Annotated in this window: 50 protein-coding genes and 3 pseudogenes (2 of these 53 cut by a window edge); 27 read left to right on the forward strand and 26 right to left on the reverse strand. The window is 57.3% G+C overall.

The window, feature by feature from the left end:
• The 3 genes from IYV58_RS13000 to IYV58_RS13010 form a co-directional block, all read left to right on the forward strand.
• Window positions 1-300: the 3' portion of a type II toxin-antitoxin system RelE/ParE family toxin gene (locus IYV58_RS13000; protein ID WP_195729663.1), read on the forward strand. It extends 18 nt beyond the left edge of the window; only the last 300 of its 318 coding nucleotides appear in the window; its start codon lies off the left edge, out of view; the stop codon is at window positions 298-300.
• Between the two features lie 75 nt (window positions 301-375).
• Window positions 376-672, forward strand: coding sequence for a NadS family protein (gene nadS / locus IYV58_RS13005; protein ID WP_004120704.1), 297 nt, complete (start codon window positions 376-378; stop codon window positions 670-672).
• A 79-nt stretch (window positions 673-751) separates the two neighbouring features.
• On the forward strand, window positions 752-1,198 hold the full coding sequence (locus IYV58_RS13010; RefSeq protein WP_004120702.1) for a hypothetical protein: 447 nt from the start codon (window positions 752-754) through the stop codon (window positions 1,196-1,198).
• 40 nt (window positions 1,199-1,238) lie between these two features.
• Here the strand turns inward: IYV58_RS13010 and IYV58_RS13015 are convergent, their stop codons facing one another.
• Genes IYV58_RS13015 through IYV58_RS13025 form a run of 3 tightly spaced genes read right to left on the reverse strand, consistent with a single transcriptional unit; the run spans window position 1,239 to window position 5,867 of the window.
• The gene (locus tag IYV58_RS13015; protein WP_195729664.1) at window positions 1,239-2,843 is read right to left on the reverse strand and encodes a carbohydrate porin; all 1,605 of its coding nucleotides are present in this window, start codon (window positions 2,841-2,843) and stop codon (window positions 1,239-1,241) included.
• Window positions 2,844-2,886: 43 nt separating this feature from the next.
• Window positions 2,887-4,269, reverse strand: coding sequence for a glycoside-pentoside-hexuronide (GPH):cation symporter (locus tag IYV58_RS13020; protein WP_004120690.1), 1,383 nt, complete (start codon window positions 4,267-4,269; stop codon window positions 2,887-2,889).
• 26 nt (window positions 4,270-4,295) lie between these two features.
• Window positions 4,296-5,867, reverse strand: coding sequence for an alpha-L-rhamnosidase-related protein (locus IYV58_RS13025; RefSeq protein ID WP_195729665.1), 1,572 nt, complete (start codon window positions 5,865-5,867; stop codon window positions 4,296-4,298).
• 203 nt (window positions 5,868-6,070) lie between these two features.
• On the opposite strand from IYV58_RS13025, the gene IYV58_RS13030 reads away from it, so the two are divergent.
• The gene (locus tag IYV58_RS13030; RefSeq protein WP_142445713.1) at window positions 6,071-6,892 is read left to right on the forward strand and encodes a helix-turn-helix domain-containing protein; all 822 of its coding nucleotides are present in this window, start codon (window positions 6,071-6,073) and stop codon (window positions 6,890-6,892) included.
• Window positions 6,893-7,011: 119 nt separating this feature from the next.
• Here the strand turns inward: IYV58_RS13030 and IYV58_RS13035 are convergent, their stop codons facing one another.
• The 3 genes from IYV58_RS13035 to IYV58_RS13045 all read right to left on the reverse strand — a co-directional run bounded on the left by IYV58_RS13035 (window position 7,012) and on the right by IYV58_RS13045 (window position 8,735).
• Complete coding sequence (locus tag IYV58_RS13035) at window positions 7,012-7,344, reverse strand: DUF6616 family protein (protein ID WP_195729666.1); 333 nt, start codon at window positions 7,342-7,344, stop codon at window positions 7,012-7,014.
• Between the two features lie 115 nt (window positions 7,345-7,459).
• Window positions 7,460-7,972, reverse strand: coding sequence for a MarR family winged helix-turn-helix transcriptional regulator (locus IYV58_RS13040; RefSeq protein ID WP_087829394.1), 513 nt, complete (start codon window positions 7,970-7,972; stop codon window positions 7,460-7,462).
• Between the two features lie 181 nt (window positions 7,973-8,153).
• Window positions 8,154-8,735 (reverse strand): flavin reductase family protein, encoded by a 582-nt coding sequence (locus IYV58_RS13045; protein ID WP_004120679.1) that lies wholly within the window; start codon window positions 8,733-8,735, stop codon window positions 8,154-8,156.
• Window positions 8,736-8,945: 210 nt separating this feature from the next.
• Between IYV58_RS13045 and IYV58_RS13050 the strand changes: the two genes are divergently transcribed.
• The 4 genes from IYV58_RS13050 to nhoA all read left to right on the forward strand — a co-directional run bounded on the left by IYV58_RS13050 (window position 8,946) and on the right by nhoA (window position 13,348).
• Window positions 8,946-9,650, forward strand: a complete 705-nt coding sequence (locus IYV58_RS13050; protein ID WP_162626014.1) for an ABC transporter ATP-binding protein — start codon at window positions 8,946-8,948, stop codon at window positions 9,648-9,650.
• Entirely contained in the window at window positions 9,647-10,615 is a 969-nt protein-coding gene (locus IYV58_RS13055; protein ID WP_142468241.1) for an ABC transporter substrate-binding protein, read from the forward strand. Before IYV58_RS13050 ends, IYV58_RS13055 begins: the two co-directional genes overlap by 4 nt.
• 155 nt (window positions 10,616-10,770) lie before the next feature.
• Window positions 10,771-12,426, forward strand: a complete 1,656-nt coding sequence (locus IYV58_RS13060) for an ABC transporter permease (RefSeq protein WP_195729667.1) — start codon at window positions 10,771-10,773, stop codon at window positions 12,424-12,426.
• A 76-nt stretch (window positions 12,427-12,502) separates the two neighbouring features.
• Complete coding sequence (gene nhoA / locus IYV58_RS13065) at window positions 12,503-13,348, forward strand: N-hydroxyarylamine O-acetyltransferase (protein WP_087829387.1); 846 nt, start codon at window positions 12,503-12,505, stop codon at window positions 13,346-13,348.
• Window positions 13,349-13,493: 145 nt separating this feature from the next.
• Here the strand turns inward: nhoA and narI are convergent, their stop codons facing one another.
• The 6 genes from narI to IYV58_RS13095 all read right to left on the reverse strand — a co-directional run bounded on the left by narI (window position 13,494) and on the right by IYV58_RS13095 (window position 22,411).
• Window positions 13,494-14,174, reverse strand: a complete 681-nt coding sequence (gene narI, locus IYV58_RS13070) for a respiratory nitrate reductase subunit gamma (RefSeq protein ID WP_004120670.1) — start codon at window positions 14,172-14,174, stop codon at window positions 13,494-13,496.
• Complete coding sequence (gene narW, locus IYV58_RS13075) at window positions 14,171-14,866, reverse strand: nitrate reductase molybdenum cofactor assembly chaperone (protein ID WP_004120668.1); 696 nt, start codon at window positions 14,864-14,866, stop codon at window positions 14,171-14,173. Before narW ends, narI begins: the two co-directional genes overlap by 4 nt.
• A complete protein-coding gene (gene narH / locus IYV58_RS13080) occupies window positions 14,866-16,410 on the reverse strand; it encodes a nitrate reductase subunit beta (RefSeq protein WP_087829382.1) in 1,545 nt (514 codons plus the stop codon). Before narH ends, narW begins: the two co-directional genes overlap by 1 nt.
• Entirely contained in the window at window positions 16,407-20,147 is a 3,741-nt protein-coding gene (locus IYV58_RS13085) for a nitrate reductase subunit alpha (protein WP_195729668.1), read from the reverse strand. Before IYV58_RS13085 ends, narH begins: the two co-directional genes overlap by 4 nt.
• A 104-nt stretch (window positions 20,148-20,251) precedes the next feature.
• A complete protein-coding gene (locus tag IYV58_RS13090; RefSeq protein ID WP_004120662.1) occupies window positions 20,252-21,646 on the reverse strand; it encodes a NarK family nitrate/nitrite MFS transporter in 1,395 nt (464 codons plus the stop codon).
• A 189-nt stretch (window positions 21,647-21,835) separates the two neighbouring features.
• Window positions 21,836-22,411, reverse strand: a complete 576-nt coding sequence (locus IYV58_RS13095; protein WP_004120660.1) for a TetR family transcriptional regulator — start codon at window positions 22,409-22,411, stop codon at window positions 21,836-21,838.
• 119 nt (window positions 22,412-22,530) lie between these two features.
• Here IYV58_RS13095 and IYV58_RS13100 point away from each other — a divergent pair, with 119 nt between their 5' ends.
• On the forward strand, window positions 22,531-24,021 hold the full coding sequence (locus tag IYV58_RS13100; protein ID WP_004120658.1) for an MFS transporter: 1,491 nt from the start codon (window positions 22,531-22,533) through the stop codon (window positions 24,019-24,021).
• A 120-nt stretch (window positions 24,022-24,141) separates the two neighbouring features.
• Here the strand turns inward: IYV58_RS13100 and yddG are convergent, their stop codons facing one another.
• Complete coding sequence (yddG, locus tag IYV58_RS13105) at window positions 24,142-25,020, reverse strand: aromatic amino acid DMT transporter YddG (protein ID WP_004120652.1); 879 nt, start codon at window positions 25,018-25,020, stop codon at window positions 24,142-24,144.
• A gap of 226 nt (window positions 25,021-25,246) precedes the next feature.
• Between yddG and fdnG the strand changes: the two genes are divergently transcribed.
• From fdnG to fdnI, 3 genes are read left to right on the forward strand one after another with little or no spacing between them, the layout of a single operon-like run.
• Entirely contained in the window at window positions 25,247-28,294 is a 3,048-nt protein-coding gene (gene fdnG, locus IYV58_RS13110; protein ID WP_195729669.1) for a formate dehydrogenase-N subunit alpha, read from the forward strand.
• A gap of 11 nt (window positions 28,295-28,305) precedes the next feature.
• A complete protein-coding gene (gene fdxH / locus IYV58_RS13115) occupies window positions 28,306-29,190 on the forward strand; it encodes a formate dehydrogenase subunit beta (RefSeq protein WP_142468245.1) in 885 nt (294 codons plus the stop codon).
• A complete protein-coding gene (fdnI, locus tag IYV58_RS13120; protein WP_004120645.1) occupies window positions 29,183-29,839 on the forward strand; it encodes a formate dehydrogenase-N subunit gamma in 657 nt (218 codons plus the stop codon). Before fdxH ends, fdnI begins: the two co-directional genes overlap by 8 nt.
• A gap of 41 nt (window positions 29,840-29,880) precedes the next feature.
• Here the strand turns inward: fdnI and IYV58_RS13125 are convergent, their stop codons facing one another.
• Complete coding sequence (locus tag IYV58_RS13125; protein WP_071988218.1) at window positions 29,881-30,204, reverse strand: CcdB family protein; 324 nt, start codon at window positions 30,202-30,204, stop codon at window positions 29,881-29,883.
• Window positions 30,204-30,380 carry a hypothetical protein gene (locus IYV58_RS13130; RefSeq protein WP_004120643.1) on the reverse strand — a complete coding sequence of 59 codons (177 nt, stop codon included), beginning with the start codon at window positions 30,378-30,380 and terminating at the stop codon, window positions 30,204-30,206. The genes IYV58_RS13125 and IYV58_RS13130 overlap by 1 nt, the downstream gene beginning before the upstream one ends.
• 411 nt (window positions 30,381-30,791) lie before the next feature.
• Between IYV58_RS13130 and araJ the strand changes: the two genes are divergently transcribed.
• Window positions 30,792-31,943 carry an MFS transporter AraJ gene (araJ, locus tag IYV58_RS13135; protein WP_112165134.1) on the forward strand — a complete coding sequence of 384 codons (1,152 nt, stop codon included), beginning with the start codon at window positions 30,792-30,794 and terminating at the stop codon, window positions 31,941-31,943.
• A 5-nt stretch (window positions 31,944-31,948) separates the two neighbouring features.
• On the opposite strand, the gene IYV58_RS13140 is transcribed toward araJ, so the two are convergent.
• From IYV58_RS13140 to IYV58_RS13165, 6 genes are read right to left on the reverse strand one after another with little or no spacing between them, the layout of a single operon-like run.
• Window positions 31,949-33,040, reverse strand: a complete 1,092-nt coding sequence (locus IYV58_RS13140; protein ID WP_112165132.1) for an alkylhydroperoxidase domain protein — start codon at window positions 33,038-33,040, stop codon at window positions 31,949-31,951.
• Between the two features lie 9 nt (window positions 33,041-33,049).
• Window positions 33,050-34,039, reverse strand: coding sequence for a putative FMN-dependent luciferase-like monooxygenase (locus IYV58_RS13145; protein ID WP_112165130.1), 990 nt, complete (start codon window positions 34,037-34,039; stop codon window positions 33,050-33,052).
• Window positions 34,036-35,640 carry a dipeptide ABC transporter ATP-binding protein gene (locus IYV58_RS13150; protein ID WP_087829369.1) on the reverse strand — a complete coding sequence of 535 codons (1,605 nt, stop codon included), beginning with the start codon at window positions 35,638-35,640 and terminating at the stop codon, window positions 34,036-34,038. Before IYV58_RS13150 ends, IYV58_RS13145 begins: the two co-directional genes overlap by 4 nt.
• On the reverse strand, window positions 35,637-36,488 hold the full coding sequence (locus IYV58_RS13155) for an ABC transporter permease (RefSeq protein WP_195729670.1): 852 nt from the start codon (window positions 36,486-36,488) through the stop codon (window positions 35,637-35,639). The genes IYV58_RS13150 and IYV58_RS13155 overlap by 4 nt, the downstream gene beginning before the upstream one ends.
• Window positions 36,485-37,429, reverse strand: coding sequence for an ABC transporter permease (locus tag IYV58_RS13160; RefSeq protein WP_087829368.1), 945 nt, complete (start codon window positions 37,427-37,429; stop codon window positions 36,485-36,487). Before IYV58_RS13160 ends, IYV58_RS13155 begins: the two co-directional genes overlap by 4 nt.
• A gap of 10 nt (window positions 37,430-37,439) precedes the next feature.
• Window positions 37,440-39,062: a TIGR04028 family ABC transporter substrate-binding protein gene (locus IYV58_RS13165; RefSeq protein ID WP_142469986.1), complete on the reverse strand. Its 1,623-nt coding sequence runs from the start codon at window positions 39,060-39,062 to the stop codon at window positions 37,440-37,442.
• 207 nt (window positions 39,063-39,269) lie between these two features.
• On the opposite strand from IYV58_RS13165, the gene IYV58_RS13170 reads away from it, so the two are divergent.
• Window positions 39,270-39,839, forward strand: a complete 570-nt coding sequence (locus IYV58_RS13170; protein WP_195729671.1) for a hypothetical protein — start codon at window positions 39,270-39,272, stop codon at window positions 39,837-39,839.
• A 43-nt stretch (window positions 39,840-39,882) separates the two neighbouring features.
• Here IYV58_RS13170 and adhP read toward each other — a convergent pair whose 3' ends face one another.
• Window positions 39,883-40,893, reverse strand: coding sequence for an alcohol dehydrogenase AdhP (gene adhP / locus IYV58_RS13175; RefSeq protein ID WP_004120604.1), 1,011 nt, complete (start codon window positions 40,891-40,893; stop codon window positions 39,883-39,885).
• Between the two features lie 256 nt (window positions 40,894-41,149).
• Between adhP and IYV58_RS13180 the strand changes: the two genes are divergently transcribed.
• The 6 genes and pseudogenes from IYV58_RS13180 to IYV58_RS13200 form a co-directional block, all read left to right on the forward strand.
• Window positions 41,150-41,749, forward strand: a complete 600-nt coding sequence (locus tag IYV58_RS13180) for an inorganic diphosphatase (protein ID WP_123828081.1) — start codon at window positions 41,150-41,152, stop codon at window positions 41,747-41,749.
• A 262-nt stretch (window positions 41,750-42,011) separates the two neighbouring features.
• Window positions 42,012-42,509, forward strand: a complete 498-nt coding sequence (locus IYV58_RS13185; protein WP_227676916.1) for a recombinase family protein — start codon at window positions 42,012-42,014, stop codon at window positions 42,507-42,509.
• Window positions 42,397-42,765 (forward strand): annotated as a pseudogene (locus IYV58_RS13190) (hypothetical protein); the annotation flags it as partial. The gene IYV58_RS13185 and the pseudogene IYV58_RS13190, both read left to right, overlap by 113 nt.
• 2 nt (window positions 42,766-42,767) lie before the next feature.
• On the forward strand, window positions 42,768-42,956 hold the full coding sequence (locus IYV58_RS28325; protein ID WP_049113377.1) for a hypothetical protein: 189 nt from the start codon (window positions 42,768-42,770) through the stop codon (window positions 42,954-42,956).
• 54 nt (window positions 42,957-43,010) lie between these two features.
• Window positions 43,011-43,483, forward strand: a pseudogene (locus IYV58_RS13195) (Hcp family type VI secretion system effector).
• Window positions 43,484-43,560: 77 nt separating this feature from the next.
• Window positions 43,561-44,055 (forward strand): annotated as a pseudogene (locus IYV58_RS13200) (GNAT family N-acetyltransferase); the annotation flags it as partial.
• Between the two features lie 37 nt (window positions 44,056-44,092).
• On the opposite strand, the gene IYV58_RS13205 reads toward IYV58_RS13200, so the two are convergent.
• The 4 genes from IYV58_RS13205 to IYV58_RS13220 all read right to left on the reverse strand — a co-directional run bounded on the left by IYV58_RS13205 (window position 44,093) and on the right by IYV58_RS13220 (window position 49,221).
• Entirely contained in the window at window positions 44,093-45,805 is a 1,713-nt protein-coding gene (locus IYV58_RS13205) for an ABC-F family ATP-binding cassette domain-containing protein (RefSeq protein WP_195729672.1), read from the reverse strand.
• Window positions 45,806-46,126: 321 nt separating this feature from the next.
• On the reverse strand, window positions 46,127-47,824 hold the full coding sequence (locus IYV58_RS13210; RefSeq protein WP_112165121.1) for an NAD-dependent malic enzyme: 1,698 nt from the start codon (window positions 47,822-47,824) through the stop codon (window positions 46,127-46,129).
• Window positions 47,825-48,007: 183 nt separating this feature from the next.
• The gene (gene sra, locus IYV58_RS13215; protein ID WP_004101955.1) at window positions 48,008-48,148 is read right to left on the reverse strand and encodes a stationary-phase-induced ribosome-associated protein; all 141 of its coding nucleotides are present in this window, start codon (window positions 48,146-48,148) and stop codon (window positions 48,008-48,010) included.
• Window positions 48,149-48,369: 221 nt separating this feature from the next.
• Window positions 48,370-49,221 (reverse strand): Vmh family MBL fold metallo-hydrolase, encoded by an 852-nt coding sequence (locus IYV58_RS13220; RefSeq protein WP_004120584.1) that lies wholly within the window; start codon window positions 49,219-49,221, stop codon window positions 48,370-48,372.
• Between the two features lie 114 nt (window positions 49,222-49,335).
• Here IYV58_RS13220 and IYV58_RS13225 point away from each other — a divergent pair, with 114 nt between their 5' ends.
• The 7 genes from IYV58_RS13225 to IYV58_RS13255 form a co-directional block, all read left to right on the forward strand.
• Entirely contained in the window at window positions 49,336-50,238 is a 903-nt protein-coding gene (locus IYV58_RS13225; protein ID WP_142446522.1) for a LysR family transcriptional regulator, read from the forward strand.
• Window positions 50,238-50,717, forward strand: coding sequence for a GNAT family N-acetyltransferase (locus IYV58_RS13230; RefSeq protein WP_049113369.1), 480 nt, complete (start codon window positions 50,238-50,240; stop codon window positions 50,715-50,717). Before IYV58_RS13225 ends, IYV58_RS13230 begins: the two co-directional genes overlap by 1 nt.
• 79 nt (window positions 50,718-50,796) lie before the next feature.
• Window positions 50,797-51,228, forward strand: coding sequence for an OsmC family protein (locus tag IYV58_RS13235; protein WP_004120579.1), 432 nt, complete (start codon window positions 50,797-50,799; stop codon window positions 51,226-51,228).
• A 115-nt stretch (window positions 51,229-51,343) separates the two neighbouring features.
• Window positions 51,344-52,213 carry an oxygenase MpaB family protein gene (locus IYV58_RS13240; protein ID WP_004120576.1) on the forward strand — a complete coding sequence of 290 codons (870 nt, stop codon included), beginning with the start codon at window positions 51,344-51,346 and terminating at the stop codon, window positions 52,211-52,213.
• Between the two features lie 197 nt (window positions 52,214-52,410).
• Window positions 52,411-53,319, forward strand: a complete 909-nt coding sequence (locus IYV58_RS13245; protein WP_004120573.1) for a cation diffusion facilitator family transporter — start codon at window positions 52,411-52,413, stop codon at window positions 53,317-53,319.
• Between the two features lie 203 nt (window positions 53,320-53,522).
• The gene (locus IYV58_RS13250; protein WP_049113368.1) at window positions 53,523-54,440 is read left to right on the forward strand and encodes a bestrophin family protein; all 918 of its coding nucleotides are present in this window, start codon (window positions 53,523-53,525) and stop codon (window positions 54,438-54,440) included.
• Between the two features lie 188 nt (window positions 54,441-54,628).
• Window positions 54,629-56,915 carry the 5' portion of an FdhF/YdeP family oxidoreductase gene (locus IYV58_RS13255; RefSeq protein ID WP_195729673.1) on the forward strand. 14 nt of this gene lie beyond the right edge of the window, so only the first 2,287 of its 2,301 coding nucleotides appear in the window; its start codon is at window positions 54,629-54,631; the stop codon falls past the right edge of the window.

Below are 56,915 nucleotides of genomic sequence, written 5' to 3' on the forward strand. Positions count from 1 at the left end.
CTACAAGGCTTCAGTAAGCGACGCCAGGTGCTGTTACCGGATGATGAATTTCGGGCCTTTCAGGAAATCCTGATCAATGATCCTGAGGCAGGTGACACCATTTCGGGAACCGGAGGTTTTCGTAAAATCGGCTGGAGTCGTCCCGGAACGGGCAAGCGCGGCGGCGTGCGGGTGATTTACTATAATGTAACGATAAAGGGAAGAATTTACCTGGCGCTCATCTATCCTAAAAGTGAACAGGATGAATTAAGCCAGGAGCAGAAAAAAATGTTAAGGCAGGTTGCTGAGTTATTAAACTAGCCAAGAAACATAAAGTGAGGCTGTGCTATTAATGATTGAAACATCGATAGCGCCAGAGAGCCAACTGAGGTGTATATGAAAGACGAATTGTTTGCCGATCTGCTGGCTAGTGCAGAAGAGATGATCAGGATTGAGAAGGGTGAACTAACGCCGAAGGTGCACCACGTTCATACCTTCAGCGAAGTTGATGTGAAAGCGATACGCGAAGCCACCGGTTTAAAACAGCAGGACTTCGCCGCCGCCGTTGGCGTTAGCTATGAGCTGGTTAAAAGCTGGGAAACGAAACGACGTCATCCAACCGGCGCATCCAGAAAGCTGCTTTTATTGCTTCAGGGCAATCCATTGATTATCAACTTGTTGAAGGTTATTTGAAACGTTATTTTTCGAAAGGAAAATGGCAGAATTTGCCCTCTTTCGTAATCGAGGGTCTTTAAAAAGGAGAGTATTACGTATGGAAACTGATGAATCTATTTTGACAGAAGTCGAGAAATACAGCGCTCATATCGATAGATTTAGATCGCGAGCAAATACTCATGGTATCTGGCTTTTTATTGCTACGCTTGGATGCTGGGGAGTAACTGATCCCTATATTAGGATGCTGGCATTTATTATGCTCTTCATTATTTTTTTGTTTCTTCTACACGGTAGCTTTCCAGGTGAAAAGCGAACGTTTAAAAAGATTCACGATGATATAAAAAATAAAATACTCAATAATTTAACACCAGAGCAACAGCAAGAAAGGTTTCACGATCTTCTCATCGTTGAGAAAAAACGAAAGTCACTTATTGGAATTATAAAAACAACCTTTGTCTTTATAGCCTGTTATGGTTTTTATTTTATTAGTTTATTTTACTTCATACAGAACTGGCATTGTGACAAAGTTACAGCGTGTATTTAAATAAACCCGTCCAGGCGTTTGCCCCGGACGGGCTGCCTTCTTAAAACCAAATCTCCGTCTGCACGCCAAAGTTCCAGTTTCCTCCGGCGGTGAAGCCTTTACTGCCGAAATCATCGTTGATCGCGTAGCGATCCAGGTCTTTATCCCAATTCATCCACGTGACAAAGAAACGTATCTCCGGCCTCGCTTTGATATCAAACACATCGCCCACTTTAAACGTCGGGGCGAAGGTCAGCTTGTAAAAATCGCCGCTCACCGCCTGGTATTGATGCACGCCGCTGTCATAGCGATAGGTTCGGCCGTTGGGATTCAGGTCCATATATTGCCAGGACGCCTCGTATAGCAGGGCGAAGTTGCGGGTGATGCCCTGGGAAACCCGCAGGTTAAAGGTTGCCCAATCGTAGCGGTCGCCATCGCGGTAGCGATCTTCGCTATGCTGGGCGATAATCGATGGCGCAAGCTGCCAGTTTTTGCCCAGCGGTAAAATACCGTAGGACGCAAAGCGCAGTGATTTGGCGTTTTCAGTAAGATCGCCGTCGCTGCCCGGCTGGCGCGCCTCGGCGCCCAGCCCGCCGCCGTACTGCAGGGCGCTCTCCGATACGCCCGGCGCGAGGCCATAGAATTGCTGTTTGTCGTGATACGCCAGCATCGCGTAGTAGCCGTTTTTCGCCGTATTATCGCTGCGCAGAGCGTAACTGCCGGTGGTCGAGGTATTATCTTTCAGGTCATCATTGCCCTGGGCGGTCATCGCCGTGGTCATCAGCTGCCAGTTGTTCCAGAAGTGGTTGGCGGTGAACATCAGGTTCTGGATATCGTTATCTTCATAATTATCGCTACCCAGGTCGCCAAAGCTGCGCGCATAAACCGAGTAGTCGCCGCGCAGCGTGCTATTCCAGTTGACGTCATTGATCCCGCCGCCGGTACCACCGAGGAACATAATATCGCTATCGGTAAAATGGATATCGAAATTATCGCGGTCGAAACGCTTGCCCGCCCAGATGGAGGCGCTCCTGAACGGCCCGGAAAAATCGGCGAAATTACCCATCTCGACGTACAGCTGGCGTACGTTCAGATGGTGGCTATCGTTATCCTGCACCCACGGATCCGGGTTGGTCGCGCCGTCGGCCAGCATGGTTTTAAAGTGCGCCCACGACCCGTCGCTGAAGGTCATTTTTTTGCCGAAGCTCAGTTCCACGTAGTTATCTTTCTCATTGCCGAGACGGCCAACGTGGGCATCGCCGTTGAGCGAACTGGTCGGCGAGATCCCCGGACCGCCGCGCGCGCCTTTGCCGTGGCTGTTGACCAGCATCCCGGAGCGTGCGTAGGCGTTAAATTCAAAGCCATCGCTCAGGCGGGTTTTCGCCAGCTGTTTGTCGGCAGCCTGCTGTTTTTGCTCCGTCGCTGCGGTGCGCTGACTGAGGGTCTGCACCTGCTTTTCCGCCGCCGCCGCACGCTGTTCTGCCGCGCTGGTGCGCAGCTCCGCCTGCTGCGCCCGACGTTTAGCCTCTTCGGCCTCCTGCTCCGCATGGTTAAGCCGGGCCTCCAGCTGCGCCAGACGTTGTTCAACGCTGAGCGGGGCCGCACTCGCGCCGTAAGCCGAAAAAAGGGCGCAGCAAACCGCTGCGCTAATCAAAGAGATACGCATAGTAATCCTTATTTTTTCAGAGGTATGAAGGGTATGCAGCGCCTTACAGGGCGTGGTTTTCTCCGGCGACTGATGACGAATCCGACGGCGCGCGCCGTCCGGCATCAAGGTCGGCGCGGATCTGCTCGTACTGGTCGTCGAGTCGGTAGAAGCGACCAATCCACAGCATTGAAGCCACAATCAGCAGCGCCGGGATATAGAGGTAGCAGGCTTTTATCGCCAGCATCGCGCCGTCGCTTTGCGTCTGGTTGGCGATATAGCCGCCGGAAGAGAGCAGAACGCCGGTAATGGCGCCGGCGCCGGCCATGGCCACTTTGCCGAGAAAACCGTTGATTGAGGTTAGAATTCCGGCGGTATTGATGCCGGTTTTCCACACCCCGTAATCCACCGGGTCGGCCTGCATGGAGAAGTAAATCGCCGTGCGTTGTCCGGCGCCGAGCGATAGCACCACCGCGCCGGCGATCAGCCCCCAGCTGTTAACGCCTGCCGCCATCATCATGCCCATGCCGACCAGGTTGATCGCGCTGGCCACCAGGTAGACGTGGCGTTTTTTCATGCGGCTGGCGAGCAGCGGTACGGTGAGGGTACCCAGCAGCGGTACGAAGGTGGAGATCCCGGCGACGATCGCCGTGAGATCGCTATTGCCGACGTAGTAGTGGAAGAAGTAGACCAGCGCCCCGGTCTGGAAGAAGAACGCGCCCCACATCAGGAAAATATTAATGGCGAAGACGAACCACGGCCGGTTGGCGCGCAGGCTAACCCACGCGCGTTTTAACGTCATGCGCTCCTGCGTAATGCTGATATTTTCTTTAACATTACGAAAGCTCACCAGCAGGAAAAAGGTGGCAATAACGCCGAAAACCACCGCCGTATAGAAGAAGCCGTGCTGCTGATTGCCTTTCCCCAGCGCGCCAACCAGCGGCAGAGTGGCGACCGCGACAATAGTCGCGCCGAGCGAGCCGAGCAGAATACGCACCGCCGACAGCGTGGTGCGCTCCCGCGAGTCGTTCGTCAGAAACGGCAGCATGGCGCAGAACGGAATGTTGACGAGGGTGTAGAGAAACGACAGGCACAGGTAGGTGATAAAAGCGTAGATCAGCTTACCAATGGTGCTGAAATCCGGCACGTAGAAGGCCAGAATACACAGCAGCCCGAAGGGAACCGCGCCTATCAACAGGTAGGGACGACAGCGTCCCCAACGGGTGGCGGTATTGTCGATAACCAACCCCATCAGTACATCGGCAACGCCGTCCACCAGGCGCGTAACGAGGAACATCAGGCCAACATAATAGGCGGGCAGCCCCATCACGTCGGTGTAAAAGAACATCAGATAAAGAGAGATCATCTGCCACACAAGGTTGCAGGAGAGGTCGGCGATGCCATAGCCAAGGCGCTGCCGCCACAGGGTAAAGGTTGTTTCTGCCATAAAAATACACTCGCTTATCGTTGTTGTTAAAGTCCGTACTGGCGAATAAACCAGGCCGGAGTGCAGCTCCACGCATGGCAGTAACTGTTGATCAGTTTGCTGCCATAAGGGGAAAAGTCAGGATGCGCCGGGTCGAAGATTTCCCAGAAAGTATCGGCGCCGTAGTCGACCATGGCGCCCCAGTAGGCCTTGAGCTGCGCAATCGCTTCATCCCGCAGCCCGCACTGCAGTAGGGCGGCGATATAGTGGTGACGCAGATACGGCGTGTTCATGGCGACGGCGGGGGGATTTTTCTCCAGGTTGCGCATGATCTCCCGTCGCTGCTGCGGCGTGCCGATTTCTGCCAGCACCAGCCAGATTTGCGATGCCCAGGAGACCTGGCGCTGGGGGCCGCTGACGTAGAAGCCCTGCTGCTCGTCCCAGAACGAATCAAGCGCTGCCGCTTTAAGCTGCTGTAAACGCAGGCGATAGCTTGCGGCCAGCTCAGGTTCGAAACGCTCCGCCAGCCAGACGGCGCGCTGCAGGCAGTAAATCAGTACCCCCTGCGCCGCCGCCTGTTTATTCAGCGACGCTTGCCAGTCGATAAACACCCACCATTCGTCGCTATCGCGCACAATACCGGAGGGGCCGCAGCGGCTTAGCGCCAGTTCTACCTGACGGCGCGCCGTGGGCCACAGCTCGCGCGCCGTTTCAATGTCCTCGGCGCTTTGCAAATGGTTATAAAGAACGTCGACAAAAAACAACGAATAATCAAACAGAAAGGTATCGTCCGCAACGATATCCGGCTGGACGAACACATTAGCCGACACCATCCCGTCCTCGCGAGTATGCCCGGCGAAAAGGTACAGACAGCGGCGCACCAGATCGTGGCGGGCGAAGGTGACCTCGTTCACCAGCGCCTGCAGGCGTAAATCGCCGAGCCACAGGCGGCGGTCGCGTTTGGGCCCATCTTCAAACACCTCCTGCATGCAGTTTTGTAGGGTCAGAACGGCAATGCTATCGATGGCCTGGAGCTGCGGGTCGGAGGTTGCCGCCGCCGGGCATGCGCCGCTGGCTGAGGTAACGGCATTAACCTGGATCTGGTCAAACTGCAGACGAAACTTGCGCGAAACGGCTTTTACCTCCACCTTCAGGTAGCGGAAGCAGTAGCGGCGCGGGAGGTCAACTTCGGCGGGCAGGACATCAAGCCACAGATCTTGCTGCTGCAGCCAGCTGCTGCTGAGCCAGCCTTGATAATCGCTGAACGGTTCGCACACTTCGCTCAGCGTTTCGCCGAAGGTGAATTGCAGATGAGCCGGAGCGTCCGGCGGGCTCCCGGCGCTCCGGCAGAGAAAATGCAGGTAGCCAACGTAATGGCTGCCAAAATCAATAATGACGCTATCGCCGCTGGTCAGCTCGCGCTGGTAAAACGCGGCCAGGGTGCTCACCGGCTCGGCGCGCCAGCCAAAGAGCGCCGCGGCGTCGGCGCGGGCTTCCACCACCGCGCTCGGCAGATGCGCCTCACGGCGCAGCGCGGGCCGGAGCGCCTCGGCGATGCGTAAAAAATGCGGGTGGCGAGTCATCGTGACCTGAGAATTATGCTGAATTGCCTGTGACATACTGCGTCCTCTGTGTTTAATTGTCCGCAGCATAAGACGCCGCCGCCCGCGGCAACCACTCTGGCAATGCCAATGCATTTGACAAAATGGCACTGATAATGGGGTGGGCGGGTTGGCGATCACAATTCCACAAATCTGACTCGTGGCCGCCGGTGAAATGCATTATCTTGCCCATGCACCGTATGTTGTTTTGGACTTGATCGATGATGTTAACCGTTGAGTATTATTTCACCCATCCTCAGGATAAGCTGGGGATGTACGCCAGTGACCCGGAAGATAATAGCCATGAACACAGTCACGAATTTGCTGAACTGGTGCTCGTTGAGCAAGGACACGGTTTACACGTTATTAATGGCCGGCCATTATATATTCAACAGGGGGACGTTTTTTACGTTCAGCCGGGCGATGTACATTATTATGATGAGCTGGGAACGCTGAAGTTAATTAACATATTGATTAACCCGCTGGTTGAGTTCCAATATTTACAGCCTCTCGATACCTTATTACAGACTTTCTCTGCGCAGAATGCGTCCTGCTACGGTTGGCTGGCTCCGGACACTCGCCATACCTGCAAGGATCTGGTTGATAAAATCTTTTCACACCCGCTGCGGCAGCCGGGAAATATCGCCCTGAGGGAAGCCGCGTTTTTCCAGCTGGTGACGACGATTCTGCATGCGGAAACTGAAGCCGAATACAGTAATACCAAATATAAGCTGCATAAGCTGCTGACCTGGCTGCAGGAGCACTGTTTTGAAGAACATAACTGGCAGCAGCTGGCGGATAAATTTCATCTGACCACGCGGACCGCTTTTCGTCATATTAAAGAGGCGACGGGGCTGACCCCGGATAATTATTTAAAGCGGCTGAGATTAGTTTCGGCGCGCGTAAAATTACGCGAAACCGATATGACGATTACCGAAGTGGCTTATTTATGCGGTTTTGCCAACAGTAATCACTTCACCACCTTATATAAAAAGGTCTTTGGCCTGACCCCCAGCGAAGACCGGCGTCGTTTGCAGCGGTAGTTCTCTCCCCGGAGGCGATACTGCGCATCTGTCCGGGCTATGGGTCCGCAGCGGTCCGCGGTCCGGTAGCGCGGGCAAGGCGCTCTGCGCCGCCCCGGGGAGAAGACGGGACTGAAGCGTCAGCTCAGCGAGCGGAGATGTTCTTCCATACCGCCGGTAGCTGCCGCGGCATTAATATGATCAAAATAATCATACCAGCCGCTGGCGGCGATACCGGCGAGCAGCGCATTGCGGGCCTGTGCGTCAGGAAAGCGCCAGATCCCCAAAAAGCGGTGCGATGTAGTATGGTCGACAGCGGTATCGGTTTCCGCCAGCGTCAATAGTTCAATGCCGGATCCCGCGAGGCCGCCCATTGCCGTCTGAATGCCGCTGATAAACTGCTGACGGTGCTCCGGGGACAGGCCGCGCCAGGCTGCATTGGGCGTATAAAGTTCGACTAAATAGTGGGGCATATCTGTTGCTCCTCAAGTGAAATTTCGTATCGCCCGTTGGCAGATACGATGTGTGGTGGATGGAGGCGACGCCGTGAGTCCTTGCGCGCAGAGCGCCTGCGAAATAGCTTCAGGCTTATCCGCCACAAGGGGGAACGCCTTTACCTGCCAGCGTCCCGGCGGCGACCTTCGTCAGCAGTTCGGACAGCTGGCCGCGCTCCTGCGCCGAGAGATGGCTGAATAAGCCGCCAATCCAGCGGCTATGCTGGGCGAAGACGCGGGTGATAAGCTGTTTTCCTTCTGCGGTTAAGGCAATGCTCATGGCCCGGCCATCAAGGGGGTCGGCATGGCGCTCAATAAGCTGGTCGCGCTCCAGGCCGTTAAGCAGGCCGGTAATGGTGGCGCGTGTGACGCCCGCTTTTTCCGCCAGCACGTTGGGGGCCAGGCCGTCTGGCGCGGCATCAAGCAAAAACAGCAGCACGAAGCGCCCTTCGGATAATCCCCACGGAGCCAGCAGCGTTGCACAATCGCGATCGATGGCGGCGGCGAGCGACAGGGTCTGAAAACAGAGACGGATGTTATCCACGTCGGTAAGCTGGTGACGCTCTGCCTCCTGTAGTAGAGAAAGGTATTTCTGTTCAAGTTCCATAGCGGCCTCCGACATATAGTATGGCGCCTAACTATATGCATAAAGCGACAGGCGATCAAGCGTAAAAGGCGTTTTGAAACCCGCCGTGGAGAATGCAAACAAGCTGACGACGCCGTTTTGGTGAATTCCTGGTCAGCACTTTGTGCAGGCCTTTAGAACCGGCCCGCACAGGGGAGGGGCTCTACTCTTCCGGAGTATTGGCGCGCACGTGGCGACCGCTGGCGACAAAATTGCCGGTGCCGAGATGATGCAGGGTATTAATTTTATCGTCGTCGAACTGCCAGCGGCCGGTGACGAAGGCGCGCTCATCGGCGGCGGCGGAAACCACTTCGCCAAACAGCGTATCGTACTGCTCCTGAGCCGCCGTTGCCGGCAGCAGTCGGCACTCCATCCACGCCAGACACTTCTCTTCTATCAGCGGTAATCCCAGCTCCGGGCCTTGCACCACCGGAATACCGTAAGCGTTAAATTTATCTTCATCGCGCCCGCTGATGCTGCCGACCGCGTAGGTCCAACTGGCGGCCTCGACGCCCGGGACGACGATGCCGAAGGTGCCGTTACGCTCAATAATTTCCCGCGTCCAGGCGCTTTTATCCACCACGATGGCCAGCCGCGGCGGGGCGAACTCCACCGGCATCGACCACGCGGCGGCCATCACGTTGCGGCGTTGAGACCGGGCGTCATAGCTGGTTATCAGAATGGTCGGGCCATGGTTGAGCAGGCGACTGGCGTACTGGAGTTCCACGTGGCGAAAACGGCTCATATGCGTTCCTTGGTAAATGGGTCTGATGCCAGACAACACGTTAATCCGCAATGAAAATGTAATCAATACGTCATCAAGGCTCCCTATAGTCGGCGTCACTAAGTCCCAAAGAGGATAACAATATGTTAGCTCCCCTGAATTTATCTCAGGTGAGCGCGCGCCGGCGGATGTTGACCGCGGGCAGAGCCTCGCTTTCCCAACGGGAGGGCGATAATGCGCGCGCTGACCAGCATTAAACTCGACGGCGTCTCTTTCGCCTTCGGCGCCCACACCGTGCTTAATCAGATCGATCTGCAAATTGATGCGGGCAGCATTGTTGCGCTGCTGGGGCCTTCTGGCTGCGGTAAAAGCACGCTGCTGCGCCTGCTCGCCGGATTAACCGTACCCGCCAGCGGCAGTATTCACTTTGGCGATCGCCTTGTGGCGAAAACCGGTTGGGGTTTGCCGCCGGAGCAGCGCGATCTCGGTATGGTCTTCCAGGATTACGCTCTATGGCCGCATATGACGGCAGCGCAGAACGTGGCTTTTCCGCTGCGTATGCGCGGCGTCGGGCGTCAGCAACGTCAGCAAAGGGTCGAGGAGGCGTTGGCGATGGTCGGCCTCAGCGGCTTCGCCGACCGCAAACCGTCAGGGCTTTCCGGCGGCCAGCAGCAGCGCGTTGCCCTGGCCCGCGCTATTGTCGCCGAACCGCGCGTGCTGCTGTTCGACGAGCCGCTCTCCAATCTCGACAGCGAGCTGCGCGAGTCGCTGTGCATTGAAATGAGCCGCCTGCTGCGCCAACTGGGCATCACCGCCGTCTACGTCACCCACGACCGTCGCGAAGCCGAACTGTTGGCCGACAAGATTGTGCATTTATCCGCGGGCTGCGTTGCCGCCGTCCGCGCTGTGACTTCAACCTCAGGGGAATCCGTATGAAAACCGTTATGACCGTTAAGAAAGGAGCCGCGCTCGCGATGATGCTGTCTGCCACGATGATCTCCAGCGCCCACGCGCTCACCGTTTATACCGCCGGTCCGGGCTCACTGGCGAAAAGCCTCGCCAGCGGCTATGAGCAGAAAACCGGCGTTAAGGTGAATATTTTCCAGGCCACCACCGGTAAGGTGATGGCGCGTCTTGAGGCCGAACAGGCTAACCCGCAGGCGGATGTGCTGATTTCCGCCTCCTGGGATACCGCAGAAGATTTGCATCTCCGCGGCTGGCTGCTGCCGTATCAGAGCGCCAATGCCGATAAGGTCCCGGCCAACCTGAAATCCACCGATTACGTTGCCCAGGGGATTTCGGCGCTGGGGATCGTCTGGAATACCAAAAGCGGCACCCCGGAGCCAAAAGAGTGGCGCGACCTGACCGAAGCGGCGTTTAAAGGCAAAGTGACGACGCCGGACCCGGCGCTTTCCGGCGCATCGCTGGATTTGCTGATCGGGTTACAGAATGGCATGGGCGATAAAGCCTGGGTGCTGTTTGATGATTTAAAGAAGAATGGCATGGTGGTCAGCGGGCCGAATGCCCAGGCGGTGACGCCGGTGATGCAGGGGGCGAAAGCGGCGGTATTCGGCGCGGTAGATTATGTGTCATACGGCAATATCGATCAGGGCGAAGCGCTGAAGGTGATTTTCCCGGCCAGCGGCACGGTCATTGCCCCGCGGCCGATGATGATCCTCAAAACCAGCCAGCATGCCGAAGATGCTAAGGCCTTCGTTGATTATGTCCTGTCGCCGGAAGGCCAGGCGCTGGTCGCCGACGCCTGGCTGATGCCTGCCCGCAGCGATGTTCCGGCGAAGCGCCCGCTGCTCAACGAGCTGAAAATTCTGCCAACCGTCAGCGATGGCAAGAGCGAACGCAGCGCGGTGCTGTCCCGCTTTAATACGCTTTTCGCCCAGTAAACCGACATCCCACGGGTTGCGAAAGTTTGCTCAGGCACACTCCCCGGAGGCGGCGCTGGCGCGCCTGTCCGGGCTACCGGACCGCAGACGGCTGTGAACCGGTAGCCCGGCTAAGCGCAGCGCGAGCCGGGGAAGATCGTATCCAGGAAAATACCGTGAAACAGAAACTGATTTCCGCTGGCACGCTGGCGGCGCTGCTGGTGCTGGTGGCGTTGCCGCTGCTCTTTATTATTCTGCAGGCGATTTTCCCCCGGTTTAGCGCCGGGTCGCTGGAGGGCGCGTTTAGCGGCGTGGCGGCGCTGATTGCCGACCCGCAGCTGCCAATGATGCTCGGCGGTACCCTGTGGGTGGCCTGCGGCGTGGCGCTGATGAGCGTGCTGATCGGCCTGCCGCTGGGCGTGTTGCGCGGGTTGTTTAATTTGCCGTTGCCGCGGCTGTGGGATTTGCTGTTTCTGATCCCATTTCTTACGCCACCTTATATCGCTGCCCTGGCGTGGACGCTGCTGCTGCAAAGCAACGGCTATCTGCAACAGCTAACCGGCTGGGATCTCAACGATCTGCTGTTTAGCCGCAGCGGGATCGTGCTGGTGATGACGCTCAATATTTTCCCGGTGGTCTATTTTGCCGTTTCGCGCAGCCTGCTGGCGAGCGGTCAGCGGCTGGCGATCGTCGCTCGGGTGCACGGGGCCAGCGCCTGGCGGGCGTTCTGGCACATTACGCTACCGATGCTTTCACCGGCGCTGGCGGCGGGGATGCTGCTGGCGTTTACCCTGGCGATTGAAGAGTACGGCGTTCCGGCGGCCCTCGGGTCGCGCGCGGGTCTGCTGATGCTCACCGTGGGAATCGAGAAAAAGCTCGCCGACTGGCCTATCGATCTTCCCGGCGCCTCGCTGCTGTCGCTGTTGTTGATGGCGGTGGCGCTGCTGGCCTGGTGGCTGCAAAAACGGCTGACTGGCGATAAAGAGGTCACCAGCGTCACCGGCAAACCGGGGGAGAATAGCGGGGCGGAATTGGGCTGGCTGGCGCTTCCTGCGGCGCTGTTAATGGTGAGCGTCGGGGGTGTGGCCGTGATACTGCCGGGAGCATCGATGGTGCTGACCAGCCTGATGGGTACCCTGTCGGGCGGTATTCATTGCGATAACTTTACCCTCCGCCATTTCACGGCGCTGTTTGCCCAGCAGGGCGACGCGCTGTCGGCGCTGGGTACCAGCCTTTCGCTGGCGCTGGCTTCGGCGCTGATTGTCGGCGTCATTGGCCTGCTGGCGGCGTGGCTGGTGCTGGTGCAGAAAATAAAGGGTAGCGCGATCGTCGATGCGCTGTCATTGATGCCGGCGGCTTTGCCGGGCGTGGTGGTCGGCGTCGGGCTGATTCTGCTGTGGAACCAGCCGTTCTGGCCAGTGTCGCCTTACAACACCTGGTTTATGCTGCTGCTTTCCTACTGCTGTCTGCTGCTGCCGTGGCCGGTGCGCTACGTTGGCAGCGCGCTGCGCCAGCTTGGTCATAACCTTGAGCCCGCCGCGCGGGTGCACGGCGCGACGCCCCTGCAGGCGCTGCGCCTGATCGTCCTGCCGCTGGTGTTCCCGGCGCTGCTGGCGGCGATGCTGATGGTGTTTGCCATCGCCTCCCGCGAGCTGGTGACCTCGCTGCTGCTGGCCCCCGCCGGGACGCAAACCGTGGCGGTGTTTATCTGGCGTCAGTTTGAGCAAGGATCCCCAGGACAAGGCATGGCGATGGCCTCGCTGACGCTATTTACCGGTTTGGGGCTGATGCTCAGCGCGCTGGCGTTGATGCAGCGGGGCGCGCGCGAATAACGCCGATCGCACAAAATACGCCATCTGGCGACAAAAAAAGGCTATAAATGTCGGACACCGATTGCTGGAGGCATTGATGAGTCCATTTTTAAGCGCCTATTTTTCTCGCCTGGGCTGGGCGGGTACCCCGGATGTTTCTCTGAACACCCTGCGTGAACTGCATATCCATCATAATGGCGCCATCCCCTTTGAGAATCTCGATGTGCTGCTGCCCAGAGAGATTCATCTCGACGATCGTACCCTTGAGGAGAAGCTGATTCATGGTCGCCGCGGCGGCTATTGCTTTGAGCAAAACGGCCTGCTGGAGAGGGCGCTGCGCGAGATCGGTTTTAACGTGCGCAGCCTGCTGGGCCGCGTGGTGCTGGCCAATCCGCCGCATATGCCGCCGCGAACCCACCGGCTGCTGCTGGTGGAGGTGGAAGGGGAACGCTGGATTGCTGATGTCGGCTTCGGCGGCCAGACCCTCACCGCGCCGATTAAGCTGCTGGCGGATATTGAACAAGCCACACCGCACGGCGAGTATCGCCTGATTAACGAAGGGGATGAGTGGGCGCTGCAGTTTAGCCATCACGGCCACTGGCAGTCGATGTACCATTTTGATTTAGGTCGCCAGTACGCTGCCGACTATGTAATGGGCAACTTCTGGTCGGCGCACTGGCCGCAGTCGCACTTTCGCCACCACCTGCTGATGTGCCGTCATTTACCGGACGGCGGCAAGATGACGCTGACCAATTTCCACTTTACCCATTGGGATAAAAACCATGTGGTCGAAAAGCTGGATTTAGCGGATGTTCCGGCGCTGTATGAAGCGCTGAAAACGCGTTTTGGTCTTGGGGTCGATGATGCCAAATACGGCTTCAGCGAAGCAGAGCTGGCGGCGGTGATGGCGGCGTTTGATACCCATCCCGAGGCCGGAAAATAAATATCATTCAGGAACCGTTACTGTCAAACGTCGATGTTTCCCGGCTTGCGCTACGCTTAGCCGGGCTACAGCTTCACAGCTATCTGCGATCCTGTAGCCCGGGTTAGGCGTTTACGCCGCCACCCGGGATGATTGCGGATTTTGCTCAGCGTCTTGAACGCACCACCTGGTAGCGGCGGGTGAAATATTCAAACGGCGCGCTCCAGACGTGAACCAGTCGGGTGAACGGGAACAGCAGGAAAATCGTCATCCCCAACACCAGGTGCACGCGGAAGACAAAGGCGACGCCGCTGAGCATTTCTGACGAGCCGCCGCGGAACGTTACGATGCCCTGCGCCCAGCCAACCAGCTTCATCATTTCACTGCCGTCCGGATACTGCGCCGAGAAAGGAATCGTGCTCAGCCCGAGCAGACACTGAATCAGCAGAATGCTCATGATGATAATGTCCGGCATCGTCGAGGTGGCGCGCACGCGCTGGTTGGTCAGACGGCGCCAGAGCAACCCCGCGCCGCCAATCAGCGTCAGAACGCCGCACACGCCGCCGAGCACCATCGCCATCTGCTGCTTGACCGCAATCGGCAAAAACCAGGCATACATCCAGTGCGGCGTTAGCATACCGAAGAGATGGCCAAAGAAAATGCCGAGTATGCCGATATGGAACAGATTCGACCAGAGCACCATCCCGCGTTTATCCAGCATCTGGCTGGAGGAAGCGCGCCAGGTGTACTGACCGTAGTCATAGCGCAGCCAGCTGCCGAGAAAAAAGACCGTTGCGCAGATGTAGGGGTAGATGTCGTAAAAAAAGACGTTCAGGTAGTGTATCATTTCGGGCCTCCCGCGCTGACGTCGACGTACTGCGGCGCCACGTCCTGGCTAAAGCGTCGTTGATATTGCTGTAACGGTGAGCTGTCACAGGCCGTAGCGTTGTCTTCGATAAATTTCACCTGTTCTTCTTCCCAGACCGCATCCAGCGCCTGTCGGGTGTCATCGCGGGACTCGTTGTTGACCTGCTGCGTGACACTGTCACTTGATAGCGGGATCCCGCCCAGGCTGAGCAGGGCGTCAAACAACTGATACCAGGGGACACCGCGCTGCTTTAGCCGCCCGCCCAGCAGCGCCAGAATCGGCGCGACGTTTTGCAGGCCTTCGCGGGCTTCGGCTTCCGGCAATATGCTGAGGTATTCCAGATACAGCGGCAGGTGGTCGGGGAGTTCGCGACAGTCGAGCACCAGGCCCGCTTTTTCATACTGTGCGAGCAGGTCGACCATCGCCTGACCGCGGTCGCGGGACTCTGCGTGCACGTGTTCGAACAGCAGCAGCGACGTGGCGCGGCCCCGGTCGAACACTTCGCACCATTCGGCCTGCTTGTCCAGCAGCGGGGCATTCAGCATCTCCGCGGCGAAGTCGTCGAGCAGGGGGGCGTCGTGACGTACTATGCTCAGCACCTCGTCCTTGCACTGCCAAAGACACTCATCCGGGTACTCCAGCAGCAGGGCGATCGCTTTGAGGATTCGCATTATTCTCCCTCCGCTTTATCGCGCACTTCGGTGATGTTGATGGCGTCAATGCGGCTACTGTTGAACAGGTTGAATTTGCTGTCGGAGCCGTGGCAGCCGTCGCCGAAGGTAAAGCCGCAGCCGTTGCGCTCGGGGAAAGCATCGCGGGCCATTTCGCGGTGGCTGGTCGGGATCACGAAGCGGTCCTCGTAGTTGGCGATCGCCAGATAACGGTACATCTCCTCGACCTGCTCAACGCTTAAGCCCACCTCCTCGATGGCGCGGGTATCGGTAACGCCCTCCACCGTTTGCGAGCGCATGTAGTGACGCATCGCCATCATGCGCTTCAGCGCGCGCAGTACCGGGCCGGTATCGCCCGCGCTGAGCATATTGGCGAGATACTGCACCGGAATACGCAGGCTTTCGATGGCCGGAAGCACACCGTCGCTTTTCGGCAGACCGCCGGCGTCGGCGTAGGACTGAATCGGCGACAGCGGCGGCACGTACCAGACCATTGGCAGGGTGCGATATTCCGGATGCAGCGGCAGCGCCAGCTTCCAGTCCATCGCCATTTTGTACACCGGCGAGCGCTGGGCGGCATCAATTACGTTTTGTGGGATCCCCTGTTTCAGCGCTTCTTCAATCACCGCCGGGTCGTGGGGGTCGAGGAACACCTCGCACTGCCGCTCGTAGAGATCGGTCTCGCGCTCGGTGCTGGCCGCTTCTTCGATGCGGTCAGCGTCATACAGCAGCACCCCGAGATAGCGAATACGCCCGACGCAGGTTTCCGAGCAGACGGTGGGCTGCCCGGATTCGATACGCGGGTAGCAGAAGATGCATTTTTCCGATTTGCCGCTTTTCCAGTTGAAGTAGATTTTTTTGTACGGGCAGCCGCTGATGCACAGACGCCAGCCGCGGCATTTATCCTGGTCGATCAGCACGATGCCGTCTTCTTCACGCTTGTAGATGGCGCCGCTGGGGCAGGTGGCGACGCAGCTCGGGTTCAGGCAGTGCTCGCACAGGCGCGGCAGATACATCATGAAGGTGTTTTCAAACTGCCCGTACATCTCCTTCTGAATCTTGTCGAAGTTACGGTCGCGGGCGCGCTTTTCAAACTCGCCGCCGAGCAGCTCTTCCCAGTTGGGCCCCCAGATGATTTTATCCATCCGCTTGCCGTCGATAAGCGAACGCGGACGGGCGGTGGGCAGGTGTTTGCCCTCGGGGGCATTGTGCAGATGCTGATAATCAAAGGTGAACGGCTCATAGTAGTCGTCAATCTGCGGTATCACCGGATTAGCGAAGATCTTGGTAATGACGCCCATTTTACCGCCCAGACGCGGGCGTATTTTGCCATTAACATCACGCACCCAGCCGCCTTCCCACACCTCCTGATCTTCCCAGTTTTTCGGATAGCCGATGCCCGGTTTGGTTTCAACGTTGTTAAACCAGGCGTATTCCATCCCTTCGCGTCCGGTCCAGACGTTTTTACAGGTGACGGAACAGGTGTGGCAGCCGATGCATTTGTCGAGATTGAGAACCATACCGACCTGTGAACGTATTTTCATTTTTTCGCCTCCTGTACCCCATCGCGACCTTCGTCATCCAGCCAGTCAATATTTTTCATTTTGCGGATCATGATGAACTCGTCGCGGTTGGAGCCGACGGTACCGTAGTAGTTGAAACCGTAAGCCAGCTGGGCGTAGCCGCCAATCATATGGGTCGGTTTCGGGCACACGCGGGTGACCGAGTTATGGATCCCGCCGCGCCGTCCGGTGACTTCCGAGCCCGGAATATTCATCAGGCGCTCCTGGGCGTGGTACATCATGGTCATCCCCGGCGGTACGCGCTGGCTGACCACCGCGCGGGCGGTGAGCGCGCCGTTGGCGTTGAAGGCCTCGATCCAGTCGTTATCTTCGATACCCAGCTCGCGGGCGTCGGTTTCGCTGATCCACACGATTGGCCCGCCGCGCGACAGGGTCAGCATCAGCAGGTTTTCGCTGTAGGTGGAGTGGATGCCCCATTTCTGGTGCGGCGTCAGGAAGTTGAGCGCTTTTTCCGGGAAGCCATTGGGCGGGATCGCTTTCATCTGGCTGACGCTGCGGGTGTCAATCGGCGGACGATAAACCACCAGGCTTTCGCCAAAGGCGCGCATCCAGGGATGATCCTGATACAGCTGTTGGCGGCCGGAAAGGGTGCGCCAGGGGATCAGCTCGTGGACGTTGGTATAGCCGGCGTTATAGGAGACATGCTCGCTCTCGAGGCCGGACCAGGTCGGGCTGGAGATGATTTTGCGCGGCTGGGCCTGAATATCGCGGAAGCGGATTTTTTCATCCTCTTTATTGCGCGCCAGGTGCGTGTGCTCGCGGCCGGTAAACTCGCCGAGCGCCTGCCAGGCTTTTACCGCCACCTGGCCGTTGGTTTCCGGGGCGAGGGCGAGGATCACTTCCGAGGCGTCGATGGCGCTGTCGATGCGCGGTCGGCCTTTCGCCGGGCCGTCCAGCTTGACGTAGTTAAGCTTGCCGAGGAAATCGACTTCGCTCTGGGTGTTCCACGTAATGCCTTTGCCGCCATTGCCCAGCTTGTCGAGTAGCGGGCCAAGGGAGGTGAAGCGCTCGTAAGTCGCTGGGTAATCACGCTCAACCACGGCGATCGACGGCGCGGTTTTACCCGGCGTCAGCTCGCATTCGCCTTTCCGCCAGTCCAGCACGTCGAAGGGTTGAGAGAGTTCCGCCGGGGAGTCGTGCTGCAGCGGCACCAGCACCACGTCGGTCTCTTTATCGAGGTGGCCCACGCAGACCTCGGAGAAGGTTTTGGCGATATCTTTGTAGATTTCCCAGTCGCTGCGCGATTCCCACGCCGGGTCAACGGCGGCGGAAAGCGGGTGGATAAACGGATGCATATCTGAGGTGTTCATATCGTCTTTTTCATACCAGGTGGCGGTTGGCAGAACGATATCGGAGAACAGGCAGGTACTGGACATGCGGAAATCGAGGGTCACCAGCAGGTCGAGCTTGCCTTCGATGGCCGCGGTCTGCCACTCCACCTCTTCGGGCTTCACGTCGTCGGCAGCCCCCAGCTCATCGCCCTGAATGCCGCTGTCGGTGCCCAGCAGATATTTGAGCATATACTCGTGGCCCTTGCCGGAAGAGCCCAGAAGGTTGGAGCGCCAGATAAACAGATTACGCGGATGGTTTTTGCCGTTATCCGGCTGTTCGCAAGCGAAGCGTATCTCACCAGACTTCAGCGCCCGGGCGGTGTAGTCCGCAGGGGTAAGTCCGGCCGCGGCGGCCTGTTCCTTAATCGTCAGCGGGTTGACGCCAAGCTGCGGCGCGGAGGGCAGCCAGCCCATACGCTCGGCGCGTACGTTAAAGTCGATCAGACTGCCGCTGAATTGGCTGGCATCGGCCAGCGGCGACAGCAGCTCCTGGGCGGTCAGCTTTTCATAGCGCCACTGGCTGGCGTGATTGTAAAAAAAGGAGGTGCTGTTCATCTGGCGCGGCGGGCGGTTCCAGTCAAGAGCGAACGCCAGCGGCAGCCAGCCGGTTTGCGGACGCAGTTTCTCCTGGCCGACATAGTGAGACCAGCCGCCGCCGCTCTGGCCGACGCAGCCGCAGAACACCAGCATATTGATCATCCCCCGGTAGTTCATATCCATGTGGTACCAGTGGTTGACGCCGGCGCCGAGGATAATCATCGACCGTCCGTGGGTTTTATGCGCGGTATCGGCAAATTCGCGGGCGATCTGCTCGATGTGCTGGCGCGGGACGCCGGTAATCTGTTCGGCCCACGCCGGGGTATAGGCTTTTATCTCGCCGAAGTCCTGCGCGGCGTTGGGATCGTCTAAACCGCGATCGAGTCCGTAGTTGGCGAGGATCAGATCATAGACGCTGACCACCAGGCCGGTTTCGCCGTTGGCCAGCGGCAGCTGTTTAACCGGCAGCTGATGCAGGGTCACCGGCTCCTGCTTAACGCTGCGGAAGTGCGGGTTTTCGTTGCCGCCGAAGTAGGGGAAACCTACCGTCACCACGTCGTCACGGCTACCCAGCAGCGACAGCGAGAGTTCAATGGTTTGCCCGGCGGCCTGCTGTTCGAGGTTCCATTTGCCTTTTTCCCCCCAGCGGAAGCCAATCGAACCGTTGGGCGCCACCAGTTCACCAGCGTTGTTATAGGCAACGGTTTTCCACTCCGGGTTGTTGCTTTCGCCCAAATCGTCAACCAGATCGGCGGCGCGGACCATCCTGCCGGGAACGTAGAAACCCTCCTCGCGACGCTCAAGCATCACCAGCATCGGCATATCGGTGTAGGTGCGGCAGTAGTTGAGGAAATAATCGCTCGGGGTATCAAGGTGAAACGTTTTGAGGATCACATGGCCCATCGCCATGGCCAGCGCGCTGTCGGTACCCTGTTTCGGCGCCAGCCACTGGTCGCTAAGCTTGGCGACTTCCGAAAAGTCCGGGGTAATCGCGATGGTTTTGGTGCCCTTGTAGCGCACTTCGGTAAAAAAGTGGGCGTCCGGCGTTCGGGTCTGCGGGACGTTGGAGCCCCAGGCGATGATATAGCTGGAGTTGTACCAGTCGGCGGATTCGGGAACGTCGGTCTGTTCACCCCAGGTCATCGGCGAGGCGGGAGGAAGGTCGCAGTACCAGTCGTAGAAGCTCAGGCAGGTGCCGCCGAGCAGCGACAGATAGCGGGTACCGGCGGCGTAAGAGACCATCGACATCGCCGGGATCGGCGAAAAGCCCGCCACCCGGTCCGGGCCGTAGTTTTTGATGGTCCAGACGTTGGCGGCGGCGATCAGCTGGTTCAGCTCCTTCCAGCTTGAACGGATAAACCCGCCTTTGCCGCGAACTTGCTTGTAGCTAAGGGTTTTGACCGGGTCGCGCATGATGCTGTCCCACGCCTCTACCGGATCCGGATGCTGGGCCAGCGCTTCGCGCCACAGCTCAATCAGCCGCTTACGCGCCAGCGGATACTTCAGACGGTTGGCGCTGTACAGGTACCAGGAGTAGCTTGCGCCGCGTGGGCAGCCGCGGGGCTCGTGGTTCGGCAGGTCAGGACGGGTGCGGGGATAGTCGGTTTGCTGGGTTTCCCAGGTCACCAGCCCGTTTTTGACGTAAATTTTCCAGCTGCAGGAGCCCGTACAGTTCACACCGTGCGTTGAGCGGACGATTTTGTCGAACTGCCAGCGCTGACGGTAGCTGTCCTCCCAGTCGCGGTTGGTGTTGTACACCTGGCCGTGACCGTTGGCAAAGCTCTCGCCTTTCTGCTTAAAGTAGCGAAAGCGATCCAGTAGTTTACTCATGACATTTCTCCTGATCCATAAACTGTCAGGGCGTTCGCCCGCAGGCCGGGTAAGGCGTATCAGCGCCACCCGGCGTAGCGAGACGACCTGCGTTGAACATGTTGTTATTGTCTTGTCGCCGTCGGTTTCCGCCGGCCGTAGACCAGCCAGGTCACCAGCACGCAGACCACGTAGAATACAAAGAAGACCTTCATCGCCCCGACCGGGGAGCCGGTCATCGCCAGCGAGGTGCCGAAGGCTTTCGGGATAAAGAAGCCGCCAATCGCGCCGATGGCGGAGATAAATCCGAGCGCCGCCGCGGTATCGGTCACCGCTTCGTGCTGAGCCTGCTCATCGCTGCCGCCGCGTTTCTTCACGCTGTCGATGGTGATTTGGCGGAAGATCACGGCGATCATCTGGAAGGTGGAACCGCTGCCGAGACCGGCGGTCAGAAACAGGCCCATAAACACCACGTAAAAGGCGAGAAAGCTGCCTGAGCCGGTGCCGGGCAGGGTGAGAAACAGCAGGCCGGTAAACAGCGCCATCAACACAAAGTTGACCAGCGTCACCCGCACGCCGCCGAGGCGGTCGGAGATGATGCCGCCAAACGATCGCGCCAGCGCGCCGATAAACGGCCCGAAGAAGGCCAGCTTAAGGATGTTAACGTCGGGAAACTGGGTTTTCGCCAGCATGGCAAAACCGGCGGAAAAGCCGATAAACGAGCCGAAGGTGGCGAGGTAGAGCAGGCTCAGCAGCCACATGTGCGGGCGTTTAAGCACCGGGAGCTGTTCGCGAATGGAAGCCTTCGAGCTGGCGATGTCGTTCATGCCTACCCAGGCGGCGAAGGTGGCAATCACCAGCAGCGGAACCCAGATAAGGGCGGCGTTGCTTAGCGCGAGGATCGAACCATCTTCCTGAGGCACGCCGTGTACGCCAAGAAAGGCGAAAATGGGCACAAAAATCGCTGCCGGGGCGATCATCTGCATCACGCTGACGCCAAGATTACCGAGGCCGCCGTTGATGCCCAGAGCGCTGCCCTGTTTCGCTTTAGGAAAGAAAAAACTGATATTTCCCATGCTGGAAGCAAAGTTCGCCCCGGCAAAACCGCAGAGTAATGCAATCGTAATAAATACCCAAAAAGGAGTAGCGGTATTCTGTATGGCTATTCCCAACCAGATACAGGGCGCTACCAGAATAATCGTGCTTAATACCGTCCAGTAGCGCCCGCCAAATATAGGTACCATAAAGGAGTAGGGCACGCGTAATATTGCGCCAGAGAGCGAAGGCAGGGCGGTTAATAAAAAAAGCTGATCGGTGGTAAAATTAAAACCAACCTTATTGAGATTAACGGCGACGGCGCTGAATAGCATCCAGACGCAAAAAGCGAGTAGCAGACAAGCTACGGAAATGCAAAGATTTCTGCGGGCTATTTTCTTTCCCTTATTCTCCCAAAATGCCGCGTTTTCCGGTTTCCACTCTTTTAAAAGATAATGATTCTTTTTCTCATTTTTGCTCTGCATATTGCCCTCGAATGAACAGTCGTCAGTCAAAAAGAATAAACTTGTAAAACAGCAAATTAATAAAAGAAATAAAACCAGGGGATGGGGGATGTATTTGTTGTAATGAATGAAGAATAGATAAGAAAAGCGCATCTAAAAGAGACGCGCGGAGAATAGGTGGGAATTATTTGTTACAAAGTGTAACCCTGATTAAAATAATTCCATCGAAATATAATGATTGATATGTTGATTAAAGGCGGCATCATCAATTTCCTTCATTCCCAGGGCGTAAATACCATCCAGACCGCAGACGAGGGCAATAAGCCGCCAGGCGATACTCTCCGCAGGGTCCCTTGGCCTGAACTCACCCGCTTCGGTGCCGCGCTGGATTATCTTCAGCGTCTCTTCATGCCACATGCTCATCGTCAGCAGATACGCGCCTTTAATATCAGCGTCGCTATCGGCCAGCAGCTGCGCTTCGCGCCATAAACGAATGTAGGGCTCAAGCCTGCCGTCATCGCTGCCCACCATAGAAAACAGGCGTTCGCGCCATGTGGCATCGTCGGCGACCAGCGGCATATCCATCATTTCGCGAATCAGGCGCACGAAGGTATGGGCCTTTAACTCACCCGCGGAGGTGAAATGGTGGTGCAGCTGGCCGGCGGAAACGCCGGCTTCGGCGGCGATATTGCGAACGGTCATGGCGCTAAACCCGCCCTGAAGCGCCACGCGCATGGCCGCCTGCACAATAACTTCCCGACGCGCATCGCGATTTAAGTAGCTCATAACGTTTGTGACCCTGGTTTTTTTGCCGATAGTAACAAAAAGTTGGACACTCGTTCAACATTCCGGCAGGATCGCTTTCCTGGACAGCTGTCCAATATTTAACTTTGAGGAAATGTAGTATGTCTCGGCAATGGTTGACGCTGATGGCGATTTTGCTGGTTTATATCCCGGTGGCGATTGACGCCACCGTTCTCCACGTGGCCGCGCCCACGCTAAGCGTAGCGCTGGGCACCAGCGGCAACGAGCTGCTGTGGATTATTGATATTTATTCGCTGGTCATGGCAGGCATGGTACTGCCTATGGGCGCGCTGGGCGATAAAATCGGCTTTAAACGGCTGCTTCTGCTCGGCAGCGGTATTTTTGGCTCGGCGTCGCTGGCGGCGGCGTTTTCCCCTACCGCAGAGACGCTGATTGCCTCCCGCGCGCTGCTGGCGGTGGGGGCGGCGATGATCGTCCCGGCGACCCTTGCCGGTATCCGCAGCACCTTTTCGCAAGCGCAACAGCGCAATATGGCGCTGGGTCTATGGGCGGCGGTCGGTTCCGGCGGCGCGGCATTCGGCCCGCTGATTGGCGGCATGCTGCTGGAGCACTTTTACTGGGGTTCGGTATTCCTGATCAACGTGCCGATCGTGCTGTTGGTGATGGCGATTAACGCCAAAGTGGTGCCGCGCCAGCCCGCGCGGCGCGAGCAGCCGCTTAATTTTTTCCAGGCGCTGATCCTCATCGCCGCCATCCTGATGCTGGTGTTTAGCGCCAAGACGGCGCTCAAAGGGCAAATGGCGCTGTGGTTAACCGGGCTGGTGGCGCTATCGGGCGCTGCGATGCTGTTCTGGTTCGTGCGCAAACAGCTCTCGGCAACCCGTCCGATGGTCGATATGCGTCTGTTTACCCATCGCATTATTTTAAGCGGGGTGATGATGGCGATGACCGCGCTGATTACGCTAGTGGGTTTTGAGCTGCTGATGGCGCAGGAGCTGCAGTTTGTGCATAGCAAAACGCCTTTTGAAGCCGGGCTGTTTATGCTGCCGGTGATGGTAGCGAGCGGTTTCAGCGGACCGATTGCCGGCATGCTGGTGTCGCGTCTGGGGCTGCGCGAGGTCGCCACCGGCGGAATGCTGTTGAGCGCCCTGAGCTTCCTCGGCCTGTCGATGACCGATTTCAGTACGCAGCAGTGGCAGGCCTGGGGACTGATGACGCTGCTGGGCTTCAGCGTTGCCAGCGCGCTGCTGGCCTCCAGCTCGGCGATCATGGCCGCCGCGCCGAAGGAGAAAGCGGCGGCGGCGGGGGCCATCGAAACCATGGCCTATGAACTGGGCGCGGGCCTGGGCATTGCTCTGTTTGGCCTGATCCTGACCCGCAGCTACACTTCGTCAATCGTCCTGCCGTGGGGTATTGAGGGCGCGGCGGCGGAGCAGGCGTCCTCCTCCATCAGCGAGGCGATTAAGCTGGCGCAGTCGCTGCCCGCCATTCCGGCGCAAAGCCTGCTTGAGGCGGCGAAGACGGCGTTTATTCACTCGCACAGCACCGTGCTGGCCACGGCTGGCGTCCTGCTGTTGTTGCTGGCGGCGGGGATCTGGCGAAGCCTGGCAAAAGCGCCGGAGCTCAACTAACCCTTTGCCAGCCGGCAGCCAGATGATTGAAGAGGTGCCCATCCCGGGAATTGCCATCAGGGATGGGACTGAAGTCAGTCGCGGATCGTGTCGGCCATTAAGGCGTTCGCCGCCTCCGCTTTAGCGCCGGGTTGCCTGCCAGCAGAGCAGGGAACCGGCGCAGACCATTCCGGCGCCCTGCCAGAACGACCACGATAGCGCGGCGCTGAGCAGTACCGCCGCCAGCGCCGATGAGAGCACCGGGGTAAAGTAAGAGGCGGCGGCCAGCAGGCTAACGTTGCCGTGCAGGATCCCGACGTTCCACGCCGCGTAGCCAAACCCCAGGGCGACGGATAGCGCGATCAGCTTGATCGTCACCGGCCAGCTAAAGACCATCGGCGGCTGATCGCTGAACAGGAATTTCAGCCACAGGGTCAGGGCGGTGAGCAGAACAAACAGCGTAATCCCGTTTTTGCCTTTGGCGTATTTCGCGGTGACCGTGCAGTAGGCCGCCCAGATAAACGCCCCGATGAACGCCAGAATATAGCTCAGCGGGCTGGAGATCACGTTGCTGATAATTTCGTCTATATTCAGACCATGCTCACCGCCTAATACCCAGGTGACGCCAAATATAGCGAGTAATAAACCGGGGATAACCAGCCAGCTGCTTTTTTGGCCGTTAAACAGAATGGCGAATAAAATCGTCAGGCTGGGCCAGAGATAATTGACCATCCCCACTTCAATAGCCTGCTGGCGGGTACCGGCAAAGCCAACCGACAGCGCCAGGCAAATTTCATAGCTGACGAACAGCAGGCTCCCCGCCAGTAAATAAGGGCGGGGAATCTGGCGTATTTGCGGGAAGCCGACGGTAAAGATCAGCAACATGCCGCTCAGGCTGTAGAGCATCGCCGCGCCGCCCACCGGGCCAAGACCTTCGCTGACGCCACGAATCAACCCGACCATAGTGCTCCAGAGTACGATAGCGGCCAATCCAATGAGCGTGGCTCTCTTTTTCTCCATATTTAACCTGATGTTGGTTCAAACGCAGTCGGGTTTTATAACACTTTTTACTGCCGTCGGGGGGATATTTTCCACCATGCTTAATACTATCGGAGTAATAAAAATTGGCGCCGCTGACTATTAAGGGGGCGTCAGTTTTCGACATTGATTTGACGCAAATAAAACAGGGATATTGCTGTTAGTTTTGCCCTCCGCGATGAATAAACATCCCGCATGGAGGGGAACAATGGACGTCAGCCGCAGAAAGTTTTTTAAAATCTGCGCAGGCGGTATGGCCGGAACAACAGCCGCTGCTTTGGGTTTTGCGCCCAAAATGGCCCTGGCTCAGGCGCGTAATTACAAGCTGCTGCGCGCTAAAGAGATCCGCAACACCTGCACATACTGCTCCGTAGGCTGCGGGCTATTAATGTATAGCCTGGGCGACGGCGCGAAGAACGCGAAAGAAGCGCTTTATCACATCGAGGGGGACCCGGATCATCCGGTAAGCCGCGGCGCGCTATGCCCGAAAGGGGCCGGACTGCTGGACTACGTCCACAGTGATAACCGCCTGCGCTACCCGCAATACCGCGCGCCGGGTGCGGATAAATGGCAGCGCATCTCCTGGGATGAGGCGTTTGAGCGTATCGCCAGGCTGATGAAAGCCGACCGCGACGCCAACTTTATGGAGAAAAACGAGCAGGGCGTCACGGTAAACCGCTGGCTTACCACCGGGATGCTGTGCGCCTCGGCAGCCAGCAACGAGACCGGCATGCTGACGCAGAAGTTTGTGCGTTCCCTCGGTATGCTGGCGGTAGACAACCAGGCGCGCGTCTGACACGGACCAACGGTAGCAAGTCTTGCTCCAACATTTGGTCGCGGTGCGATGACCAACCACTGGGTGGATATCAAAAACGCCAACGTCGTGGTGGTGATGGGCGGTAACGCCGCCGAAGCCCATCCGGTGGGATTCCGCTGGGCGATGGAGGCGAAAAACAACAACGACGCTCTGCTTATCGTCGTCGACCCGCGCTTTACGCGTACGGCGTCGGTGGCCGATATCTATGCGCCGATTCGTTCCGGCACCGACATTACCTTTCTGTCGGGCGTGCTGCTGTACCTGATCGAAAATAACAAAATCAACGCTGAATATGTGAAGCATTACACCAACGCCAGCCTGCTGGTGCGCGACGATTTTGCCTTCGAAGACGGCCTGTTCAGCGGCTACGATGCCGAAAAGCGTCAGTACGATAAATCGTCGTGGAACTATCAGTTCGACGAAAACGGCTACGCCATGCGCGATGAAACCCTGCAGCATCCGCGCTGCGTATGGAATCTGCTCCGGCAGCACGTTTCGCGCTATACGCCGGAGGTAGTGGAGAATATCTGCGGCACGCCGAAGGCCGATTTCCTCAAGGTGTGCGCGGTGCTGGCCTCAACCAGCGCGGCGGACCGGACCACCACCTTCCTTTACGCGCTGGGCTGGACGCAGCACACCGTCGGGGCGCAGAACATCCGCACCATGGCGATGATCCAACTGCTGCTCGGCAATATGGGGATGGCGGGCGGCGGCGTGAATGCGCTGCGCGGACACTCCAATATCCAGGGGCTTACCGATTTAGGGCTGCTATCGACCAGCCTGCCGGGCTACCTGACGCTGCCGTCGGAACAGCAGACGGATCTGCAAAGCTATCTGACGGCGAATACGCCGAAAGCGCTGCTGGCGGACCAGGTGAACTACTGGAGCAACTATCCGAAATTCTTCGTCAGCCTGATGAAATCGTTCTACGGCGATGCGGCGCAAAAAGAGAACGACTGGGGCTTTAACTGGCTGCCGAAGTGGGACCAGGCTTACGACGTTATCAAGTACTTCAATATGATGGATAACGGCAAGGTGACGGGATATCTCTGCCAGGGCTTCAATCCGGTGGCTTCGTTCCCGGACAAAAACAAGGTGGTCCGCAGCCTGAGCAAGCTGAAGTACATGGTGGTGATCGACCCGCTGGTGACCGAAACGTCGACCTTCTGGCAAAACCACGGCGAGTCGAATGATGTCGACCCGGCGGCGATTCAGACCGAAGTCTTCCGTCTGCCGTCTACCTGCTTCGCCGAAGAGGATGGTTCGATCGCCAACTCGGGGCGCTGGCTGCAGTGGCACTGGAAAGGTCAGGATGCGCCGGGGGAAGCGCGTAACGATGGCGAAATCCTTGCCGGGATCTATCACCGTCTGCGCGAGATGTATCGCACCGAGGGTGGCAAAGGCGTCGAGCCGCTGCTGAAGATGGGCTGGAATTACAAGCAGCCGGATCATCCCGAATCTGAGGAAATCGCCAAAGAGAACAACGGCTATGCACTGGAAGAACTATACGACGCCAACGGTGTGCTGCTGGCGAAGAAGGGCCAGTTGCTGAACAGCTTCGCGCTGCTGCGCGATGATGGTAGCACCGCTTCATCCTGTTGGATCTATACCGGCAGCTGGACCGAGCAGGGCAACCAGATGGCCAACCGCGATAACGCCGATCCGTCAGGTCTTGGCAACACGCTCGGCTGGGCGTGGGCGTGGCCGCTCAACCGGCGGGTGCTGTATAACCGCGCATCGGCGGATATCAACGGCAAGCCATGGGATGCGAAGCGGATGCTGATCCGCTGGAACGGCAGCAAGTGGGTCGGTAACGATATTCCGGACTTTAATAACGCCCCGCCGGGCAGCAATACCGGGCCGTTTATTATGCAGCAAGAAGGGATGGGGCGGCTGTTTGCGCTGAATAAGCTGGCGGAAGGCCCGTTCCCGGAACACTACGAGCCGATGGAAACGCCGCTTGGCACCAACCCGCTGCACCCGAACGTGATCTCCAGCCCGGTGGTGCGGCTGTATGCAGAGGATGCCCTGCGTTTAGGCAAGAGGGCGCAATTCCCGTACGTCGGCACCACCTATCGCCTGACCGAGCATTTTCACACCTGGACCAAGCATGCGCTGCTCAACGCCATCGCGCAGCCGGAACAGTTTGTCGAAATCAGCGAAGGCCTGGCGAAAGCGAAGGGGATAGCCAACGGCGATCGGGTGACGGTCAGCAGCAAACGCGGCTTTATTCGCGCGGTGGCGGTGGTGACGCGTCGTCTGCACACGCTTAACGTTAACGGCCAGCAGGTGGAAACCGTCGGTATCCCGCTGCACTGGGGTTTTGAAGGCGTAGCTAAAAAAGGCTACATCGCCAATACCCTGACGCCGAACGTGGGGGATTCCAACTCGCAAACGCCGGAGTATAAGGCGTTTCTGGTCAACATCGAGAAAGCGTAAGGAGCGAATCAATGGCGATGGAAACCCAGGACATTATTAAACGCTCCGCCACCAACCCGATAACTCCCGCGCCGCGCGCGCGGGATTTTAAGGCGGAAGTGGCGAAGCTGATTGATGTCTCCTCCTGTGTAGGCTGTAAAGCCTGCCAGGTGGCCTGTTCCGAGTGGAACGATATTCGCGATGAGGTTGGGCACTGCGTCGGCGTGTATGACAATCCCGCCGATCTGAGCGCCAAATCCTGGACGGTAATGCGTTTTAGCGAAACCGAGCAGAACGGCAAGCTGGAGTGGCTGATTCGCAAAGACGGCTGTATGCACTGCGAGGACCCGGGCTGCCTGAAGGCGTGCCCGTCCGCCGGGGCGATTATTCAATACGCCAACGGCATCGTCGACTTTCAGCAGGAAAACTGCATCGGCTGCGGCTACTGCATCGCCGGGTGTCCCTTTAACGTCCCGCGCCTCAATAAAGAGGATAACCGGGTTTATAAGTGCACCTTGTGCGTTGACCGGGTCAGCGTCGGCCAGGAACCGGCCTGCGTGAAAACCTGCCCAACCGGCGCGATTCATTTCGGCAGCAAGAAAGAGATGCTGGAGGTGGCTAACGAGCGCGTGGAAAAACTGAAGAAGCGCGGCTATCCCCATGCCGGGGTGTATAACCCGCCGGGCGTCGGCGGCACGCACGTGATGTACGTGCTGCATCATGCCGACCAGCCTGAGCTATACCATAACCTGGCGAAAGCGCCGCAGATCGATACCGCGATCAACCTGTGGAAAGGCGCGCTGAAGCCGCTCTCGGCGGTCGGATTTATCGCCACCTTTGCCGGGCTGATTTATCACTACATCGGGATTGGGCCGAACAAGGAAGCGGGTGACGAAGAGGAGGAGCACGATGAGTAAATCGAAAATGATTGTGCGCACGAAGTTTATTGACCGCGCCTGTCACTGGACGGTAGTCATCTGCTTCTTTCTGGTGGCGCTCTCGGGGATCTCGTTTTTCTTCCCGACGCTGCAGTGGCTGACCGAAACCTTCGGTACACCGCAGATGGGGCGTATTCTGCATCCGTTCTTCGGGGTGCTGATTTTCGTGGCCCTGATGTTTATGTTTGTGCGCTTTGTCCACCACAATATTCCTGATAAGCAGGATATTCCCTGGCTCAAAGGGATTATTGAGGTGCTGAAAGGCAACGAGCATAAAGTGGCGCGGGTAGGGAAATATAACGCCGGGCAGAAAATGATGTTCTGGACCATTATGAGCATGATTTTTGTGCTGCTGGTGACCGGGGTGATTATCTGGCGACCCTGGTTTGCCCACTATTTCCCGATTCAGGTGATTCGCTATAGCCTGCTGATTCACGCGACCTCGGCGATTATTCTTATTCATGCGATTCTGATCCATATGTATATGGCGTTTTGGGTAAAGGGATCGATTAAAGGCATGATCGAAGGGAAGGTGAGTCGCCGCTGGGCGAAGAAGCATCATCCGCGCTGGTATCGCGAGGTGGAGCGTCAGGAAGCGAAGAAAGAGAGCTGCGAAGGGCTGAAATAAGTTCTGAGTCGTAAACCCGCTCCGGTTAAACCCGGAGCGGGTCAGGTATTGGTAATAAGAGCATCGATGGCTGAAATAACATCTCCGTGGCTACTTTTTAAATTACAGACGAAATGCTTCTTTTTTAATTTGCTCTTTTCTACACTGGTGATCCCTGGTGTATTCAGGAATAAAGATTGAAAATTAATATTTATCCGTGGAGACGCGGAGTGGTAGTATCCTGCCAGCCGAGTACTATAGCCTAATGGAAGAGTAAGTCTGGTAGACAAATCACAGTAATAATCATGTTGAATAACCATAATATATGGCTGTAGCTGATTGGTTCTCTCCGATGGATTGCGATAAACATCAAATTGTAAGCTCATCACAGTCCCTCAAAGAAGGGGTCATCAGATAACAGGCCGGCTTCAGCAGTAAATTCATTCATTGCCTGCATAAACTCCTTGTCCTTCTGGTACTGTTCATCGCGATCGTCAGATGCCTGACATGGATTCTGTGGAGGGGCTTTGACGGTTAGGTTTTCAATATCGTTTAGTTTCATTATGGCCTCCATAAGTGGTGTGCTTCAATTATCAACCTATCACTTTAAAAAACAATACCGACTCACCTGGTTGTAGCAGGTTTGCGAGACGGGTTCCAGAGAACAGCAACGATATGAAAAAGATGGCACTTTTGTGGAAGCGTGGTCCTGGGTCGGCATTGCCACACGGTTTATAGTTGCAATCCAGCCGCTGGTCACAGAATGTCCTGGCGATCGCTTTTATGGTAATCCGACCTTCGAAATAATGAGTACCTTGAGATAATGCGCAATTAATAACCGACTTGCGAATAAGCTTATGAAATAACCGCGCCGTTTTATGGATAAATATGCCACCCGGCGTTTTTATCTGGTCTGCCGTTTGATAATGCACAATAATGCCGCCAGTATATTTTATAACAAGTGATTAGTTGTATGAAAAAGACTATTTTTTCGTTAGCGCTTGGCACCTTTGGTCTCGGGATGGCGGAGTTTGGCATTATGGGCGTATTACCTGAAATCGCTCATGATGTCGGCATATCTATTCCCGCCGCGGGCAATATGATCTCATATTATGCCTTTGGCGTGGTGATCGGCGCGCCGGTGATGGCGCTGTTCTCCAGCCGCTTTTCGTTAAAGTCGGTTATGCTGTTTCTCGTGGCGCTGTGCGTTATCGGCAATGCCATCTTCACTTTATCTTCCAGCTATTCGATGCTGGCGTTGGGCCGTCTGATCTCCGGCTTTCCGCACGGCGCATTTTTTGGCGTAGGGGCGATTATCCTGTCAAAAATCGCCCCGCCAGGAAAGGTGACGGCGGCGGTGGCGGGGATGATCGCCGGGATGACGGTCGCCAATTTGCTGGGGGTGCCCGCCGGGACCTGGCTCGGCCATCAGTTTAGCTGGCGCTATACTTTTCTGGCGATTGCGGTGTTTGATATCGCGGTGCTGGTATCCATCGCCTGGTGGGTGCCCACGCTGTTTGATAAATCCACGGCGCGCCTGCGCTCGCAGTTCTGTTTTTTAAAATCGCCCGCGCCGTGGTTAATTTTTGCCGCCACGATGTTCGGCAATGCCGGCGTATTCGCATGGTTTAGCTATATTAAGCCGTTTATGATTAACGTCTCCGGTTTCGGTGAGAGCGCCATGATATTCATTATGATGCTGGTGGGCCTCGGGATGGTTCTCGGAAATCTCTTTAGCGGTAAAGTTTCCGTTCGCTTCAGCCCGCTGCGTATTGCCGCCGTTACCGATGGCGTTATTGTGGTGACCTTATTATTGATCTTTCTGCTGGCTGAGCATAAAGCCGCCTCATTAACCCTGGCGTTTATTTGCTGCGCGGCGCTGTTCGCCCTGTCGGCGCCGCTGCAAATTCTGCTGCTGCAAAACGCCAAAGGCGGCGAGATGCTGGGCGCGGCGGGCGGTCAGATAGCCTTTAATCTCGGTAGCGCCATCGGCGCGCTGTTTGGCGGAATGATGATTACGGCCGATTTTGGCTGGCGTTCCGTTGCCTTACCGGCCGCTCTGCTCTCGTTTCTTGCCCTCAGTTCGCTGCTGATTTATGCCCGCTATCAGCAGCGTCCGGCCTGATTCATTTACTCCTGCCAGGGTTCGCCGAGGGTCAACATTAAACGGTTGGCCCAGGCGAAGAACGCTGCCGATTGCAGTAAATCCAGCTGAGCGAGCGTATCCAGGCCCTGCTGTTCGACCGCGGCAAGGTGTCCGGCGCCCAGGGCGGGCGGGGTAACGGAAATCGCGGCGGCGAAATCGATTTGCGCCTGCCAGCCCGGCGTCTGCCCGTCGCTTAGGTTCTCTCCGGGCGTCACCGCCAGCAGCGTTTCTACCGCCGTTTCATCCTTAGCCAGCTGCGCGGCCTTGCGCGCATGCACCGACGCGCAATAAATACAGCCGTTAACTTTGCTCGCCACCGTCGCCGCCAGCTCGCGTTCGGCGCGCGGCAGGCCGCCGGGAGTATAAAAAATCCCTTTGTCGGTTAACGTACGCTGCTCCAGTACCGGCTGGTTGCGCGCCAGCAGGCGGAAATAGGGGGAATCGCTATGGCCGAACTTCGCCAGCAGCGCCTGCTCATCCGGGGTAAACTCCGCCAGCGGTTTAGCCGCCAGCCAGGGCTCCCAGTGCAGTTCGTCGCGGGTAAATCGCACTGGCGCGCGCTTACCGCTGAGGGTTTGCGGCGAGGTATGCCAGAATCCAGCCGCGACCGGGGTTTGTGCGACAGTAATGCTTTTGCCGTTAAGCAGGCGCAGCCCGGTGACCAGCCGACTCTGGAAGCTGACAAAGGCGATAAGCTGGGCGAGGGTGACGATGCCGCGCAGGGTCCAACCGGCGCGGATTAACGCCTCCAGCGGCGATGGCGTGGCCTCCACAGGCGTAAAGGTTAACAGTCGGGCAAAGGCCAGCGCCGGGGCCAGCCGCGGGGATGTGGGGTCGGCGATACCAAAACCGGCATAGTGGGCCGCCAGCGCATCGCTCTCATGCAGCTTAGCGACCCTGGCGGCAACGGCAAAACGCTCATCGAGCGGAAAGTCGTTATCCTGCTGACCAAACAGTGTTTCATAGCTTCCCTGAGCGTGGCGGGTGGCCGCCTCGCGCACGGCGCGCGCCGCGGCTAAAGCGGAATCGGGGGCAATCTCTGCCAGTTCGGCCAATATATCCTGACTTAGCGTCATGGTGACTCCTTATGTAACTGAAGGGGCAATGTGCTGAGCGATCAGCTCAAGGGAACGCAGCGTGTCCCGGTGCGACGGTTCAACGGAGTGCACCTGAAACGAAATATCGGTCACCCGCCGCAGCACGCTATCCCGCGCCAGCGAGGCGGCGACGTGTGAGGGGTCGCCAACGTGAGCGTCAAGCTGCGGTAGAAATTCGGTGACAGTGTCACCAATAATTTCATGGCCGGCGGCGCGATGTTGGGCTGCCTGCCGGCGTAAACCGGGTTCGGCGACCTGTAGCGCGTACTCCTGACTGTCGGCGACGAAAGCGGTACGCGAGGCGAGGATCCGCGGCGCGACGCCCGCGGGCAGCGCGGCGAGATAGGCGTCGATAATCGGATTCTGAATCGCGTCCAGCGGCAGCATCGGTTGCCCGGACGGGCGCGGCTGGGTTCGCGAGAGCATCAGTCCATGTCCGGCCTGCGCGGCGCGGACCGCGCCGTCGACGGAAAATGTGGCAATCCAGATACGTTCCGCCAGCTGCGGCGCCGGAGGGTAAAGATGATTATCCGGATGGGCGAGCGAATCTCCGCGCCAGGCGCTTTGAATCAGATGCAGGTGCTCGGCGAACACCGCGCTGCGCTGGTCGATCGTCAGGCCGAAGGGTAAAAACGAGGTGGGGGTACCGCCGGAGCCGAAGCCCACCTCCAGCCGCCCATCGGCGAGCAGATCCAGCACCGCCGCATCCTCCGCCACCCGTAGCGGGTTTTCCATCGGCAGAGTGATAATAGCGGTTCCCAGACGGATGCGTTCAGTGTGCGCTGCCGCATGGGCGAGAAAAACCAGCGGCGATGGCAGGCCGCCTTCGTGCTCATGAAAATGGTGCTGCGCAATCCACGCGCTGTCGAACCCAAGGCGTTCGGCGTGGCGAATTTGCTCGGTGGCCAGCCGATAGCGCTCTTTGGGCGTGGCGTGGTCCAGCAGGCGGGTGAAAAAGCCCAGTCGTTTACGCGTCATGCAACCTCCTTGCTCAGGGATGAAAAGTGGGGAATCGCGGCGATAAGCTCGCGGGTATAGTGATGCTGCGGGGCGCTGAACAGACGGCTGACATCCCCATGTTCAACCACCTGGCCCGCCCGCAGCACCGTCACGCTGTGGGCGATACGGCGCACCGTCGCCAAATCGTGAGTGATAAACAGATAGCTCAGCCCGAGCTGCTGCTGAAGCTGCTGCAGCAGGGCGAGAATTTGCGCCTGCACCGTGACGTCCAGCGCTGAGGTCGCTTCATCCAGCACCAGGATCGTTGGCTCAAGGATAAGCGCGCGGGCGATGGCCACCCGCTGACGCTGGCCGCCGGATAGCTCGCGGGCGGTACGCCACAGCAGCTCCGGCGCGAGCGCCACGCGGGCGGCGACCGATTCCACGCGCTGGCGTCTCGTCTCGGCGTTGAGTCGGTCAAAGTTTTTTAGCGGCTCTTCGATAATCTCAAACAGCGTTTGCCGCGGATCCAGGGACGCAAAGGGGTTCTGGTAGACGAACTGTATTTTACGCCGCAGCTGGCGGAGCGCCTCGCGGCTGAGATGCCCGGCATCAATACCGTCAATAGCGATATGGCCAACATCGGCCTTTTCGAACCCCAGCAGGATCCGCGCAAGGGTGGTTTTGCCGGAGCCGGACTCACCGACTAGCGCGTGGGTGCTGCCCCGTTTCACCTCGAAACTCACGGCGTCCAGCGCCTGTAAATGCGCGCGGCCTAGCGAAAAACGCTTGCTGATGCCCTCTACGCGGATCGCCGGGGTCGCCAGCACGCGCCCGCTGGCCGGGGGGATGGTCAGCGTCGAACCCTGGAGATCGCTGAGCAGCTGGCGGGTATAGGCGTGCTGCGGCGTGCGCACCACATCGACGGTCGCGCCCTGTTCCTGAATTTCGCCGTGGCGAAAGACCAACAGTCGGTCGGCGCGTTCCGCCGCCAGCGCCAGATCGTGAGTGACGAACAGCACCGCCGTACCGGACTCCCGGCGCAGCGTGTCCAACAGGTCGAGGATCCGTTTTTGTACCGTCACGTCGAGGGCGCTGGTGGGCTCATCGGCAATGATTAAATCGGGTTTCAGGGCGATGGCGATAGCGATCAGCACCCGCTGCTTCATACCACCTGAAAGCTGGTGAGGATATTGATCGATGCGCTGTTCCGGGTGGCTCAGCCCAACCTTCGCCAGTAGCGCCAGCACCTGCGCTTTACGCTCTGCGGCGCTGCTTTGCTGATGCAGGCGCAGAATTTCGCCCACCTGAGCGCCGATAGTTTTTACCGGATTCAGGGAGTTGCCCGGATCCTGAGGCACCAGACTAATCCGCGCGCCGCGAAGGCCGTCGAGGCGTTTGGCGGACCAGCCGCTGATATCTTCGCCGTTAATCGAGATGCGCCCGCTGTCCCGGCGCGCGTTATCCGCCAGCAGGCCGATAATCGCCTGCGCGGTGGTGGTTTTACCCGAACCGGATTCGCCGACGAACGCCAGCATTTCGCCGCGTTTTACCGCAAAACTGACGTCGTGCACCACTTCGCGCCATTCGCGCTGCGAACGATAGCTGATGCGCAGATTCTCGACGGTCAAAACATTCATGGGCGTTCTCCGCTAAATTGACGGCTGATGCGGTTGGCGGCGAGCACTACGGCGATCACCACAAGGCCGGGAAGGGTGGTAAGCCACCAGGCGGTGGAGAGATAGTTCCGGCCCTCAGCGATCAGCAGCCCCCACTCCGGTACCGGCGGCGGCGTGCCGTAGCCGAGAAAACTCAGGGTTGAGAGCGCCAGAATGGCCTGACCGAACTGGAGGGTGGCAAAAGCCAGTACCGCAGTGAGCGAATTGGGCAGAATATGCCGCCAGAAAACGGCGAAAAAAGTGCCGCCGCTGCCGTACGCCGCTTCGACGAAGTCGCTGTGGCGCATGCGAACCACTTCCGCTCGTGCCAGGCGGGCAAAGCTGGCTATTGCCGCGACGCCGACCGCGACGGCGGCGTTAAGGGTGCCGAAACCGAGCAGGATGATGACCGTCAGCGACAATAACAAAGCGGGGATCGCCAGCAGCACGTCAACCAGTCGCATGATCGCCGACTCCACGCGTCCCGCCAGCGCACCGGCCAGGGTGCCCAGCGCGGTACCGATGAACAGGCCGATCGCCACCGCCGCCAGCGCGGCGGAGAGGGAATGCACGGCGCCGTAAACGATGCGGCTCCACAGATCCCGACCCAGCTGGTCGGTGCCCAACCAGTGGCCGGCCTGCGGCGCCAGCCGCTGGGCGCCGGGAAGTCCCTCCAGCGGGTTATAAGCGGTAAACAGCTGCGGGGCGATCGCCATCAGCGCGGCAACGATCGTTATCGCCCAGGCCAGCAGCAGGCCGGGCTGAACGCGCAGCGTACGCCAGTTTATCCTGCGGCGTCGCGCGGCGATTGCGTAATCCACCAGGCTCATACGGCACCTCCGATAACGGTTTTCAGGCGCGGGTCGAACAGCGGCATCAGCAGGTCGACCAGCAGGTTAATCAGTACGAAACCGAGGGCAGAGATCATCACCACCGCCTGCAGCACCGCGATATCCTGATTATTGACGGCCTGCTGCGTCAGCAGTCCCAGACCGCCGCGACCAAACACGGTTTCGGTAATCAGCGCGCCGGCGATCAGTTCCCCCAGCAGCAGACCGGCAATATTGAGTACCGGCAGCAGGGCGTTGCCGGTAACGTGCCGCCACAGAACGCCCGTTTCGCTCAGGCCTTTGGCACGGGCAACGGCGACAAATGGCTGTGCGGCGACCTGATCCAGACTGCGCATCAGGATTTGCGCCAGCGGGGCGGAAATTGGCACCGCGACGGCAATAATGGGCAAAATCAAGCCCTCAACCGGACCCGGGTTGATCACCGGGATCCAGCGCAGCTGAAAGGAGAAAAGCTGAATCAGGGCGATCCCGAGCCAAAACGTTGGCAGCGAGATAAACAGCACCGGCAGCGATTGCAGCGTGTTGCTCAGCCAGCGCAAACCCGGCAGCCGTGAGGCGAAGGCGAGGGTGAACGCCAGCGCCACCGCCAGCGCAAAGGCGGGCAGCGCCAGGCTTAATGTCTCCGGCAGGTTGCTGGCGATAAGCGCGCTGACCGGCAGCCCGGCCTGCAGCGAATAGCCAAAATCGCCCCGTAGCATGGCCCATAGCGTGTGGAAATACTGCTTCCACAGCGGGCTATCGGCCCCGTAGGCGAGGCGCATTTCGGCGATCTGCTCGGGGCTCAGTCCCAGATCCGGGTTCTGAAACTTGATCAGTACCGCATCGCCGGGCAGCACCTGTAACAGGACGAAGGAGAGAGTAAACGCCGCCCACAGCACCAGTAGTCCCTGGCCGGAGCGCCGCAGAAGATAGTGGCTCATCGCGGGCTCCTTAGTGCTTTTCCAGCCACGCGCCGTAGAACGACGGGCGGCCTACCGCTTCAAAACTGACGCCTTTCACCCAGGGGGCGCCGGCAAAGACCTGCGGCTCTTCAAATATCGGGATCACGTAGGCGTTATCCAGCAGGTAGCGCTGGGCGTCGCCGGTGAGCTGAAGGCGTTTTTGCGGCTCGACTTCGGCTGAGATCGCGGTCAGCAGCGCGTTGAGCTTATCGTCGCGGAAGCTTTGCACTTTGTCGCTGGAGCCGCCTTTTTGCAGCAGCGCGTCGCGGTTAATGGGGAAGAACATGCTTTTCACCACGTCAGGGTCGGCGCGGCCCACTTCCGACACGGTGAGCGGCGTTTTCAACGGGTCGAGACTGTCCAGCGTACGGCTACCGGCATCACCGGCTTTGACCGCCAGCGCAACGCCGACCTGACGCCACTGCTGGGCGATAAGCTGGAGTACCTCTTTGTTTTGCGGCTGGGGCAGGGATTCATAGACGGTTAACGCCAGGCGCTGACCATCCTTTACCCGTATACCGTCGGCGGCCGGTTTCCAGCCCGCCTCATCCAGCAGCTGTTTCGCTTTGGCCGGATCGAAAGCCAGCTTATCACTGAGGTTTATGTATCCGGCCGCGCTGCTGGCGATGACGGAAGTGGCCTGCGGATAGTTGGCGGAGAACAGGGTTTCGACCACCTGTTTCGCGTTGGTGGCGTGCAGCAGCGCCTGGCGCACGCGCAGGTCGGCAACCAGCGGGTTATCCGGGCGGAAGCTCAGGCTATCGTTGACGCCGCGCGTCGGAGCGGCATAGATTTTAAAGCCTGCATCGGTGGCCTGCTTCTCATCGTAGGCCTGCACCTGGCGGATAAAATCGGCCTGTCCCGCCAGCAGCGCGCCAATACGCACGCCATCCTCCGGGGTGACGATATAGGTTATGCCGTCGAGATTGGCTGGTCCCTGCTGGGCGAGGCTTTTTGGCCCCCATTGATAATCTTTACGCGCGACCAGCGTGAGTTCACGCCCCGGTTTTTCATCTTTAACCGTAAAAGGTCCGGAACCAATAATATGGCGGGCGTCCCCCAACTCTTCAAAATTACGCGCCAGGGTGCTGAGGGAAACCAGTCCGGAGCCGATGGTCGCGGTGCCCTGCAGAAATCCCGGCGAGGGCTTTTTAAAGTAGAATTTTATCGTCAATGGATCGATGACTTCGCTGCGATCGTAATTATTAATCACCTCGGAAACCGGTAGGCGGCGCGCTTTATTCCCAAGCCCGTAGGTATCAAAGTTTTTGGCAACCGCATTGGCGTCAAGCGGGGTTCCGTCCGAGAAGGTGACGCCAGGGCGAATCTTAAAGGTATATTCGGTTTTATCGGCGTTAACGCTCCAGCTTTCGGCAATCCAGGGTTCGACTTGTAGGGTTTCGGGATTTTGCCAGGTCAGCTTATCGGTTATTTGATTCAGGATACCGCCGTTGGGATAGAACCCGCCGGCCGGCGGATAAAGATTAGTATGCGGCTGTTGCTCCAGATAAATTAACGTGCCGCCTTTAACCGGCGCATCGGCGGCCCACGCGGAAAAGGCGCCGCTTAAAAAAAGTGCCGCCAGCGCGGGCAGGCGAAAACGGGTGTGCATGGTGAATTCCTTTGTTATCTATTGTTTGGTCATCATCGGGCGCGCGTTTTAACAAAGGAAGTGAGGATTTGCGCTAAGCATTTGCATAAAAAGCATTTATACCCTGATCGATTTTTAGGGGCTGGTATTTCCATGCCTTTCAGCTGAAACTCATGATGGATAATTTAATGGCTGAGAGATAGTCAGCGTAATAAAGGGATAGCAACGATGCTGAAGTATTTACTGATGTTGGCGGTGACGGTGCTGGCGGGCTGTACCAGTGCACCCAATTTGCCTTCTACCGATACCATTATTAAGGTTAAACCTATTGAGTCGGGCATCATTGTCAATTCAAATAAATACAGCTATCGATTCTTCCGTAAAGGGGTGCCGCAGGAGTACCAGCGTTATAATACTTTCTACGAACGCTTCAATAAGGTCGCATCCGGCGTACGGGTGAATTTTGTCGTGAAACAGCATGAGGTTGTTGCGGAATATCTGGTGGTGCTCGACAAGCGCAGGCTGGATGCGAGCCAACAAACTTTATTAACCAACCAATATAAAGCGAATGCACTGGACAACGAGCATCTTGGCGTGCTGTTTAAAGCGACCGGTTTCTGGTCAACCGTTGATCCCAATGAGCTGGATGACGCTTATCGGCTTGCCAGCCCGGTGGTGGTGTCAATTAACGATACAACGCAGACCATTAGCCCGCTGGGAGAGATCGCCCTGATTCCGCTGGTGCCGCTATTTCCGCTGGTGATGATGTACGGTTGCGCAACGGGGCCATGCGTGTAAAGGGGAAATGAAACCTCTCCCGCAGCGGGGAGAGGTCCGACGATTAGCGGCGGAAATCAATGACCATACGGCCGCGAATCTGCCCCTGTTCCATCTCTTTAAAGATGGCGTTGATATCGCCCAGCGGGCGCAGGGTGACTTTCGGTACGACTTTACCTTCTGCGGCGAACTGGAAGGCTTCGGTCAGATCCTGACGGGTGCCGACCAGCGAACCGACCACCTCAATTCCGTCGAGGACCAGACGCGGAATGTCCAGGCTCATCGCTTCCGGGGGCAGGCCTACCGCCACCACGCGTCCGCCGGCGCGAACCGCGTCTACCGCTGAGTTGAACGCCGCTTTAGCGACGGCGGTGACCACTGCGGCATGCGCGCCGCCCGTTTTCTCGTGAATGATTTTGGCCGCGTCTTCGCTGCGGGAGTTGATGGTCAGGTCCGCGCCCATTTCCGCGGCCAGCTTCAGCTGTTCATCGTTAACGTCAAGGGCGATCACTTTGGCGTTAAACACGTTTTTGGCGTACTGCAGCGCCAGGTTGCCGAGGCCGCCGAGGCCATAGATGGCGATCCACTGGCCGGGTTTGATATGGGAGACTTTTACCGCTTTATAGGTCGTCACGCCCGCGCAGGTGATGCTGCTGGCCGCCGCTGAATCCAGCCCGTCCGGCACTTTGACTGCATAATCGGCCATGACGATGCACTCTTCCGCCATACCGCCATCGACGGTATAGCCGGCGTTTTTCACCGAGCGACACAGCGTCTCGTTGCCGCTGTTACAATATTCACAATGCCCGCAGCCTTCGAAGAACCACGCGACGCTGGCGCGATCGCCCGGCTTCAGAGAATGCACGCCAGGACCGACCTGCTGTACGACGCCCACGCCTTCATGGCCAAGGATGACCCCGGTTTTATCGCCAAAATCGCCGTTCTTGACGTGCAGGTCGGTGTGGCATACGCCGCAGCAATCCATTTTTAATAGGGCTTCGCCATGTTGCAGTGGACGAAGCGTTTTTTCCGTAACATTGACCTGATGATCTTGCGTGACAACAGCAGCTTTCATTCTGTTCTCCTTATTGAACATAAGCGTACTAACACAATTTTGTTTTTTACGCATGCTAAGGTTTAGCTCAAACCATCACAAAATCAAGGGAATAATAGCAGTTCCTGGCTGAGATGAGTTTCATGTGCCGTTTTTTTAATCAGATTTATTAATGAAATTATCGTCACATTACCGTCATCGTTACGTCATGCACGCTTCATTTGCGGCCTCTATCGTTCTGTATTTCAATTTCTTATAACGAGAGAGCGACAATACAATGCATCTGGTAAAAACACTCCTTGCCTCAGGCCTTCTGCTTTCCGCTGCCGCTCAGGCGCAGAACGTACTGGATTTCCCGCAGCCGAAAAACAATCCTGAAGAGTTTTATGCGGTGACCGAAATTCCCGCGGGCGGGATTATCAAATATGAAACCGACGCCAAAACCGGCTTTCTGATCGCCGATCGTTTTCAGTCGATGCCGGTGGCCTATCCGGCTAACTACGGCTCGCTGACCCAATCTCTGGCAGGAGATGGCGATCCGCTGGACGTGGTGTTTTACACCCGCGCGCCGATGGCGCCGGGAACGCTGATTAAGCTGCGCGCGATTGGTGTGCTCAAGATGATTGATGGCGGCGAGAAGGACGACAAAATCATTGCCGTTCCGGCAAGCAAAATCGACCCAACCTACGATGACATCAACGCGATCGGCGATCTGCCGAAAATTGAGCAGGAGCGTTTGCAGGCTTTCTTCCGCGTTTACAAACAGCTGCCGGAAGGGCGTAAAAAAGTGGAGCTGAACGGCTTTAACGATTCCGCCGCCGCGAAGCAGGAAATTAAAGCGGCATGGGATGCCTGGAAAGAGAAAAATCCGCAATAAGCGGAAAAACAGGCATCGCCCGGTGCCTGTCGCTTTTTCTTCGCCTTATTCTCCGCAGAGTGAGGCAATACGGGGAACTACGCCGGAACCGCCGAAATTTCCGTTACCCTGCGTCCTTTTCTTCAGCCCCTGCGTGGCGACGATGCGCTCGGGATTGCTTTTTTCACGGGTAATAAGATCCCGGTCAATCTCACTGCTGACGTTGTCTCATATCACTGGTACGATATAAATCTCTTTCACGGCCCCTTATACGTACATATTTATGACAGAAATACGTATTGGCTATGCCCGATGTTCAACTGACCGCCAGGATCTGGCTGCACAGCAGGAAGCCCTCGTCGGTCTGGGCGTTTCTCCGGACCGGATTTATACCGATAAGGGACTGACCGGTTCAAATCGCCAGCGCCCCGGTCTGGCTCAGGCTCTGGCGGCAGTTCGCCAGGGAGACACGCTGGTCGTACCGATAATGTTCTTTAATGTGCTGGCGACGTTTGCCGAGTTTGAAGACGACCTGATACGTCTTCGCACGCGCGAAGAGATGGCCATCGCCTGGGCTAAAGGAAAACTGCGGGGGAAGCAGTCGAAGCTGTCAGATAAACAGCAGAAAGAGCTTTGCAGGATGCACGGAAGCGGCGAGTACTCTATCCAAACAACTGTTAATGGCAGTAAATATTCATATTTCCGCAAGTTCACTCACAAATACAGGATTTGCTTTAGCAACAGCATCATTTGTCGCTGCAGGCATGAATTTAAGTCTTGAACTCAGTGCACTGGCAGGGCGAAGAGCGGGAGGTATTGTTGGGATTATTGGTTTATATGGCGTTGTGCAGAAAGCAGCAGATAGTGCGCGTCGTCTTGCTATTAATTGTCCAGCGTACTACTCAGCGCTATATGCACAAGAGCTGGAGATGATGTACTTCCTGATAGAACCATTGTTTGAACGAGCTGAAGCGTTTAATGCACAATGGGTATCGGATGGTGAGATTGCAAACATCATCACCAGGATGATTCGATAATCATGATGAGTCTTATTAAAAGGTTTTTCAGACGGATATTCAGGTCATTGATATCGATGTACGGTCCTGCCTTATTGACACTTTTATTTGCAATTGTCCTTTTTCAAATTTTTCCTGACGGACCAATATGGCCTGTCCCCATATTCTGCATTTTTGTGATCGTTATTTTTTATCGATATGTGAAATGGTAATCATCAAAACAGCAAAATTTAGCATTATTTGAAATTTATTTATAAGAAAATTTTATGTCTATACCCGCACATTTATGGCTTGAAGATGAAAATGGTTCGCCGCTTGTTGGCAGTTGCCAAATGCCACTTCGCCTGGGTTCAATCGAATTAAAATCATTCTCTCACGGTGTCACTATTCCGGTTGACCCGAGCTGGGGAAAACTTACAGGTACACGCGTTCACCGCCCTATAACCATAGTGAAAGAATTTGATCAGACAACACCACTTCTGTACCGCGCGGTCTGTGAAGGCCGGACCATGAAAAAGGCTACAATTAAGATGTACCGCATTCTGGAATCGGGCATCGAGGCCGAGTATTTCAATATCATTCTTGAAAACGTCAGGTTCACAACGGTCGCACCATTCCTGTCTCCTGACGGTATGAGTAGTACTCACCTTGAAACGCTTGAATTGCGTTATGAAGCAATTACCTGGATGTATACGGAGGTATCTATCGTGATTCATGGAACGATCGTTGTTGTGCCTGATGACAAGGGGTACCAAGGGAGGCCATTGTCTCCCTTGGCTCTGACGAGGAGTTAAAATGAGCGACTTAACCATGAGGATTGCTATCGTTACCGGCTTTCGTCCGGGAATGATTGGCCGCATTACGCAGATGCACGGCGAGTACTATGCGAAGCACTACGGATTTGGTCACTTTTTCGAGAGCAAGGTGGCCAGCGGGCTGGCGGAGTTTTCCGGTCGTCTTGAGAAACCGTGCAACCGGGTTTGGCTTGCCGTTCAGGGTGGGCAGATTGTCGGATCGGTGGCGATTGACGGCGAAGACCTCGGTAACAATCAAGCGCACCTGCGCTGGTTTATCCTCGACGATAGCTGTCGGGGAAGCGGCATTGGCCGCCGTCTGCTGAATGAAGCGATGGCTTTTTGCGATAGCCAGGGCTTTTCTGCGGTGCAGCTGTGGACCTTCAGCGGGCTGAACGCCGCCCGCAGGCTATATGAATCCTTCGGCTTCACGCTGCATAAAGAGTGGCAGGGCGATCAGTGGGGGCGGATGATGACCGAGCAGCAGTTTAGCCGGCAGCAGGCCCGCGCTGGATAATCTCCCGGCGCGAATCGCCGCGCCGGGAGAACCTCTTTTAGCTTAATTTCGTATTGATCGTCGCCATCTCCTTACGCCACTGCGCCTGCAGCTGCGGTTTTTGATGTTTTGGCTTGCGCGCCAGATCGTCGGCCAGCAGCTGCTCAAGCGTGATTAACCGCTCCAGCAGCGCATCATGATCGTCCTCTGCTTCGCGCCTGTTCACCGTCGTCTCCTCTATCAGCGGACGGCGAACGGCGGCGCGTAAAACGTCATACACCGCGTCGGCGCTTTGCCATTCGCTTAGCCCGCGCTCGTCGATAAGCCAGAAGCGATTGCAGCTGTGGTTGATGAGCTCGCGATCGTGGCTGACCAGCAGCAGGCCGCCGGGGTAGTCGTTCAGCGTCGCCGCCAGCGCCGTTTTGCCATCCATATCTAAATGGTTGGTGGGCTCATCCAGCAGCAGCAGGCTATAGCGGGCCAGAGACAGGCCGACGAACAGCAGGCGCGAACGCTCGCCGCCGCTTAAGGTGGCGACCTTTTGCCCGTGACGCGCCCAGCTAAACCCGGCGGAGATCAGCGCCCGCCTGCGCGTCTCCGGCGCCGGTTCAAAGGGCTCCAGCGCGTCGAGAAGGGTGTCGCCATCCGCCAGTTGATGCAGGGTCTGGTCGTAGTAACCGGGCTTCAGCCGCGGATGCAGACGCAGACCGGGCTCCGTCGTTTCATGCTGCATTTGCCGCCACAGCAGACGCAGCAGCGAAGACTTGCCGCAGCCGTTACGTCCCATCACCGCCACCCGATCGCCGCTTTTCAGACGCGCCAGGCCCGCAGTGAACAGGGCCGGCAGACCCGGCGCGGGCGAAACGGGGAGCTGTTCCATCTCCAGCAGTCGATCGGCCCGCAGCATGTCGCCGCACAGCGCCAGCCGCCAGGGCGTTCCGTCGGTGAGCTCGGTTTGGCTATCCTTCAGGCGCTGAACCTGCTTTTCCATCTGCTTGGCTTTGCGCGAGAGATCTTCGTTGTCATACGTCCGTCCCCAGATGGCCAGCCGTTTGGCGCTGGCGGCGACCCGGTCGATCTCCTTTTGCTCCGCTTTATGGCGCAGCGCGTCGCTGGCGTCCTGGGCTTCCAGCGCCTGACGGGCGGCGCTGCAGGGCAGGAAGAAGGCGTGCAGGGTTCTGTCGCGCAGGATCCAACTGGCATTAGTTACAGCATCCAATAGGATATTGTCATGCGACACGAGAACGAAGCTTCCCTGCCAGGTCTGCAAGAAGCTTTCCAGCCACAGGAGGGTCGGCAGGTCGAGGTGGTTTCCCGGCTCATCCAGCAGCAGGAGATCCGGTTGCTGGATCAGCGCTCTGGCAAGCAGCAGCCGGGTGTGCTGACCGCCGCTAAGCGTTGACGCCAGCTGCAGGACCTCATCTGGCGTAAAGCCCATCTCCGCCAGCAGCCTTTCTGCTTGCCAGCGCTGGCTCTCACGTTCAAGGACGGGAAGTTTCGCCAGTACCGCCTGCAGCAGAGGCTGCGCTAACAGCGTATCGGGTAGATGCTGTTCCACTCGCGCCATCAGACAGTGATTGGCCAGCGCCACGCTGCCCGAATTGGGCACGATAGTGCCGTCCAACACCTGTAGCAGGGTACTCTTTCCGCAGCCGTTGTAGCCAATCAGGCCAATGCGGTCGCCTTTTTTCAGGGTAAAGGAGAGGTTAGTGAACAGCGGACCAAACGCCGTATCAACATGAAGAGATTGTGCAGTTAGTAATGTGCTCATTGTGAACTTACTCAAGAGTTACAGGCATGTGAATGCCTCGTCAAACATCGCTGACGATAACCCGGTAAGCCCGAGGGAAGGGATTTAGTCTTTGGTTTCTTCGCTCAAGCTGAAGTTATCGCAGCACGATACCGATAACGCTTGAGCTGGTGCGATCGCCAAATGCACGTGAAAAAAACATTTCACGGTACGACATGGGATCCTCCTTTTCTATTCAGTTAGTTGATGGGTGCTGGCAGTGTAGAGGGATAAAAGCAGTTTGGCTAGATGAAGAACAGAAAAAGGCCTGCAAAGCAGGCCCGTTATACGGCTGATTTCCGGTTAAATCGACGTCCGGCGGTAACTGCGGTACTCCGGCTGCCAGAAGTTATCGGCAATCGCCTGCAGCAGCGCTTCGGCTGAGGTTTTCACCGCCACGCCTTGTTCCTGCGCTACTTTGCCGACCGCGAAGGCAATCGCCTGCGAGACGGTCTGGATATTCTTCAGCTCCGGCAGAACCGGGCCTTCGCCGTTATTTACCAGCGGCGAGTGTTTCGCCAGAGTTTCGCTGGCGGCCATCAGCATTTCATCGGTGACGCGAGACGCGCCCGAAGCGATCACGCCGAGGCCAATTCCCGGGAAGATATAGGAGTTATTGCACTGAGCGATAACGTACTGTTTACCTTTGAGCGTGACCGGGGCGAACGGGCTGCCGGTAGCAACCAGCGCCGCGCCATCGGTCCAGCTGAGGATGTTTTGCGGCGTGGCTTCCACCCGGGAGGTCGGGTTGGACAACGGCATGACGATTGGCCGCGGGCAGTGTTTATGCATCTCGCGGATAATCTCTTCGGTGAACAGACCCGGCTGGCCGGAAACGCCGATCAGGATGTCCGGTTTGACGTTGCGCACCACGTCAAGCAACGACAGCACATCATTCGTGGTATCCCACGCTTGCAGATGCTCACGCTTTTGTACCAGTTTGCTCTGGAACGGCAGCAGGTTCGGCATGGCGTCGGTCAGCAGGCCGAAACGGTCAACCATAAACACGCGCTTGCGGGCTTCCTCTTCGCTTAACCCTTCGCGCTGGATTTGGGCGACGATCTGCTCGGCGATACCGCAGCCCGCGGAGCCGGCGCCGAGGAAGACAATTTTCTGCTCGCTCAGTTGGCTGCCCGCGCCGCGGCTGGCGGCGATCAGCGTACCGACGGTGACCGCAGCTGTGCCCTGGATATCATCGTTAAAAGAGCACACTTCGTGGCGATAGCGGTTGAGCAGCGGCATGGCGTTTTTCTGCGCGAAGTCTTCGAACTGCAGCAGTACGTCCGGCCAGCGGGCTTTAATCGCCTGGATAACGTCGTCAACAAACTGATAGTACTCGTCGTCGGTAATACGCGGGTGACGCCAGCCCATATACAGCGGATCGTCCAGTAGCTGCTGGTTGTTGGTACCGACGTCCAGGACCACCGGCAGCGTGTAGGCCGGACTGATACCGCCACAGGTGGTATACAGCGACAGTTTGCCGATAGGAATGCCCATCCCGCCGATCCCCTGGTCACCGAGGCCGAGAATACGTTCGCCGTCGGTCATCACTATCACCTTGACGTTGTGGTTCGGCACGTTTTGCAGAATATCGTCGAGGTTATTGCGGTTCTGATAAGAGATAAACACGCCGCGGGCGCGACGATAGATCTCAGAAAAGCGTTCGCAGGCGGCGCCGACGGTCGGGGTATAGATAACAGGCATCATCTCTTCGAGATGGTTGCCGACCAAACGGTAGAACAGCGTTTCGTTGGTGTCCTGGATGTTGCGCAGATAAATGTGTTTGTCGATCTCGGTTTTAAATCCCTGGTACTGGATCCACGCGCGTTCGGCTTGCTCTTCGATGGTTTCGACCACTTCTGGCAGCAGACCCAGCAGGTTGAAGCTGCTGCGCTCTTCCATACTGAAGGCGCTACCTTTGTTGAGCAGCGGAAACTCAAGCAGCACGGGGCCGGCGTAAGGGATGTAAAGAGAGCGGTTTTTCTTATGGGTGAATTGCATCGCACTAACTCCTTGATAATCGCTTCAGCCCGGGCGCGGCGACAGGCGGGGGCTGGCAGGGAATGGCAGCGTGCAGAGTATAAGGCAGATGGCATCAAAGGAGGGTAAACAAGAGGACGATAGCGTTAAAAAAACACCATCCGGTAGAAAGGACGGTGTTTTTATCATCATTCAGCTGAAAAGTTAGCCACCGCGGCGTTTGCGGCCGGTGGCGCGAACATGGTTAACCGTGGTTTCCGCATCGCCCTCCAGCAGCACTTTTTTCTGCTGAGAAAGCTTGTAGTTCAGACCGAGAAGATGACGTGCCTGTTGGTTCGATTTCATTCTTACTCCTTTATCCTGTGTCGGTTTCAAGGACAAGCCCGACGGGTGTCGGACGAAATTTAACCCTTAAGTACGCCGCACATTTTTTAGCACGGCGATAATCAGCGTGGCCCATTTTACCAGGATTAGCAACGTTGAGGCGGCAGATTAAGAACAGTCTCTTCAGCGGACCGCGGTATGTCGGCCGGATCGCGGCCGGCATACCCGCGCGATAGCCGGAATTACCACTTCATTTCGCCGGTATTCACTTTAGCGCTTAGATCCAGCGAACTCTCTTCCGCCAGTCCCGGCCAGCGCTGTTTCATCGCCTTGATGACGCCAGCGGAGTTTTTGTGCGCGTTAAGCGCCTGCTCGAACTGGGTCAGATAATCGCGGGTAAACGTAATCGCACGGTCGCCTGCGGGCGGCGTACCCAGGTAATGGCCGGGGATCACCTGCTGCGGATGCAACGCGGCCATCTCGTCGAGCGTATGTATCCACTGCTGGCGGCTCTCCACGCTTTGGGTATCCGCGGTCCAGACGTGCATTCCCCACGCGACACCAGTGCCGCCAAGAATGGCTTTATTCGCCGGGATCCACACATAGGCGGCGTAATTTTGCGGCTGGCGGATCTCCACTTTTTCGCCGTCGATGGTGAAGGTATTTGTCGTCAGCGCTTGCGGGACGTAAACCTGCTTCGGCGCGCCGTCCTTCATCTGTGGGCCCCAGTAGGCCAGTTTAGCCGCCCTGGTGGCGTTAATGTGTTTAACCACTTCCGCGGTCGCCACCACTTTGGCGTCCGGGAAGGCCTTCACCAGCGGCTCGAGGCCGAAGTAGAAATCCGGATCGCCGGAAGTGATCACAATGCGGGTCAGTTTTTTACCGCTTTTCTGAATCATTTCAACCAGCTTCTCGCCATCTTTAACGCTAAACTGGGCGTCAAACAGCACCGCTTCATGCGGGCCGGAAGCGAGGGTGGAGTTCACTGCGAAAATGGCGTTTTCCTGCGGGTTGTAGGTTTGCAGCGTTAAAGGGGCAGCCAGAACGGACGTGCTGAACAGCGTGCTCGCGATAGCCAGGGCAGATAATTTCATATTCATTTTCTCTTGGTCAGGTGAATGAGCGCTATTGTACGGATTTCCTGATTTGCGAAAATTCCTGAAAAAAGAGATGCTGAGTTTCATAAAACGTGCAGATGGAATCAAAGAATGGATAGGGTCATCGCCGCGCAGGTGTATATGCGCATTTGTGAACTGGGGAGTTTAAGCGCCGCCGCGCGCGCGCTGGGGATGTCGCGCCCGATGGTCAGCCGCTATCTGGAGCAGATGGAGCAGTGGGCCGGTACCCGGCTGGTCCATCGCTCAACCCGCAAATTGACGCTCACGGCTGCGGGGGAAAAGGTGCTGCAAAAAACGCGCACCCTGACGCAGCTGTCGGATGAGATCGCCGGGCAAAGCGAACGCGCGATCCCCAGCGGTACGCTGCGCGTCGCCTGCGCGCACTTCACCGCCATGCAGCTTATTTCTCCGTTATTACCCGATTTTCTCGCCCGCTATCCGCAGCTGCGCCTTGAGCTGGATATCAATAATCACCCGGTGAGCCTGATTGGCGAGCGTATCGACGTGGCGATACGGATCACCGATAACCCAGAACCGGGGGCTATTGCCCGCCGCCTTGGCGTATGCCGTTCGGTGCTCTGCGCGTCTCCGCGCTGGCTGCAGCAGAACGGCCCTCTGCAAACGCCTGAAGATCTCGCCCGCCACAACTGTCTGCACTACAGCCATTTTGCCAGCCAGACGTGGCAGTTTAGCGACCCTGGCGGCGAAAGCGTGGCGGTGGCGGTTTCCGGTAATCTTAGCGCCGGGATCTCTTCGCTGCTAATGGAAGCGGCGGTAGCTGGCTGCGGCATCGCGATGCTGCCAGAGCTGGAGGCGCAGCGGGCGCTTAACAGCGGGGCGCTGAAGCTGGTGTTGCCGGCCTGGCGGCCAAAACCATTAAGCGTGTATGGGATTTACCTCTCCAGGGACTACCAGCCGAGCGCGCTGCCGCTGTTTCTCGGCGAGATTCAGCAGCTGCTGGCGCAAACTCACGATATAAAAGGAAACATTTGATGATAGTGCTTCGCCCCATGCGTGATGAAGAGTATCCCGCTTATCTCGACTATTTTATCCCCGACTATGCGGCGGAAATCTCGGCCAATTATGCGCTTTCGCCGGCGGCCGCTTTCGCCCAGGCGCAGCGCGAAATCGCCGCGGATCTGCCCGACGGCGTCAATACCCGCGGCCAGGTTTTATGCTGCTTATTCGATGACGGTGACGGAGCAGAAAAGCGGGTCGGCTATCTCTGGTACAAGCCGGATGAAGAAATGCGCTCCGCCTTTATCTGCGATTTTTATATTTATCCGGCATTGCAGGGACAAGGGTTGGGTAAACAAGCAATGGCGGCTTTTGAGCATGCGCTGAAAAGCCAGGGCATCAGCCAAATTAAGCTGCGCGTCGCCGGGGATAACCCACGCGCGCGCCATCTCTATGACGCCGCGGGTTTCCGCGTTACCGGCGTTAATATGAGTAAAAATATCCCGACGGATTGATCTGAAAAACGCCGCGCGCCGCCCAAATGCGTAAAGGGGTTCTATACTTAACCCTTTAATGTCAAAAAGGAGCGATATTATGGCAATCCATAAGAAAGGTCAGGCGCATTGGGAAGGGGATCTGAAAAGCGGTAAAGGAACCGTCTCGACCGAGAGCGGCGCGCTGAACCAGCAGCCTTATGGTTTTAATACCCGTTTCGAAGGCGTCAAGGGTACCAACCCGGAAGAGCTGATCGGGGCCGCCCATGCCGCCTGTTTCTCTATGGCGCTATCGCTGATGCTGAGCGAAGAGGGCTATACCGCCACCTCTATTGATACCGTGGCGGTGGTGACGCTGGATAAATCCGGCGGCGGCTTTGCCATCACCAAAATCGCGCTGCAGAGTAAAATTGTGCTGCCAGGCATCGAGGCCGATGCGTTTGACGGGATCATTCAAAAAGCCAAAGCCGGTTGCCCGGTGTCGCAGGTGCTGAACGCGGAGATAAGCCTCGACTACCAGCTCAATCCATAAGCTCACTGGCGCCCGCTATCGGCGGGCGCTCCTGCCTTAAAAGCCATTGTTGGCAAATGCCCCTGGCGTTAATTAATGCTATCTTTGCCGCCTACGGAAAAGAGCAGGTAGGGTAATGATCGGCATACGTAAAACCATTGAGGCTCAGGTTCTGGGCTTAACCGGGATAGCGCTTAAAGAGATCGATTTTGAGCATCCCAAAGGGGAACCGGGGCTATTTGGTCCGCAGTCTGCCATCTGGCAGGTTCACGGCGATTTTACCTCCATGCTCTGCGGCGGCGTCAGCGCGCTGCTGTTGCAGATGCTGCATCCTCTGGCGCTGGCGGGCGTCTGGGATCACTCAAACTTTCGCGAAGATATCTTTGGCCGCCTGCGCCGTACCAGCCAGTTTATTTCCGCCACCACCTTTGGTACCACCGCCGACGCCGAACGGCTGATTGCAAAAGTGCAGGGGATCCACCTGCGGGTCAGCGGCAAAGATAAAGACGGCACGCCCTATCAGGCCAGTGACCCGGCGCTGCTCACCTGGGTCCACGTCGCCGAATGCAGCAGCTTCATGGCTTCGCATCTGCGCTATAAACGTACCGTGGTGAGCCCCGCCCGCCAGGAGCAGTATTATCAGGAAGCCGCCGAAATTGCCCGCCGCCTTGGCGCTCGGGATATCCCGGTGACGCCACGGCAGGTTGCCGACTACCTGCAGGATATGCGCCCGGCGCTGCGCTGCGATGAGCGAACGCAGGAAGTGGCCGACGTACTACTGTCGACCCGTCTGCCCGGTCGCCTGAGCCAGCCGGTTGGGCGAATGATGATGTGCGCCGGGATTGATCTGCTGCCGCCGTGGGCGCAGGAGATGCTCAATTTACCGATGAGCGCAACGCAGCGCCACAGCGCGCGGATTACGGTGCACGCCGTCGCTCGCGTACTGCGCGCGTCGGTGCGCAACGGCGCTTATCACTGCGCTATGCGTCGGATGAATCAATTTTAATTACTCAGGCTGCGTTTTACCCGGAAATATAGCCATGGCTATTATTGTCATGGCTATATTTTTTAAAAACAAACTATTCTCATTTATATATTTGGCAGTCGTAAAAATAATTAAATATTCTCTTAACGACGGCGAATTATTCAGGAAAAATTAAGCCAAAGCGCGTACGTTATTTATTTTTTTACGGAGAAGCGAATATGGGCGGGATGACTGGCGAGGATCGGCGTTCTCAGGTTGCGCGCAAAACGACGCTGGTCAGCGTGGTGGTCAATCTATTTTTATCCAGCGCTCAGGTGCTGGCGGGTGTGTTCTGCGGATCGCAAGGACTCATAGCCGATGGAATCCATTCGCTTTCCGATTTAGTCGCCGATTTTGTCGTGCTGCTGGCGAATAAAAAAAGCCGCCAGCCTTCGGATGACGATCACCCCTACGGGCACTGGCGATATGAAAACGGCGCTTCCCTGGCGATTGGCGCGCTGCTGTTGCTGGTTGGCGCGGGGATGCTGTGGTCCGCCTGCGGCAAACTGTGGCATCCGGAGTCTATCCAGAATGTGCATATAACCGCGCTGTGGGTTGCGATCGCCGCGCTGGTCGCCAAGGAGGTTTTATTCCGCTATATGCTAAGGGCGGCGACGCGGATCCAGTCTTCAATGCTGATCGCCAACGCGTGGCACGCCCGCTCTGACGCCGCGTCGTCGGTGGTGGTCGCAGTGGGCATCGTCGGCAATCTGGCCGGCTTTCCGTGGCTTGACCCGGTTGCCGCGCTGGTCGTTGGCGCGCTGGTCACCCGCATGGGCTATACCTTTTCATCTGACGCTCTGCATGACTTAATGGATCGCTCAGTGGACCGTGATACCGAGCAGCAGATAACCGCCACCATTCTGTCGACGCCTGGCGTTGCGGCGCTGCATGACCTTAAAACCCGCCGTGCCGGAGATTTCATTTTGGTCGATGTGCACATTGAGGTGCCGGGAAACTTATCGGTTGCCCAAGGACACGATATTGCGCTGACGGCGCGCTCGCGGGTATTAAATAGCCATAACGTTTTGCATATGATGATTCATATCGACCCTTGTCGCGCGGAAATAGCCGCAATGAGTACCTAGTTTATTCCTCAGCAACCTAAAGGGCTTTATTATTCTGCGGACAATATTGCCTGGATAATAAAAAAGGACCATAATTCAGTGGCTATTCTTTCATCGCTGATTAATAGCAGGTTGACGCATTGTCGTGTTTTTAATCAATATAAAAAACCAATCGGCTAATAGAAAATATCTATTGTCCGTACGAAATTTCAGGAAGTAATACAATGATTATCCGGCCAGAACAACACTGGTTTCTTCGTCTGTTTGACTGGCACGGTTCGGTGCTGTCAAAAATCGTCTTTCGCCTGTTGCTTAATCTGCTGATGTCGATTATCGCCATCATCAGCTATCAATGGTACGAGCAGTTGGGGATCCATCTTACCGTCGCGCCGTTTAGCCTGCTGGGGATTGCCATTGCCATTTTTCTCGGCTTTCGTAATAGCGCCGGATACAACCGCTTTGTTGAAGCGCGTAATCTGTGGGGAACGGTCCTGATTGCGCAGAGAACGCTGGTGCGCCAGTTGAAGAATATCCTGCCAATGGAAAGCGTATCCCATCAGCGGTTGGTGAGCTACCTGGTCGCGTTTAGCTGGAGCCTGAAGCATCAGTTGCGCAAGACGGACCCGAGCGCCGATTTAGCACGTTTGCTGCCGCCGCCAGACGTGGCGGATATTCTCGCCAGCTCGATGCCCACCAACCGTATTCTGCTGCTGGCGGGGAATGAGCTGGGGCGTCTTCGCGCGGAGGGGAAACTCAGCGATATGACCTTCAGCCTGATGGACAATAAGCTTGATGAGCTCGGTCATGCGCTGGGCGGCTGTGAGCGCCTCGCCAGCACGCCGGTACCCTTTGCTTACACACTTATTTTGCAGCGTACGGTTTACCTGTTCTGTACGCTGCTGCCGTTTGCCCTCGTCGGCGATCTGCACTATATGACGCCGTTCGTGTCGGTCTTTATCTCCTACACCTTTCTGTCATGGGATTCGCTGGCGGAAGAGCTGGAGGATCCGTTTGGTACCGCGGCCAATGATTTGCCGCTGAACGCAATGTGCAACACCATTGAGCGCAACCTGCTGGATATGACCGGGCAGCATCCTTTGCCGGCGCAACTTGAGCCGGATCGCTACTACAATCTGACCTAATTTGTATGTTTATTATTCGTTAAATAAGTTAAATCTAACGCGTGATAGATAACATTGATTATACAGTCCTGGCCCTGATTGTTATGCTTTCGTTAACAAAATGCCCGTTACGCTAGCTGGTAGCGGGTGATAAGAATCATGCGGCGTTTCACCTGCTATCCGCCGCCGAAAGCGCATCAGGAGTGAACATGAGTAATAAAAGACGCGTCGTTCCCGGCGTCCATCCCTATGATGGCCCGGCGGGAGGCTGGGGTGCCTTAAAAGCCACCGCCATCGCCGTTCGGACGCAAATGGATGCGCTCGATGCCCCCGCGACGCTACTGCGAACCAATCAGCCGGATGGCTTTGATTGCCCCGGTTGCGCCTGGCCCGATAAGGAGCATAAATCCACGTTTCAGTTCTGCGAAAACGGCGCCAAAGCGGTGACCTGGGAGGCCACCAGCAAGCGGGTCACCGAAGAGTTTCTGGCGGCGAACAGCGTCACGTCGCTGCTGGCCAGGAGCGATTTCGAGCTGGAAGGCTACGGGCGTTTAACCCAGCCTCTGGCTTACGATAAGGCCAGCGATACCCTGCGTCCGGTGTCATGGGAAGCGGCGTTTGCCCGCATCGGCGAAGTTCTTCGCACCCTGCAGCCCAATGAAGTGGAGTTCTACACCTCAGGGCGCGCCTCTAATGAAGTGGCATGGCTGTTCCAGCTGTTTGCCCGCGAATACGGTACCAATAACTTTCCCGACTGCTCCAATATGTGCCACGAGTCGACCAGCGTCGGCCTGCCGCAGTCGATCGGCATCGGTAAAGGGACCGTCTCGCTTGATGACTTTGACAAAACCGAGCTGGTTATCTCTATCGGCCACAATCCCGGCACCAACCATCCGCGCATGATGGGTACGCTGCACGAACTGGCGCGCCGGGGCGTGCCGATTATCGTCTTCAACCCGCTAAAAGAGCGGGCGCTGGAGCGATTCGCCGATCCGCAGAACGTCATTGAGATGGCGACCTACAGCTCAACCAACATTGCATCGGCCTACTTCCAGGTCAAAGCGGGCGGCGACGCGGCGGCGCTTAAGGGTATCGCGAAGGCGCTGTTAAGGCTTGAGGAGGAGCAGGGCGAGGCGCTGGATCGGGCCTTTATCGATGAGCACACGCTGGGCTTTGCCGACTTTGCGAGGGATGTCGACGCGACGCCGTGGCTGGATATCGAACGCGAGTCTGGCCTGACGCGCGGCGATCTTGAACGGGTGGCGGCGGCTTACGCTAAATCTAACGCCACGATTATCACTTACGGCATGGGCATCACCCAGCATAACAAGGGCACTTCCAACGTACGCCTGATAGCCGACCTGCTGCTGATGCGCGGGAATATTGGCAAACCGGGGGCCGGGATCTGCCCGCTGCGCGGCCACTCCAACGTCCAGGGCAACCGTACCGTCGGTATCACCGAAAAACCGAGCGCCCAGTTTCTCGCCAACCTACAGCGGGTGTGTGGTTTTACGCCGCCGCAGGAGCACGGCCATGATGCGGTAAAAGCGCTGCAGGCGATGATTGACGGTGAATCGAAAGCGCTGATCTGCCTTGGCGGTAACTTCGCGGTGGCCATGCCGGATAGCGAACGGGCTTTTCCGGCGATGCGGGGGCTGGATCTGAGCGTCCATATTGGCACTAAGCTAAACCGCTCGCATCTTCTGGTGGCAAAAGAGACTTTTATCCTGCCGTGCCTTGGGCGAACCGAACTCGATATTCAGGAGACCGGACGCCAGTCGATCACCGTCGAAGATTCCATGTCGATGGTGCACGCGTCATCGGGCAAGCTGAAGCCCGGCTCGCCTGAACTGCGCTCGGAACCGGCGATTGTCGCCGCAATGGCGACGGCGACGCTGCCGGAGAGCAAAATCGACTGGCAGTGGTTGGTTGCCGACTACGATCGTATCCGCGATCTGATTGAACAGACCGTTCCCGGCTTTGACCAGTACAATCAACGTATTCGCCATCCCGGCGGTTTTCGTATGCCGCTGCCGCCGACGGAGCGTATCTGGCCGACGCCGACCGGAAAAGCGATGTTCTCGGTTTTCCACGGCGTGCGCGAAAATCTGCAGGTGGAGGGTAACGATGTGATGCGGCTGGTGACGTTGCGCAGCCACGATCAGTACAACACCACCATTTATGCCATGGACGATCGCTACCGCGGTGTGTTTGGCCGTCGCGACGTGCTGTTTATGAACGAGCAGGACATGGCGGAGCAGGGATTCGAGCACGGCGATCGGGTGGATATCAGCTCCGCGCTACCGGGCCACCATCAGCGGCTGGAAGATATCACGCTGGTCGCCTACAGCATCGCGCCGGGCACCGTTGCGGCCTATTACCCCGAAGCGAACGTGCTGGTCCCTCTGGATTATCTCGATAAAGAGAGCGGCACGCCGTCGTATAAATCGGCGCCCGTCCGTTTAACCCTGCGCTCGAAAGAGATCCGCGCGCTGG

Origin of the sequence: Klebsiella sp. BDA134-6 (assembly GCF_015601345.1) — a bacterium.
GTDB classification, from domain to species: domain Bacteria; phylum Pseudomonadota; class Gammaproteobacteria; order Enterobacterales; family Enterobacteriaceae; genus Klebsiella; species Klebsiella grimontii.

What these genes read in the sequence shown, in the direction of transcription:
- IYV58_RS13180 (WP_123828081.1), top strand. Translation starts at nt 41,150, where the DNA reads ATGCATCTGGTAAAAACACTCCTTGCCTCAGGCCTTCTGCTTTCCGCT.
- IYV58_RS13160 (WP_087829368.1), bottom strand. Translation starts at nt 37,429, where the DNA reads ATGAGCCACTATCTTCTGCGGCGCTCCGGCCAGGGACTACTGGTGCTG.
- IYV58_RS13040 (WP_087829394.1), bottom strand. Translation starts at nt 7,972, where the DNA reads ATGGAACTTGAACAGAAATACCTTTCTCTACTACAGGAGGCAGAGCGT.
- IYV58_RS13165 (WP_142469986.1), bottom strand. Translation starts at nt 39,062, where the DNA reads ATGCACACCCGTTTTCGCCTGCCCGCGCTGGCGGCACTTTTTTTAAGC.
- IYV58_RS13090 (WP_004120662.1), bottom strand. Translation starts at nt 21,646, where the DNA reads ATGCAGAGCAAAAATGAGAAAAAGAATCATTATCTTTTAAAAGAGTGG.
- IYV58_RS13150 (WP_087829369.1), bottom strand. Translation starts at nt 35,640, where the DNA reads ATGAATGTTTTGACCGTCGAGAATCTGCGCATCAGCTATCGTTCGCAG.
- IYV58_RS13220 (WP_004120584.1), bottom strand. Translation starts at nt 49,221, where the DNA reads ATGAAATTATCTGCCCTGGCTATCGCGAGCACGCTGTTCAGCACGTCC.
- adhP (WP_004120604.1), bottom strand. Translation starts at nt 40,893, where the DNA reads ATGAAAGCTGCTGTTGTCACGCAAGATCATCAGGTCAATGTTACGGAA.
- fdxH (WP_142468245.1), top strand. Translation starts at nt 28,306, where the DNA reads ATGGCGATGGAAACCCAGGACATTATTAAACGCTCCGCCACCAACCCG.
- IYV58_RS13205 (WP_195729672.1), bottom strand. Translation starts at nt 45,805, where the DNA reads ATGAGCACATTACTAACTGCACAATCTCTTCATGTTGATACGGCGTTT.
- narH (WP_087829382.1), bottom strand. Translation starts at nt 16,410, where the DNA reads ATGAAAATACGTTCACAGGTCGGTATGGTTCTCAATCTCGACAAATGC.
- IYV58_RS13185 (WP_227676916.1), top strand. Translation starts at nt 42,012, where the DNA reads ATGACAGAAATACGTATTGGCTATGCCCGATGTTCAACTGACCGCCAG.
- IYV58_RS13100 (WP_004120658.1), top strand. Translation starts at nt 22,531, where the DNA reads ATGTCTCGGCAATGGTTGACGCTGATGGCGATTTTGCTGGTTTATATC.
- IYV58_RS13025 (WP_195729665.1), bottom strand. Translation starts at nt 5,867, where the DNA reads ATGTCACAGGCAATTCAGCATAATTCTCAGGTCACGATGACTCGCCAC.
- IYV58_RS13045 (WP_004120679.1), bottom strand. Translation starts at nt 8,735, where the DNA reads ATGAGCCGTTTTCGCCACGTGGAACTCCAGTACGCCAGTCGCCTGCTC.
- IYV58_RS13240 (WP_004120576.1), top strand. Translation starts at nt 51,344, where the DNA reads ATGATCGGCATACGTAAAACCATTGAGGCTCAGGTTCTGGGCTTAACC.
- yddG (WP_004120652.1), bottom strand. Translation starts at nt 25,020, where the DNA reads ATGGAGAAAAAGAGAGCCACGCTCATTGGATTGGCCGCTATCGTACTC.
- sra (WP_004101955.1), bottom strand. Translation starts at nt 48,148, where the DNA reads ATGAAATCGAACCAACAGGCACGTCATCTTCTCGGTCTGAACTACAAG.
- IYV58_RS13035 (WP_195729666.1), bottom strand. Translation starts at nt 7,344, where the DNA reads ATGCCCCACTATTTAGTCGAACTTTATACGCCCAATGCAGCCTGGCGC.
- fdnI (WP_004120645.1), top strand. Translation starts at nt 29,183, where the DNA reads ATGAGTAAATCGAAAATGATTGTGCGCACGAAGTTTATTGACCGCGCC.
- narW (WP_004120668.1), bottom strand. Translation starts at nt 14,866, where the DNA reads ATGCGAATCCTCAAAGCGATCGCCCTGCTGCTGGAGTACCCGGATGAG.
- IYV58_RS13250 (WP_049113368.1), top strand. Translation starts at nt 53,523, where the DNA reads ATGATTATCCGGCCAGAACAACACTGGTTTCTTCGTCTGTTTGACTGG.
- IYV58_RS13225 (WP_142446522.1), top strand. Translation starts at nt 49,336, where the DNA reads ATGGATAGGGTCATCGCCGCGCAGGTGTATATGCGCATTTGTGAACTG.
- IYV58_RS13020 (WP_004120690.1), bottom strand. Translation starts at nt 4,269, where the DNA reads ATGGCAGAAACAACCTTTACCCTGTGGCGGCAGCGCCTTGGCTATGGC.
- nadS (WP_004120704.1), top strand. Translation starts at nt 376, where the DNA reads ATGAAAGACGAATTGTTTGCCGATCTGCTGGCTAGTGCAGAAGAGATG.
- IYV58_RS13245 (WP_004120573.1), top strand. Translation starts at nt 52,411, where the DNA reads ATGGGCGGGATGACTGGCGAGGATCGGCGTTCTCAGGTTGCGCGCAAA.
- IYV58_RS13085 (WP_195729668.1), bottom strand. Translation starts at nt 20,147, where the DNA reads ATGAGTAAACTACTGGATCGCTTTCGCTACTTTAAGCAGAAAGGCGAG.
- IYV58_RS13095 (WP_004120660.1), bottom strand. Translation starts at nt 22,411, where the DNA reads ATGAGCTACTTAAATCGCGATGCGCGTCGGGAAGTTATTGTGCAGGCG.
- IYV58_RS13230 (WP_049113369.1), top strand. Translation starts at nt 50,238, where the DNA reads ATGATAGTGCTTCGCCCCATGCGTGATGAAGAGTATCCCGCTTATCTC.
- IYV58_RS13210 (WP_112165121.1), bottom strand. Translation starts at nt 47,824, where the DNA reads ATGCAATTCACCCATAAGAAAAACCGCTCTCTTTACATCCCTTACGCC.
- IYV58_RS13010 (WP_004120702.1), top strand. Translation starts at nt 752, where the DNA reads ATGGAAACTGATGAATCTATTTTGACAGAAGTCGAGAAATACAGCGCT.
- araJ (WP_112165134.1), top strand. Translation starts at nt 30,792, where the DNA reads ATGAAAAAGACTATTTTTTCGTTAGCGCTTGGCACCTTTGGTCTCGGG.
- IYV58_RS13125 (WP_071988218.1), bottom strand. Translation starts at nt 30,204, where the DNA reads ATGAGCTTACAATTTGATGTTTATCGCAATCCATCGGAGAGAACCAAT.
- narI (WP_004120670.1), bottom strand. Translation starts at nt 14,174, where the DNA reads ATGATACACTACCTGAACGTCTTTTTTTACGACATCTACCCCTACATC.
- IYV58_RS13170 (WP_195729671.1), top strand. Translation starts at nt 39,270, where the DNA reads ATGCTGAAGTATTTACTGATGTTGGCGGTGACGGTGCTGGCGGGCTGT.
- nhoA (WP_087829387.1), top strand. Translation starts at nt 12,503, where the DNA reads ATGAGTCCATTTTTAAGCGCCTATTTTTCTCGCCTGGGCTGGGCGGGT.
- IYV58_RS13130 (WP_004120643.1), bottom strand. Translation starts at nt 30,380, where the DNA reads ATGAAACTAAACGATATTGAAAACCTAACCGTCAAAGCCCCTCCACAG.
- IYV58_RS13155 (WP_195729670.1), bottom strand. Translation starts at nt 36,488, where the DNA reads ATGAGCCTGGTGGATTACGCAATCGCCGCGCGACGCCGCAGGATAAAC.
- IYV58_RS13055 (WP_142468241.1), top strand. Translation starts at nt 9,647, where the DNA reads ATGAAAACCGTTATGACCGTTAAGAAAGGAGCCGCGCTCGCGATGATG.
- IYV58_RS13145 (WP_112165130.1), bottom strand. Translation starts at nt 34,039, where the DNA reads ATGACGCGTAAACGACTGGGCTTTTTCACCCGCCTGCTGGACCACGCC.
- IYV58_RS13235 (WP_004120579.1), top strand. Translation starts at nt 50,797, where the DNA reads ATGGCAATCCATAAGAAAGGTCAGGCGCATTGGGAAGGGGATCTGAAA.
- IYV58_RS13140 (WP_112165132.1), bottom strand. Translation starts at nt 33,040, where the DNA reads ATGACGCTAAGTCAGGATATATTGGCCGAACTGGCAGAGATTGCCCCC.
- IYV58_RS28325 (WP_049113377.1), top strand. Translation starts at nt 42,768, where the DNA reads ATGATGAGTCTTATTAAAAGGTTTTTCAGACGGATATTCAGGTCATTG.
- IYV58_RS13015 (WP_195729664.1), bottom strand. Translation starts at nt 2,843, where the DNA reads ATGCGTATCTCTTTGATTAGCGCAGCGGTTTGCTGCGCCCTTTTTTCG.
- IYV58_RS13030 (WP_142445713.1), top strand. Translation starts at nt 6,071, where the DNA reads ATGATGTTAACCGTTGAGTATTATTTCACCCATCCTCAGGATAAGCTG.